The 56,149-nt window shown below is 66.2% G+C and carries 60 protein-coding genes and 1 pseudogene (1 of these 61 cut by a window edge); 32 read left to right on the top strand and 29 right to left on the bottom strand.

Features of this window, described 5'->3' with window-relative positions; genetic code table 11:
* The 5 genes from DEA06_RS14585 to DEA06_RS14565 all read left to right on the top strand — a co-directional run.
* A protein-coding gene (locus DEA06_RS14585; RefSeq protein WP_240606970.1) for a heavy metal translocating P-type ATPase crosses the window boundary here: on the top strand, positions 1-1,153 show its 3' portion. The gene continues 962 nt to the left of window position 1, outside the view; 1,153 of the gene's 2,115 nt are visible here — the last part of the coding sequence; its start codon lies off the left edge, out of view; its stop codon occupies positions 1,151-1,153.
* Positions 1,154-1,200: 47 nt separating this feature from the next.
* Positions 1,201-1,644 (top strand): DUF6153 family protein, encoded by a 444-nt coding sequence (locus tag DEA06_RS14580; RefSeq protein WP_240606975.1) that lies wholly within the window; start codon positions 1,201-1,203, stop codon positions 1,642-1,644.
* 90 nt (positions 1,645-1,734) lie between these two features.
* On the top strand, positions 1,735-2,334 hold the full coding sequence (locus tag DEA06_RS14575; protein WP_116648735.1) for a DUF305 domain-containing protein: 600 nt from the start codon (positions 1,735-1,737) through the stop codon (positions 2,332-2,334).
* 68 nt (positions 2,335-2,402) lie between these two features.
* A complete protein-coding gene (locus DEA06_RS14570) occupies positions 2,403-3,245 on the top strand; it encodes a sialidase family protein (RefSeq protein WP_240606969.1) in 843 nt (280 codons plus the stop codon).
* 26 nt (positions 3,246-3,271) lie between these two features.
* A complete protein-coding gene (locus tag DEA06_RS14565; protein WP_240606968.1) occupies positions 3,272-4,327 on the top strand; it encodes a DMT family transporter in 1,056 nt (351 codons plus the stop codon).
* Here DEA06_RS14565 and chrA read toward each other — a convergent pair.
* The 4 genes from chrA to DEA06_RS14545 all read right to left on the bottom strand — a co-directional run bounded on the left by chrA (position 4,316) and on the right by DEA06_RS14545 (position 7,217).
* Positions 4,316-5,548: a chromate efflux transporter gene (gene chrA, locus DEA06_RS14560; RefSeq protein ID WP_116648733.1), complete on the bottom strand. Its 1,233-nt coding sequence runs from the start codon at positions 5,546-5,548 to the stop codon at positions 4,316-4,318. The genes DEA06_RS14565 and chrA overlap by 12 nt on opposite strands.
* A complete protein-coding gene (locus DEA06_RS14555; RefSeq protein WP_116648777.1) occupies positions 5,545-5,847 on the bottom strand; it encodes a PadR family transcriptional regulator in 303 nt (100 codons plus the stop codon). Before DEA06_RS14555 ends, chrA begins: the two co-directional genes overlap by 4 nt.
* A gap of 278 nt (positions 5,848-6,125) precedes the next feature.
* Complete coding sequence (locus DEA06_RS14550; RefSeq protein WP_116648732.1) at positions 6,126-6,524, bottom strand: low molecular weight phosphatase family protein; 399 nt, start codon at positions 6,522-6,524, stop codon at positions 6,126-6,128.
* 18 nt (positions 6,525-6,542) lie between these two features.
* Entirely contained in the window at positions 6,543-7,217 is a 675-nt protein-coding gene (locus DEA06_RS14545) for a helix-turn-helix domain-containing protein (RefSeq protein WP_116648731.1), read from the bottom strand.
* A gap of 49 nt (positions 7,218-7,266) precedes the next feature.
* Between DEA06_RS14545 and DEA06_RS14540 the strand changes: the two genes are divergently transcribed.
* Together DEA06_RS14540 and DEA06_RS14535 are read left to right on the top strand one after the other, a co-directional pair.
* A complete protein-coding gene (locus DEA06_RS14540; RefSeq protein ID WP_116648730.1) occupies positions 7,267-8,025 on the top strand; it encodes an MIP/aquaporin family protein in 759 nt (252 codons plus the stop codon).
* Between the two features lie 11 nt (positions 8,026-8,036).
* Complete coding sequence (locus DEA06_RS14535; RefSeq protein ID WP_116648729.1) at positions 8,037-9,422, top strand: FAD-dependent oxidoreductase; 1,386 nt, start codon at positions 8,037-8,039, stop codon at positions 9,420-9,422.
* A 68-nt stretch (positions 9,423-9,490) separates the two neighbouring features.
* Here DEA06_RS14535 and DEA06_RS14530 read toward each other — a convergent pair whose 3' ends face one another.
* Both DEA06_RS14530 and DEA06_RS14525 read right to left on the bottom strand, forming a co-directional pair.
* On the bottom strand, positions 9,491-9,697 hold the full coding sequence (locus DEA06_RS14530; protein WP_116648728.1) for an ABC transporter ATP-binding protein: 207 nt from the start codon (positions 9,695-9,697) through the stop codon (positions 9,491-9,493).
* Positions 9,698-10,046: 349 nt separating this feature from the next.
* Positions 10,047-10,856, bottom strand: coding sequence for a sigma-70 family RNA polymerase sigma factor (locus DEA06_RS14525; protein ID WP_116648727.1), 810 nt, complete (start codon positions 10,854-10,856; stop codon positions 10,047-10,049).
* Between the two features lie 152 nt (positions 10,857-11,008).
* Between DEA06_RS14525 and DEA06_RS16635 the strand changes: the two genes are divergently transcribed.
* From DEA06_RS16635 to DEA06_RS14505, 5 genes are all read left to right on the top strand, one after another.
* Positions 11,009-11,182, top strand: a complete 174-nt coding sequence (locus DEA06_RS16635; RefSeq protein WP_165818033.1) for a hypothetical protein — start codon at positions 11,009-11,011, stop codon at positions 11,180-11,182.
* Positions 11,183-11,519: 337 nt separating this feature from the next.
* Positions 11,520-12,686 carry a glutathione-independent formaldehyde dehydrogenase gene (locus DEA06_RS14520; RefSeq protein WP_116648776.1) on the top strand — a complete coding sequence of 389 codons (1,167 nt, stop codon included), beginning with the start codon at positions 11,520-11,522 and terminating at the stop codon, positions 12,684-12,686.
* A 1-nt stretch (position 12,687) separates the two neighbouring features.
* Entirely contained in the window at positions 12,688-13,257 is a 570-nt protein-coding gene (locus DEA06_RS14515) for a type 1 glutamine amidotransferase domain-containing protein (protein WP_116648726.1), read from the top strand.
* Positions 13,254-13,556, top strand: coding sequence for an antibiotic biosynthesis monooxygenase (locus tag DEA06_RS14510; RefSeq protein ID WP_116648725.1), 303 nt, complete (start codon positions 13,254-13,256; stop codon positions 13,554-13,556). The genes DEA06_RS14515 and DEA06_RS14510 overlap by 4 nt, the downstream gene beginning before the upstream one ends.
* A gap of 143 nt (positions 13,557-13,699) precedes the next feature.
* Entirely contained in the window at positions 13,700-14,830 is a 1,131-nt protein-coding gene (locus DEA06_RS14505) for an FAD-dependent oxidoreductase (RefSeq protein WP_205781295.1), read from the top strand.
* 124 nt (positions 14,831-14,954) lie between these two features.
* Here the strand turns inward: DEA06_RS14505 and DEA06_RS14495 are convergent.
* Positions 14,955-15,347, bottom strand: a pseudogene (locus DEA06_RS14495) (excinuclease ABC subunit A); the annotation flags it as partial.
* 482 nt (positions 15,348-15,829) lie between these two features.
* On the opposite strand from DEA06_RS14495, the gene DEA06_RS14485 reads away from it, so the two are divergent.
* The 4 genes from DEA06_RS14485 to DEA06_RS16630 all read left to right on the top strand — a co-directional run bounded on the left by DEA06_RS14485 (position 15,830) and on the right by DEA06_RS16630 (position 19,210).
* Positions 15,830-16,495: a TetR family transcriptional regulator gene (locus DEA06_RS14485; protein WP_116648723.1), complete on the top strand. Its 666-nt coding sequence runs from the start codon at positions 15,830-15,832 to the stop codon at positions 16,493-16,495.
* Between the two features lie 124 nt (positions 16,496-16,619).
* Positions 16,620-17,663, top strand: a complete 1,044-nt coding sequence (locus tag DEA06_RS14480) for an NAD(P)-dependent alcohol dehydrogenase (protein ID WP_116648722.1) — start codon at positions 16,620-16,622, stop codon at positions 17,661-17,663.
* A gap of 775 nt (positions 17,664-18,438) precedes the next feature.
* Complete coding sequence (locus DEA06_RS14475; protein WP_116648721.1) at positions 18,439-18,804, top strand: single-stranded DNA-binding protein; 366 nt, start codon at positions 18,439-18,441, stop codon at positions 18,802-18,804.
* A 244-nt stretch (positions 18,805-19,048) separates the two neighbouring features.
* A complete protein-coding gene (locus DEA06_RS16630; protein ID WP_165818032.1) occupies positions 19,049-19,210 on the top strand; it encodes a hypothetical protein in 162 nt (53 codons plus the stop codon).
* Positions 19,211-19,324: 114 nt separating this feature from the next.
* Here the strand turns inward: DEA06_RS16630 and DEA06_RS14470 are convergent, their stop codons facing one another.
* The gene (locus tag DEA06_RS14470; protein ID WP_116648720.1) at positions 19,325-19,651 is read right to left on the bottom strand and encodes a hypothetical protein; all 327 of its coding nucleotides are present in this window, start codon (positions 19,649-19,651) and stop codon (positions 19,325-19,327) included.
* Between the two features lie 64 nt (positions 19,652-19,715).
* Between DEA06_RS14470 and DEA06_RS14465 the strand changes: the two genes are divergently transcribed.
* On the top strand, positions 19,716-19,976 hold the full coding sequence (locus DEA06_RS14465; RefSeq protein ID WP_116648719.1) for a hypothetical protein: 261 nt from the start codon (positions 19,716-19,718) through the stop codon (positions 19,974-19,976).
* Between the two features lie 180 nt (positions 19,977-20,156).
* Here DEA06_RS14465 and DEA06_RS16740 read toward each other — a convergent pair whose 3' ends face one another.
* The 10 genes from DEA06_RS16740 to DEA06_RS14415 form a co-directional block, all read right to left on the bottom strand.
* The gene (locus DEA06_RS16740; RefSeq protein ID WP_133241794.1) at positions 20,157-20,357 is read right to left on the bottom strand and encodes a hypothetical protein; all 201 of its coding nucleotides are present in this window, start codon (positions 20,355-20,357) and stop codon (positions 20,157-20,159) included.
* Positions 20,358-20,469: 112 nt separating this feature from the next.
* The gene (locus DEA06_RS14455; RefSeq protein WP_165818031.1) at positions 20,470-24,099 is read right to left on the bottom strand and encodes a phosphodiester glycosidase family protein; all 3,630 of its coding nucleotides are present in this window, start codon (positions 24,097-24,099) and stop codon (positions 20,470-20,472) included.
* A 92-nt stretch (positions 24,100-24,191) separates the two neighbouring features.
* The gene (locus DEA06_RS14450; RefSeq protein WP_116648716.1) at positions 24,192-25,721 is read right to left on the bottom strand and encodes a hypothetical protein; all 1,530 of its coding nucleotides are present in this window, start codon (positions 25,719-25,721) and stop codon (positions 24,192-24,194) included.
* 120 nt (positions 25,722-25,841) lie between these two features.
* A complete protein-coding gene (locus DEA06_RS14445) occupies positions 25,842-29,552 on the bottom strand; it encodes a phosphodiester glycosidase family protein (RefSeq protein ID WP_116648715.1) in 3,711 nt (1,236 codons plus the stop codon).
* Between the two features lie 121 nt (positions 29,553-29,673).
* Positions 29,674-30,282, bottom strand: coding sequence for a hypothetical protein (locus tag DEA06_RS14440; protein WP_116648714.1), 609 nt, complete (start codon positions 30,280-30,282; stop codon positions 29,674-29,676).
* Positions 30,283-31,087: 805 nt separating this feature from the next.
* Complete coding sequence (locus tag DEA06_RS14435; RefSeq protein WP_133241793.1) at positions 31,088-31,489, bottom strand: hypothetical protein; 402 nt, start codon at positions 31,487-31,489, stop codon at positions 31,088-31,090.
* 308 nt (positions 31,490-31,797) lie between these two features.
* Entirely contained in the window at positions 31,798-32,601 is an 804-nt protein-coding gene (locus DEA06_RS14430; protein ID WP_116648712.1) for an AAA family ATPase, read from the bottom strand.
* Positions 32,602-32,604: 3 nt separating this feature from the next.
* Positions 32,605-33,987, bottom strand: a complete 1,383-nt coding sequence (locus DEA06_RS14425; RefSeq protein ID WP_116648711.1) for a Mu transposase C-terminal domain-containing protein — start codon at positions 33,985-33,987, stop codon at positions 32,605-32,607.
* A 7-nt stretch (positions 33,988-33,994) separates the two neighbouring features.
* Positions 33,995-34,591, bottom strand: coding sequence for a recombinase family protein (locus DEA06_RS14420; protein ID WP_116648710.1), 597 nt, complete (start codon positions 34,589-34,591; stop codon positions 33,995-33,997).
* A gap of 312 nt (positions 34,592-34,903) precedes the next feature.
* Complete coding sequence (locus DEA06_RS14415) at positions 34,904-35,875, bottom strand: hypothetical protein (protein WP_116648709.1); 972 nt, start codon at positions 35,873-35,875, stop codon at positions 34,904-34,906.
* Positions 35,876-36,830: 955 nt separating this feature from the next.
* Here DEA06_RS14415 and DEA06_RS14405 point away from each other — a divergent pair.
* The gene (locus DEA06_RS14405; protein WP_133241792.1) at positions 36,831-37,577 is read left to right on the top strand and encodes a hypothetical protein; all 747 of its coding nucleotides are present in this window, start codon (positions 36,831-36,833) and stop codon (positions 37,575-37,577) included.
* Positions 37,578-38,002: 425 nt separating this feature from the next.
* On the opposite strand, the gene DEA06_RS14400 is transcribed toward DEA06_RS14405, so the two are convergent.
* Together DEA06_RS14400 and DEA06_RS14395 are read right to left on the bottom strand one after the other, a co-directional pair.
* Positions 38,003-39,037 (bottom strand): CU044_5270 family protein, encoded by a 1,035-nt coding sequence (locus tag DEA06_RS14400; protein ID WP_133241791.1) that lies wholly within the window; start codon positions 39,035-39,037, stop codon positions 38,003-38,005.
* A complete protein-coding gene (locus DEA06_RS14395; protein ID WP_240606967.1) occupies positions 38,955-39,554 on the bottom strand; it encodes a sigma-70 family RNA polymerase sigma factor in 600 nt (199 codons plus the stop codon). The genes DEA06_RS14400 and DEA06_RS14395 overlap by 83 nt, the downstream gene beginning before the upstream one ends.
* Before the next feature lie 338 nt (positions 39,555-39,892).
* Here DEA06_RS14395 and DEA06_RS14390 point away from each other — a divergent pair, with 338 nt between their 5' ends.
* On the top strand, positions 39,893-40,981 hold the full coding sequence (locus DEA06_RS14390; RefSeq protein WP_133241790.1) for a hypothetical protein: 1,089 nt from the start codon (positions 39,893-39,895) through the stop codon (positions 40,979-40,981).
* A 715-nt stretch (positions 40,982-41,696) separates the two neighbouring features.
* Here the strand turns inward: DEA06_RS14390 and DEA06_RS14385 are convergent.
* Positions 41,697-42,728: a matrixin family metalloprotease gene (locus DEA06_RS14385; protein ID WP_205781294.1), complete on the bottom strand. Its 1,032-nt coding sequence runs from the start codon at positions 42,726-42,728 to the stop codon at positions 41,697-41,699.
* A 326-nt stretch (positions 42,729-43,054) separates the two neighbouring features.
* On the opposite strand from DEA06_RS14385, the gene DEA06_RS14380 reads away from it, so the two are divergent.
* From DEA06_RS14380 to DEA06_RS14370, 3 genes are read left to right on the top strand one after another with little or no spacing between them, the layout of a single operon-like run.
* Positions 43,055-43,258 carry an antitoxin VbhA family protein gene (locus DEA06_RS14380; protein ID WP_116648704.1) on the top strand — a complete coding sequence of 68 codons (204 nt, stop codon included), beginning with the start codon at positions 43,055-43,057 and terminating at the stop codon, positions 43,256-43,258.
* The gene (locus tag DEA06_RS14375) at positions 43,251-44,018 is read left to right on the top strand and encodes a Fic family protein (RefSeq protein WP_205781293.1); all 768 of its coding nucleotides are present in this window, start codon (positions 43,251-43,253) and stop codon (positions 44,016-44,018) included. Before DEA06_RS14380 ends, DEA06_RS14375 begins: the two co-directional genes overlap by 8 nt.
* Complete coding sequence (locus DEA06_RS14370) at positions 44,015-44,656, top strand: recombinase family protein (RefSeq protein WP_116648703.1); 642 nt, start codon at positions 44,015-44,017, stop codon at positions 44,654-44,656. The genes DEA06_RS14375 and DEA06_RS14370 overlap by 4 nt, the downstream gene beginning before the upstream one ends.
* On the opposite strand, the gene DEA06_RS14365 is transcribed toward DEA06_RS14370, so the two are convergent.
* A complete protein-coding gene (locus DEA06_RS14365) occupies positions 44,601-44,873 on the bottom strand; it encodes a helix-turn-helix transcriptional regulator (protein WP_116648772.1) in 273 nt (90 codons plus the stop codon). The two genes, DEA06_RS14370 and DEA06_RS14365, sit on opposite strands and share 56 nt — an antisense overlap.
* A 65-nt stretch (positions 44,874-44,938) precedes the next feature.
* Here DEA06_RS14365 and DEA06_RS14360 point away from each other — a divergent pair, with 65 nt between their 5' ends.
* A complete protein-coding gene (locus DEA06_RS14360; protein ID WP_116648702.1) occupies positions 44,939-45,658 on the top strand; it encodes an SOS response-associated peptidase in 720 nt (239 codons plus the stop codon).
* Here DEA06_RS14360 and DEA06_RS14355 read toward each other — a convergent pair.
* The 4 genes from DEA06_RS14355 to DEA06_RS14340 form a co-directional block, all read right to left on the bottom strand.
* Positions 45,639-45,833, bottom strand: coding sequence for a hypothetical protein (locus tag DEA06_RS14355; RefSeq protein WP_116648701.1), 195 nt, complete (start codon positions 45,831-45,833; stop codon positions 45,639-45,641). The genes DEA06_RS14360 and DEA06_RS14355 overlap by 20 nt on opposite strands.
* On the bottom strand, positions 45,833-46,030 hold the full coding sequence (locus DEA06_RS14350) for a hypothetical protein (protein ID WP_133241789.1): 198 nt from the start codon (positions 46,028-46,030) through the stop codon (positions 45,833-45,835). Before DEA06_RS14350 ends, DEA06_RS14355 begins: the two co-directional genes overlap by 1 nt.
* A gap of 8 nt (positions 46,031-46,038) precedes the next feature.
* Entirely contained in the window at positions 46,039-46,281 is a 243-nt protein-coding gene (nrdH, locus tag DEA06_RS14345; protein ID WP_116648699.1) for a glutaredoxin-like protein NrdH, read from the bottom strand.
* 248 nt (positions 46,282-46,529) lie between these two features.
* Positions 46,530-46,850, bottom strand: a complete 321-nt coding sequence (locus DEA06_RS14340; RefSeq protein WP_116648698.1) for a hypothetical protein — start codon at positions 46,848-46,850, stop codon at positions 46,530-46,532.
* Between the two features lie 357 nt (positions 46,851-47,207).
* On the opposite strand from DEA06_RS14340, the gene mobC reads away from it, so the two are divergent.
* From mobC to DEA06_RS14315, 5 genes are all read left to right on the top strand, one after another.
* Positions 47,208-47,471 carry a plasmid mobilization relaxosome protein MobC gene (gene mobC / locus DEA06_RS14335; RefSeq protein WP_165818030.1) on the top strand — a complete coding sequence of 88 codons (264 nt, stop codon included), beginning with the start codon at positions 47,208-47,210 and terminating at the stop codon, positions 47,469-47,471.
* Positions 47,468-49,111: a relaxase/mobilization nuclease domain-containing protein gene (locus tag DEA06_RS14330; RefSeq protein ID WP_116648696.1), complete on the top strand. Its 1,644-nt coding sequence runs from the start codon at positions 47,468-47,470 to the stop codon at positions 49,109-49,111. Before mobC ends, DEA06_RS14330 begins: the two co-directional genes overlap by 4 nt.
* Positions 49,112-49,125: 14 nt before the next feature.
* Positions 49,126-49,971, top strand: a complete 846-nt coding sequence (locus DEA06_RS14325; RefSeq protein WP_116648695.1) for a hypothetical protein — start codon at positions 49,126-49,128, stop codon at positions 49,969-49,971.
* The gene (locus DEA06_RS14320) at positions 49,968-50,495 is read left to right on the top strand and encodes a hypothetical protein (protein ID WP_116648694.1); all 528 of its coding nucleotides are present in this window, start codon (positions 49,968-49,970) and stop codon (positions 50,493-50,495) included. Before DEA06_RS14325 ends, DEA06_RS14320 begins: the two co-directional genes overlap by 4 nt.
* Positions 50,496-50,607: 112 nt before the next feature.
* Positions 50,608-51,084 (top strand): hypothetical protein, encoded by a 477-nt coding sequence (locus tag DEA06_RS14315; RefSeq protein WP_116648693.1) that lies wholly within the window; start codon positions 50,608-50,610, stop codon positions 51,082-51,084.
* Positions 51,085-51,103: 19 nt separating this feature from the next.
* Here the strand turns inward: DEA06_RS14315 and DEA06_RS14310 are convergent, their stop codons facing one another.
* A complete protein-coding gene (locus DEA06_RS14310; RefSeq protein WP_116648692.1) occupies positions 51,104-51,685 on the bottom strand; it encodes a hypothetical protein in 582 nt (193 codons plus the stop codon).
* A gap of 185 nt (positions 51,686-51,870) precedes the next feature.
* Between DEA06_RS14310 and DEA06_RS14305 the strand changes: the two genes are divergently transcribed.
* Together DEA06_RS14305 and DEA06_RS14300 are read left to right on the top strand one after the other, a co-directional pair.
* Complete coding sequence (locus tag DEA06_RS14305; protein ID WP_133241788.1) at positions 51,871-52,479, top strand: RNA polymerase sigma factor; 609 nt, start codon at positions 51,871-51,873, stop codon at positions 52,477-52,479.
* Positions 52,476-52,982, top strand: coding sequence for a hypothetical protein (locus DEA06_RS14300; protein ID WP_116648690.1), 507 nt, complete (start codon positions 52,476-52,478; stop codon positions 52,980-52,982). The genes DEA06_RS14305 and DEA06_RS14300 overlap by 4 nt, the downstream gene beginning before the upstream one ends.
* 3 nt (positions 52,983-52,985) lie before the next feature.
* Here DEA06_RS14300 and DEA06_RS14295 read toward each other — a convergent pair whose 3' ends face one another.
* A complete protein-coding gene (locus DEA06_RS14295) occupies positions 52,986-53,522 on the bottom strand; it encodes a peptidase inhibitor family I36 protein (RefSeq protein WP_116648689.1) in 537 nt (178 codons plus the stop codon).
* Positions 53,523-54,259: 737 nt separating this feature from the next.
* On the opposite strand from DEA06_RS14295, the gene DEA06_RS14290 reads away from it, so the two are divergent.
* The gene (locus tag DEA06_RS14290) at positions 54,260-54,943 is read left to right on the top strand and encodes a hypothetical protein (RefSeq protein ID WP_133241787.1); all 684 of its coding nucleotides are present in this window, start codon (positions 54,260-54,262) and stop codon (positions 54,941-54,943) included.
* On the opposite strand, the gene DEA06_RS14285 is transcribed toward DEA06_RS14290, so the two are convergent.
* Positions 54,940-55,197 (bottom strand): hypothetical protein, encoded by a 258-nt coding sequence (locus tag DEA06_RS14285; protein ID WP_116648687.1) that lies wholly within the window; start codon positions 55,195-55,197, stop codon positions 54,940-54,942. The two genes, DEA06_RS14290 and DEA06_RS14285, sit on opposite strands and share 4 nt — an antisense overlap.
* A gap of 177 nt (positions 55,198-55,374) precedes the next feature.
* Between DEA06_RS14285 and DEA06_RS14280 the strand changes: the two genes are divergently transcribed.
* Complete coding sequence (locus DEA06_RS14280; protein WP_116648686.1) at positions 55,375-56,115, top strand: PDDEXK nuclease domain-containing protein; 741 nt, start codon at positions 55,375-55,377, stop codon at positions 56,113-56,115.
* Positions 56,116-56,149 lie beyond the last annotated feature (34 nt).

Genomic DNA, 56,149 nt, shown 5'->3' with positions numbered 1-56,149 from the left:
GATCGTCTGGACTCTCGTGGGTCTCCCCGATGACGCGGTGATCCGCACCATCACCGTCCTGGTCATCGCCTGCCCCCACGCGCTCGGGCTCGCGATCCCGCTCGTGGTGTCGATCGCCACCGAACGTGCCGCCCGCGGCGGTGTGCTCATCAAGGACCGGCTCGCGCTGGAGAGCATGCGCACCGTCACCACGGTGCTGTTCGACAAGACCGGCACCCTCACCAAGGGCGCCCCCGCCGTCACCGGCATCGAACCCGTCGACGGTGTCGACGCCGACGAGCTCCTCGCCCTGGCTGCCGCGGCAGAGGCCGACTCGGAGCACCCCCTGGCCCGCGCGATCGTGAACGCCGCGAAAGAGAAGAACCTCACCGTTCCCGGCGCCACCGACTTCGAGTCCTCACCCGCTGTCGGGGTGCGCGCCCAGGTCGATGGGCGCACGGTCCGGGTCGGCGGCCCATACATGCTCGAACAAGAGAACGCGACGGAACTGCCTGTCGCCGACCAGTGGCGGCAGGACGGGGCAATCATCCTGCACGTCCTGGTCGACGGGTCAGTGGCCGGTGCGCTGCGGCTCGCGGACGAGATTCGCCCCGAATCCCGGCAAGCGGTCACCGCCCTGCACGAGCGAGACGTGCAGGTGGTGATGATCACCGGTGACGCCGAAGCCGTCGCCGCGGCGGTCGCGGCGGATTTGGGCATCGACCGGTTCTTCGCCGGTGTCCGCCCCGAAGATAAAGCCTCCAAGGTGAAGGAACTGCAATCGGAGGGCCGCATGGTCGCGATGGTCGGCGACGGTGTCAACGATGCTCCCGCCCTCGCTCAGGCCGATGTCGGTATCGCGATCGGTGCGGGCACCGACGTCGCGATCGCGTCCGCCGGGGTGATCCTTGCCAGCGATGATCCCCGCTCGGTGCTGTCAGTGATCGAGCTGTCCCGCGCGAGCTACCGCAAAATGAAGCAGAACCTGTGGTGGGCTGCCGGCTACAACCTCCTCTCCGTCCCTCTCGCCGCCGGCGTCCTCGCCCCAATCGGGTTCGTGCTGCCCATGTCTGTCGGCGCGATCCTGATGTCGCTGTCCACGATCGTCGTCGCCCTGAACGCGCAGCTGCTGCGCCGGCTGAACCTCAGCCCGGGCGCGGTCACCCGCACATAATCCACCCCACGTCGCGGGGCCTACCCTGGAAGGAACGGGAGGTGAGCATGTCGCTGATCGCAGTCGCACACCAGGTGCGGGGCACGCGCACGCTCACCCGCACGCTCCTGCTGCTGATCGCGGTCACCGTCGCCATCATCGTCGGTCTCCTCGCGATGCATTCCCTCAACACCCACACCACCGCGACCGGTCACGCCGACACCGTCGCCACTGCCAGCGACACCTCCGCCGCCATGGATCACGACCAGACCGCCACCACCCCGGAGGCAGCCGAGGCGTGCGCGGACTGCGGCAGCGACGGGCCTGCGATGTCATGGATGGCGTGCGTGCTCGCCCTCCTCGCAACCGCCCTGCTGCTGTTGCGCCCCACCGGCGGATGGCGCATTATCAGCCCCGCGACGGTGCGAGCCGGCCCCACCGCGGCATGGCCAGCCCTGGCGCATACTCTGCCCCCACCGTCGCTGACGGTTCTCTGCATCAGTCGCACGTGATGACGGACGTGCCAGGCCACTCGACGCCCGGCACTCATCCGTTCTGACCGGCCCCAGGCCGGGCTCATCACCGACCCTTGGAGAACCCTTATGAAGATCCGTGCCGCGGCAACCGCCGCGATCACCCTCACCGCACTACTCGCCCTCGCCGGATGCGCCGGCACGACCGGTTCCAGCGGCAGCATGCCCGGAATGGACCACGGCAGCAGCAGTAGCACTGCTGCACCCGCCGCGGACGCGAACGACGCCGACATCATGTTCGCGAGCATGATGATCGAGCACCACACGCAGGCCGTCGACATGTCCGACACCCTGCTCAGCAAAGACACCATCGACGAGCGCGTTACTGCGCTGGCCGAACAGATAAAGGCCGCCCAGCAGCCCGAAATCGACCAGATGGAAGGCTGGCTCGAGGACTGGGGTGCGGACACGTCCGAGATGGGCGGAATGGACCACGGCAGCGGGATGATGTCCGAGGAGGACATGCAAGCCCTCGACGACGCCACCGGTGTCGACGCCGCCCGGTTGTTCCTGGAACAGATGATCGCCCACCACAAGGGCGCCATCGACATGGCGCAGACCGAACTCGAGGACGGTAGCAACCCCGACGCCCTCGCGCTCGCCCAAACGATCATCGACACCCAAACCGCCGAGATCGCCACCATGCAAGACCTCCTCACCCAGCTCTAACGACACCCATGGAGAGGGGCGCCGCGTCAGCGTGCGTGGCGCCCTCTCCCTTCTCACGAAAGGGTGCCATGAGCATTCCCCGCCGCGCGATCACCGGTGTTGTCGCGCTCTCGATCCTGACCCTCACCGCGTGCGCCGCACCCGAGCCGCCGTCCACCGGAACCGACCACGCCACCGCTCCCACCGACCACGTCCACGCCATCGTGACCGACCCGGGCGGTGACGGGTTCCTCATCGGCACCCACCAGGGGATCTACACCGCAACCGGCGACGGCACGCTCGGCAGCCGGGTCGGCGCCGGCTTCGACGCCATGGGGCTCACCGTCGTCGGCACCGAGCTGATCGCCTCCGGGCACCCCGGCCCCAGCACCCCGACAGAGTGGGGGAGCCCGAATCTGGGCATCATCCGCAGCAGCGACAACGCGCAGACCTGGGACCCTGTCGCGTTCACCGGCGAGAAAGACTTCCACGCTCTCACCGCCGCACCGGACGGGTCGATCTACGCTCTGGCGACGGATTCGATCGACCTGCAGCGCAGCGTCGACGGGGGAACCAGTTGGGCTCCCACCGGCGCGTCCCTCATGGCCAGTGCCCTCACGGTCGATGCGACCGGGCGACTGGTCGCCACCACCCCTGACGGCCTCCGCACCAGCACCGATGACGGCGCGACGTTCAGCCCGTGGCCGGATGCTCCGCTGCTCTACGTTCTCGCCGCGTCACCTGATCAGCAGCGTCTCGTCGGCGTGGACACGAAAGAACGCATCTGGGTCACCACCGCCGGCGCCTCCGGGTGGGTCGAGGCCGGCACCGCCCACGGCGCCGCACAAGCCGTCACGATCACCAACAGCGGGAACCTTTTCATCGCTGACGACAGTGGACTCACCTACCTTGAATCCCAGGAGGTCCGGTGATGTTGCGAGCACTACGAAGCATCGGGGTGCAGGCCGCGTTGGTGTCCGCGGTGCTCTTCGGTGCCGGCACACCACTGGCGAAGATCCTGCTTGACGATGACGTGAGCCCGTGGCTCCTTGCCGGGCTGCTGTACTGCGGGTCGGGGATCGGGCTCGGCCTGTACCGGCTGATCCGCCGCGCCCCACGCGTACGCATCGCCCGCAACGAACTGCTGCCCCTCGTGGGGGCAGTGTTCTTCGGCGGGATTGCCGGGCCGGTGCTGCTCATGCTCGGACTGTCGAACATGCCCGCGTCCGGGGCATCGCTGCTGTTGAACGCGGAAGGGGTGTTCACCGCCGCGCTGGCGTGGTTCGTGTTCAAGGAGAACTTCGACCGGCGGATTGCCGTGGGCATGATCGCCATCGTCGCCGGCGCCGTCGTGCTCAGCATCCCCTCCGGTGCCAATTTCGGTAGCCCCTGGCCGTCACTGGCGATCCTCGGCGCATGTCTGAGCTGGGGGCTGGACAACAACCTCACCCGCAAAATCGCTCTCAACGATGCCACCTGGCTCGCCGCGGTCAAGGGCGGGGTGGCCGGCCCGGTGAACCTCCTCCTCGCGTTCGCGCTCGGCGCGCAACTGCCGGGCGCGGTCAACATCGCCGCGGCGATGGTCGTCGGGCTCTTCGCCTACGGCGTCAGCCTCGTGCTGTTCATCATCGCGATGCGACACGTCGGCACCGCCCGGGCCGGCGCGTACTACTCCATCGCCCCGTTCTTCGGCGCCCTGCTCGCAATCGTGCTCGGCGACCCGATCAGCTGGCCCGTCCTTGTCGCCGGAGCCCTCATGGCTGTGGGGGTGTGGCTTCACCTGACCGAGCGGCACGAACACCTACACACGCACGAACCGATCACGCACGAGCACGCGCATATCCACGATGAGCACCATCAGCACACCCACGAGCCCGGGCAGCTGGCCGGCGCTGGCGGACGGCACACCCACGTCCACACACACGAACCGATCACCCACACCCACGAGCACTACCCCGACAGCCACCACCGCCACGTCCACAGGCCGCCCGGAAAGAGCGAGTCAACCGGGTAGGAGAGCAAGAACGATTCCGCCGGCACCGCCGACGATGACCACACCCCACGCGGGTACGCGCCAGGCGACCAGCAGCACGAAGCAGACCAGCGCGAGTCCGAACGATGCCGGCCCTGTGATCGCTGTGGTGAAGACCGGGTCGTAGAGGGCCGCGGCGAGGATGCCGACAACGGCGGCGTTCGCGCCGCGCATGATCGCCTGTGCCCAGGGGCGGGTGCGGAAGGCGTTCCAGAAAGGGAGCACGCCGACGAGAATCAGGAAACCGGGGAGGAAGATACCGGCGAGGGCCACGGCCGCGCCGGCTATGCCACCGGGCCCGGTGGTCGAGAGAGTGCCGAGGTAGGCGGCGAAGGTGAACAGGGGGCCGGGGACGGCTTGGGTGGCGCCGTAGCCGGCGAGGAACTGGTCGGAGGTGACCCAGCCGCTGTCGACGACACCGGCCTGGAGCAGGGGAAGGACCACGTGACCGCCGCCGAAGACGAGGGCGCCGGCCCGGTAGAAGGCGTCGAAGAGCTGCACGGTGCCGTTGTGGGTGGTGCTGGCCAGGATCGGCAGGCCGACGAGCAGCAGCACGAACAGCGTCAGGCAGATCACGCCGGCAATGCGGGTGACCGGGAACCGGATCATGGCACTGGAGGGGTTCGCGGCCGCGCGGCAGAAGATCAGGCCCGCGATCGCGCCGACAACGAGGGCACCGATCTGGCCGACAGACCCGGCGAGCAGGAGCGCGATGACGGCGGCCACCACGGCGATACCGGCGCGCTGCCGGTCGGGGGTGAGGGTCCGGGCCATTCCCCAGACGGCTTGGGCGACGATCGCGACGGCAACGATCTTCAACCCCGTGAGCAGGCCGCCCCCGATCGGGCCGTGGAACAAAGACGCACCGAACGCGAAGGCGACCAGCAGAATCGCGGAGGGCAGGGTGAAAGCCAGGAACGCGGCGATCGCGCCGGCCGGCCCGGCCCGATAGAGGCCGATGCCGAATCCGACCTGGCTTGACGCGGGGCCGGGCAGGAACTGCCCCAGAGCGACAAGGTCGCCGTAGTCGTTGTCATTGAGCCATTTCCTGCGCTGCACCAGCTCGTCGCGGAAGTAGCCGAGGTGGGCGATCGGGCCGCCGAATGAGGCAACTCCGAGCTTCAAGAAGACCCAGAAAACCTCCCAGACGGTGCCCTGTCGCGGCTGGGTCGGGGCTTCGGTCACGGCGGGGGAGTCGGTCATGCGTCGGAGTCCTTCGGTGCGAAGATCCGGACACGTTCTCGCGCTACGGCAAGACCGGCCCGGCCTTTCTCGGTGGCGGTGTAAAGCTTGCGGACGGTGCGGCCGTCGCGTTCGGATCGGACGGTGAGGTACCCGTCTTTGACCATCTTGTGAAGCATCGGGTACAGGGTCCCGGCCGAGAGCCGGTAGCCGTGGTGCGCCAGCTCGTCGATCAACCAGACCCCGTAGACCTCTTCCTGAGAGGCGTGATACAGGATGTGCATCCGAACGAATCCGGAGAGAAGGTCGCGGTACTCCAGCTCGTCGGACGCGATCGAATCGGTCATAACCTCAGTATCAATGTTTCGATATCGAAATACGTTAACGAAAGTCGAACGCTGTGCAAAGCGGCGATGGATTGGTCAGTGGGGGAGTCGGAACGCGCCGCCCTCAATGAGGATGACCAGGCCGATGACGATCAGCACGACCGGAGAAATGATGTGCCGCACCGGCCCTGCAGATCGGGCGTACGTCCGCCTCAGTCTGACCAACGGCAACTCGACGGTGAGGCACGCAGGCCCGCCCTCCCGTTCGACTGTTACCAGGTGAGAAGCGCGGCCTGAATCTTGGTCGACACGGCTTCGCGTAGCGGGCGAACCGCCTCGACATCCCACGACTCCGGGTTAGGGAACGACCACTCCAAGACTTCGCCGCGCGGCGTCGTCGGCAGCGTTAGGCCAGGCTTCATCAGCACCACGACGTCGGCGGCCTCCAAGTCGCTGGGGGTGACTTCCCGCGGCGCGCGATCGGTGATGTCCATGCCCAGCTCCGCGACCGTCGCGGCGACGGCGGGGTTCACCTCCTCGGCGGGCGAGAGGCCGGCAGAATCCGCGGTGAACCGGTCGCCCGCGAGGTGTTCGAGCAGGGCTGCGCCGAGCTGGGAGCGGCCAGCGTTGTGCTGGCAGATGAACAGGACGGTGGGGGCAAGGGTGCTCATGATGGTCTTTCTGTCGCGTCAGTGGGCGGCGAGTCGGGGGGCGAGTTCGGTGATGCGGCGTTCCAGCTCGTCGTAGGCGGCATCGAACGCCTCCTCGGAGCCGACGCGCACCGGGTCGGGGATCGACCAGTGCAGGTTCCCCGTCACCCCGAGTTCCTCGTGGGCGTTATCGCAGACCGTGATGACGAAATCCTCATCGTTGATCACGTCATCCAGCTTCCGCGGCGCATCGGCCGCCAACTTAAGTGCGTGACGTTCGGCGGCGGCGACCGCGCCCGGAGCGACACGCTCGGCGGGGTGAGTGCCGCCCGAAGCTGCCGGGATGCTGCTGCGCGTCGCCCACAGCGCGGCGGCGAGCTGCGACCTGGCCGAATTGGCCGTGCACACGAACACCACCCGGCTTGCCCGCTCTGTTCGCCCCGGCGTAAGTCCTGCAAGCGCCGTCTCTGTGAGGTGCACGTAGCTGCGGCGCTTATCAGCCTCCGACCGCGAGCGAGCAACCATGCCCACTGATTCGAGGACGTTCAGGTGATGCGTCACGAGGTTCGACGGCAACCCCAGCGCCACGTAGATCTCAGACGGGGACAGATCGCCCAGCGTGAGCAGATCGACGATCCGCAGACGTGTCGGGTCACCGAGCGCCGCGTGCCGTGCCGCACGAGCCTCCACCGGTTCTATTCGCTCAACGTTCATTGTTTCAATCTTGACTGAACTACCTACCGCGGGTCAAGATGAAGCCGACATGAAACCTTCCCCCGCCTCCTCACCCCCCGACCGGCCCCACCTTGCACGGCGGGCTGCCGCCGAGTTCGTCGGCACGGGACTCCTCGTCACCGTCGTGGTCGGGTCGGGGATCGCGGCGCAGCGCCTGTCGCCGGGCGACGTCGGGTTGCAGCTTCTCGAGAACAGCTTGACCACCGCGCTTGGCCTGGCCGTGCTGATCCTGATGCTTGGCCCCGTGTCCGGGGCGCACTTCAACCCGGTCGTGTCGATCGCGGATTGGCTGCTCAGCCGTCGCGCCGGTACTGGGCTCCCGTTGCGCGACCTCAGTCCCTACTTGGCCGCGCAAATCCTCGGCGGTATCGCCGGAACGCTCCTGGCCGGCGTCATGTTCGACACTGCGCCCGCGTTCTCCGATAATCAGCGCGCGACCAGCGGGCATCTGGTCGGGGAGGTCGTGGCCACCGCGGGGCTCGTGCTGCTGATCTTCGCGCTCGCGCGCACCGGAAACGGGCGGGTCACCGCGGCCGCGGTCGGCGCGTACATCGGCGCGGCGTACTGGTTCACCAGCTCCACATCGTTCGCCAACCCCGCCGTGACCATCGCCCGCATGTTCACCGACACCTTCGCCGGCATCGCCCCCGCAGCCGTCCTACCGTTCATCCTCGCCCAGCTCGTCGGCGCCACCCTCGGGCTCGCACTGCTGCTGATCTTCTACCCGACCGCCGCCCGCACCGCGGGAGACGTCGTGGTCCCCACGCAACCCGAACACCAGCCCTGAAAGGCAACCCCATGCATCTCGTGGCCATCGGCGGAAGCGACGCCGGAATCTCCACCGCCCTCCGCGCCCGCGAACTCGACCCCACCGTCGACGTCACTGTCGTCGTGGCCGACTCCTATCCGAACTTCTCCATCTGCGGCATCCCGTATTACTTCTCCCGCGACGTGCAGCCTTGGCAATCCCTCGCCCACCGCACGCACGCCGACCTCGAAGCCACCGGCATGAACCTCCGCCTCGACACCCTCGCCACGAGCATCGACGTCGGCGGCCGCCGCCTCACCGTGCGTGACGCGGCCGGCACCGAATCGGAAATCCCGTATGACGCGCTGATGGTCGGCACCGGAGCACCCCCCTCCACCGCCGGCATCACCGGCCTCGATCAACTCGGCCCCGACGACGGAGTGCACCTGCTGCACTCGATGGGCGACACCTTCGCGCTGGAGCGCTACCTCGACGAGCATCAGCCTGAAACCGCGATCATCGTCGGCGCCGGCTACGTCGGCCTCGAAATGGCCGAAGCCCTCACCGTCCGGGGCCTGCACGTCACCCAACTCCAACGCGGCCCCGAAGTGCTCTCCACCCTCGACCCCGAACTCGGCTCCCTCGTCCGCGACGAACTCACCCGCCACGGCGTCGACGTGCTCACCGGAACGCGAATTGAAGCTGTCACCCGCGACGCGGGACGGCTCACCGTGACCGGCATCCGCGACGGTGACGCTTTCTCCCGTAGCGCCGACCTCGTGCTCGTCGTCGTCGGCGTGCGCCCCAACACCAGCCTCCTCACCGCGGCCGGGGCAACCACGGGGGCCGGCGGTGCGGTCGTCGTCGACGAGCACATGCGCACCGGCCTGCCGAACGTCTGGGCGGCAGGCGACGGCGTGGTCACCCACCACCGCCTCCTCGGCGTCACCTATCTGCCCCTCGGCACCACCTCACACAAGCAGGGCCGCGTCGCCGGAGAGAACGCCATCGGCGGCAACGCCCGATTCGCCGGCAGCCTCGGCACCCAGGTCGTCAAGGTCTTCGACGTCGTAGCCGCCCGCACCGGCCTCCGCGATCACGAAGCCGCCGCCGCGGACTACGCCCCGCACAGCTACACCGCCATTGCGGACGACCACAAGCGCTACTACCCCGGAGCCACCCCCATCAGCATCCGCATCACGGGAGACGCCCGCGACGGCCGCCTCCTGGGTGCGCAGCTCGTCGGCACCCGCGGCGCCGAAATCTCCAAGCGCGTCGACACCTACGCCACCGCCCTCCACCACGGGATGACCGTCGCCGGGATGAGCGACCTCGACCTCTCCTACACGCCTCCGCTCGGCTCCCCCTGGGATGCCGTGCAGATGGCTACCCAGGCATGGGAGCGCGACGCGCGCTCGTTGACGGCCGCGATCTAGCCGCTACGACCCTTTCGCCGTACACGACGAGGGCCTGCACGTATGCACGTGCAGGCCCTCCGGTCCGATCAGACGCGCTGGCTGATCGTGCCGCTCGGGTTGCGGTTGGCGGTCGATTCGGTCACGAACCGGCCCGTCGATGCGGAGCGGTGCACGGTCGTCGAGTTGCCCGTGCCGGAGCCGACACGTTCGGTGGTGGTCTTTCCGGGCCAGCGGGCCGCGGCGGCCTTGGAGACGAAACGACCGGTGGATGCGGAGCGACGAACGGTTCCCATGGGAACTCCTTCACTGATTGGTGCCGGGTGCCGTGAGACGGAGCGCCGCTAGTCTGCGGCTGCCAACTCCGGTACAGTCAGTGCTCTGGATGAGGCCTGACTTTCTCAGGGCTTGTGAGCCGTCCCGTTACCGCGGGGCGGCTCTTTTCAGTTGTGATCCCGACATTTCGGTATATGTCCGCCGGTGGTCACTTCCCCTCGCGGCCCCTCAGCTTTTTTGGCTGAGCGTTGCCCGTCATGGATCGTGAGACGAGCGATTGAGCTTTGCTGGCGGGCACGGTTCGGCGTGCTGCCTTCGCGCTCTGGGTGCCGAAGGACGAGCGCTCGATCTTGCCCCGAAATTCACTGCTCATGCGGACTCCCGGTTCTCTCGTACTTGCTGACGTGCTCGCGCGATCGCTGACTCCACCGCTTTCGCGGTCATGCCGAGCTTCTCGCCGATCTCGGCGTGCGTGAACCCGTGCGTCACGCTTAGGTAGAACGCAGAGCGGACACGCTCATCCTTGATACTCCCGAATGCACGACGCAGCTCGTCCTTGATGTGCGCTGCCTCGCTCGCATCAGGAGCCGCCGGCGTCGACGGACTCTCCTCGAAGTCGTCGGCCCAGGCCGCGGCGGGCGGCGGGGCCTGCGGCTCCGCGTAAGAACGCAGCTCTTCTCGACGCCAACGCTTGTAGACGTTGCTGAACTGCAACAGGCACTGGCCCACAAAGAACGTGCGCAAGGACGCCCCCTTGGAGGGATCCCACTTGCCCGGAACGAGCACCTTGTCTCGGAACCCACTGAGTGCCAGGACAACCGTTTCATCCGCCAGGCTCTCGGCGTCTTCGATCATCGACCCGTGGCGAGGCTCCGGCTCCAGCGCGCCGAAACCTTTCCGCTTCACCTCGCCACGGATCTGGCCCTTGTAGATCCACGCGCGGATGACAGCCCACCCGTACTTCGCGATCTCGTTAGCGAACAGCTCGTAGTTGCGGCCACGGTATCCGCTGGCTTGAAGTGCGGCTGCGAGGTCGCGGTCTCCCGCGAGCCGGTCGAATCGTTCCTCAGCGCGATCGCGGTCCGCGTCGGCCAGCCAGGCCTGATCCGTTGCCCACGCGCTGAGAGTAGGAACGCCATCGGAAGACGAATGCTCTTCGGGCTCGTCGTTACCGATCATGGCGTTCCCTCGCGATCCTGGTCAGCTCATAGTCACCACCATCCCTCATATGTCCGACATCGCGGGCTTCCCCTCGCCGCTCTCGAGAAAAGTTGGGAACCCCACGGCCACGGTGCCGTGGCCGAAAACGATCGTCTACGGCGGAGCGCCTCGTGATCGCCGAAAAAGTCGGCGCATCGTTCCGCTACCCACGACGCACTATCCATGGGACGAGCGGCCGTATGAGTACCCCGATCATCGCCATCGTCTGCGCCCTCGGAGTCATTGTTCCACTGGCGCTCGGCTTCCTGCCCAGCCAGCGCAAGCGGCGCGCAACTCGCCGCTGATTCGCACAGCCGCGTTGGTTGGCACAGGGCAGCGCTGACGACCGCGGTCGTGACGCTTACCCCTTTGCGGTACCGGCTCATCATCAGAAGCGCTGTCAACGTCACGATGATAACGAGCACAGAGACGAATGGCGCGACCACCGCAAGCGTGTGCAGAGCGTATGCCCTGGGATCGAGCAGCGGAACCGGGGATTATCCCGGCTCGATCGCTACACATCAACTCAAGGCGAGCCCCTTGTCACGTGGTTCCTGGGGGGGTTTGCTGTCTAGTGATGGGGCAGGCGTCGGAGAGGCCTTGCCAGAAAGACATCGAGCAACACATCGGATCGGAGTGGACATGAAGGCAGTGGTGTATGAGGGGCCCCGTCAGGTCAGCACGAAGGAGGTCCCGGACGCGAAGATCGAGCGCCCCACCGATGTCCTGGTCAGGGTGACGACGACGAACATCTGCGGCTCGGACCTCCATATGTACGAGGGGCGGACTTCCTTCGAAGTAGGCCGGACGTTCGGTCACGAGAACATGGGGGAGGTCATCGAGGTCGGTAGTGGCGTGGAGAAGGTCAGGGTCGGAGACCGGGTTGTGCTCCCGTTCAACATCTCGTGCGGATTCTGTAAGAACTGCGAACGCGGCCTGACCAACTACTGTCTCACCACCCAGCCCGAACCATCATTCGCCGGAGCGGCCTATGGGTTCGCCGACATGGGCCCCTATGGCGGTGGCCAAGCGGAGCTTCTCCGCGTGCCGTTCGGTGACCACAACGCGCTGCGCCTGGGCGAGGATGCGGAGGAGAAGGAGAACGACTACGTCATGCTCTCTGACATCTTCCCCACCGGCTACCACGCCACCGAGATGGCCGGCGTGATCCCCGGCGACAGCGTTGTGATCGCTGGGGCGGGTCCGGTCGGATTGATGGCCGCCCTGTCCGCGATGATCAAGGGCGCAGCAAAGGTGATGGTGGTCGATCGCCACCCTGACCGGCTCGCGCTGGCCGAGCAGATCGGTGCGATTGCCATCGACGACTCCAAGGTCGACCCCGTGCAGGCTGTGCTGGACGAGACGATGGGGCTCGGAGCTGACCGTGGTTGCGAATGCGTGGGCTACCAGGCCCACGATCCGCAGGGCAACGAGGACACCGCCGCCACCTTGAACATGCTCATCAACTCGGTGCGTTTCACCGGAGGAATCGGCACCGTCGGCGTGTTCGTTCCCCAGGACCCGGGGGCCGAGGGCGAATTGGCCAAGCAGGGCAAAGCGGCCATCGACTTCGGAACGCATTGGTTCAAGGGGCAGACCATGGGGAGCGGTCAGGCCCCGGTCAAGCGGTACAACCGCCGGCTGCGAGACTTGATCGCGGCCGGCAAGGCGAACCCTTCCTGGATCGTCTCCCACGAAATCTCGCTGGACCAAGCCGCCGATGCCTACAAGAACTTCGACGCCAGGTCCAAGGGTTGGACCAAGGTCCTCATCAAGCCCGGGATGTCTAGCGAGAAGAAGGCGAACTGATATGGCCGAGACGCTGCAGGGCAAGAGAGTCGCCATCCTCGCCGCCGACGGGGTCGAGCGAGTCGAGCTCGAGAAGCCCCGCGAGGCGCTGGAGCAGGCTGGTGCACAGACCGAGGTTCTGTCGATCCATGACGGTGAGATTCAGGCCCGTGCGAACGATCTGGATGCAGCAGGCACGTTCACCGTCGACGGGTTGGTCGCGGACGCCTCGGTGGGCGACTATGACGCCCTGCTTCTCCCGGGCGGCACGGTGAACCCCGACCAACTCCGGGTTGACCCCGACGCGGTCTCCTTCGTCCGCGAGTTCGTCGAAAGCGGCAAGCCCGTGGCGGCGATCTGTCACGGGCCGTGGACGTTGATCGAGGCAGGTGTGGTCGGAGGTCGCACCTTGACGTCCTTCCCGAGCATCCGCACGGATCTGCGCAACGCCGGTGCGGAGGTCGTTGACCAGGATGTCGTGGTGGACGGGAATCTGATCACCAGCCGCTCGCCCGATGACCTGCCTGCGTTCTGCGATACGGTCGTGGCGAAATTTGCGAGCAGTTCGACCCAGGAAGAGGTGACGTCATGAGCGTGACGAAGGGATTGCTTGTCAGGCTGGAGGCCCTGCCCGGCAAGGAAGACGAGGTCCAGGAATTCCTCGGCATCGGGCGAGGGCTCGTCGAGGAGGAACCGGCCACCGTCGTGTGGTTCGCGATCCGTCTCGGCCCGTCCTCATTCGGGATCTTCGACGTGTTCCCCGATGACGCCGGCCGCGACGCGCACCTGTCCGGCGCGGTTGCGACCGCTCTCGGCGAGCAGACGGGCAAACTGTTCAGCGAGCCGACGATCGAGAAATTGGACGTCCTGGCCTCGAAGCTCCCCGCCTGACACCACAGACCGGGAGTACTGGCCCAGAAAGGAGGGGTCGCTGCGCGCGATGACTTCGGGCTTACACAGCCCGCTGACGTCGTGGCAGCGGCCCCTTCTTTTTTGCGCCCTATCGCTAATCACGACCAGATCGGGGAACCGCGATGACAGGAACTGACGACGGCGTTGCCACGACGCGTGCACCCGAGGTAGCAGTGATCGGGGGCGGGATCGTCGGTCTGTCGACGGCGTACGCGCTGCGGGAGCAGGGCGTGCCGGTGCGCTTATATGAGGCTGGTCTGCCCGGGACGGGTCAGTCCGCAGGCGAGGCGCGGATCTTCCGGCATGCCCACGACGACCCGCGACTCGTCGCTTTCGCGCGCGAAAGCCGCGGCGTATGGGATGAGTGGGCCGAACACTTCGACGTCGAGCTGGTCTCATCAGACGGTGTCCTGGCGATCGGAGACAGCGCCCTGGCGCGGCTGCGGGTGCTCGACCAGGTCGGCGGCGTGGAAGCGCACGAGATCGACGCGGCCGAGGTCGCCCAGCGGATGCCGCTGCTCGCTGGGTACTCGGGGCCAGCGGTGCTCGACGAGTCGGGCGGCGCGATCCGCACCCGAGCCGCGATCACGGCACTCACGGGTGCCCTCGCAGATGCGGTCACCACCGGTGAGGTCATCTCCATCGATCCCCGCGCCGACGGGACGGTCGAGGTGCGCAGCGTCACCGACCGGGCTGTCTACTCCAAGGTGGTCGTGTGCGCCGGCCGCGAAACCGCCCGCCTGGCACGCAGCGTCGGCCTGTCGCTGCCGGTTCGTCTCGCCGCACACGTCAGGCTGACCTTCGACGTGAAAGCCGCCGCCCCGGCACGAGTCGCGTGCCTGCAGGACAGCAGCGGCGTCTTCGGCGAAGTCGGCGTCTACGCGACGCCGCTACCGGGCAACAGCAACTATTCGGTCGGACTCAGCGACACCGTCGGCGTCCGCGACGACGGAACTTTCATCGACCCGGCGGCGATTCGATCGCTGGACGAACGCGCACGCGAATACGTGACACGGGCGCTGCCCGGTCTCCACCCAGAGCCGCGCGACTTCCTTCACTGCTGGGTGACCGACCTCCCGTGGAGTGAGGACGGCGTGGCCGTGTGGGAGGCAGGCTCTATCCTTTTTGTGGCCGGTCACAATTTGTTCAAGCAGGCACCTGCGCTGGGTCGCGCTCTTGCCCGGGCTGCGACCGGCGGCGGTCTCCGCGCCGAGCTCACGCCCGAAGCGCGCCTCGGCGAGGCCCAGAGCTAGGGCGTGTCTCCCAATCGCGGGGGGTGACCCGCGATTCTGGCCGGCAAACTGTTCAGCGAACCTACGATCGAGAAGTTGGACGTCCCGGCCTCTAAGCTCCCCGCCTGAGACTACGACACACTCGTCACGATGGGGTCACGTTGGTGGCTGCGTGCAGTGCGGCGGTGAGGTAGCCCGCGGAAGCACCGACACCATTGTCCGCGACGTGCTCGGGCGTGCCAGCTGCAACCACGGTCCCGCCAGCGTCGCCCGCACCGGGCCCTAGATCGATCACGTGGTCGGCCACTGCGATGACACGCATATCGAGCTCTGCCGCGACGACAGTATTGCCCGCCTCGACGAGCGTCTGCAGATGCGCGACCAGACGATCCGTGTCGGCGCAGTGGAGCCCGGACGTTGGCTCGTCCAATACGTACAGCGTGTCTCCACGCTGCGCACGCTGCAACTCGGCCGCGAGCTTGACGCGCTGCGCCTGTACTCCGGAGAGCTCGGTTGCCGGTTGACCCAACCGGAGGTAATCGGGTCCAACGTGCCGACGGGAGCATAGGGAGCAATGAATAGAGCGCCTTGCTCCGCCGAAGCCTTCTCGTCCCGGCTATGCATGGCGTGACATTCGAAGAACTCGACCAGGTGAGCCCGACGCTTGCCCCTCGTGGAGGGTTCAGCACGGCGGAGGAACCGGTGCGAGACATCGTCGTGAAGATCGCGGAACCTGTAGGGACCGTCGCTGAAGAAGAGGCAGCGAGGTCTTAGCGTGCGCAGCCCGCCCGTGAGTGATCCGCTGACGGACACACGAGCCCGACATTGAGTGAACAAGATCCTTGCTCACCGATGCAGTAAGAGGCTGCGTATAGATCTGCGCCCCACGACACGAAGGCAGCGATGCCGGCGGGAACTGAGGGCCGGATGTGATTGGAGATCTGCTGCAGGGTGGAACCTCCAGCGAGGGAGACTTCGTACCTAAGTAGGCCGTGGCAGTTTCTGCCAGGCAGGTGTAGCATGACCGCCGTGATGGAGCGCGAAATCGAGCCGCGAGAGGGCGCGCGCCTTCGCGCATCGGAAAAATGCTGCGCACTGTTCAGCGCCCGCGGCACCACGGACCTGACGATCACAGAGATCGCGAGCGAGATCGGCATTTCGCAGCGAACGTTTTATCGGTACTTTCCGGTCAAGGCTGAGTCGGTTGGGCCAGTGTTCGACTGGTCCATTCGACGTTTCAACGCGGTGATCTTCGAAACGGATCCAGACGTCGCCTTGACGGAGGTGCTGCGCCTCGCGTTCCGGGCAAGCTTGCTGGGCGAATCGGCCGAGCGCACTTTGCAGCTGTTTCCCCTCGTGTTCCGCAACTCGGAGATGTGGTCGGTGTTCATGAGAAGGGTTCATGACGGTGAGCTGTCGGTCGCGCCCGTGTTGGCGCCCCGGCTCGGGTTGGCGGCGGACTCTGTCGCCGCCCGCGCGGCTGCCGCTGCCGTGGCGAGTTCGATTCGGATCGCCCTCGAGGACATGGTCACAGCGGGCGCTGATCCGGAGATCGCTTACGTGCGGACCCTCGCACAATTCACGTCGGGACCTCTCGTTGCCACCCCGCGCCGTCTCCCCGAGGTGGGCAGCCCGCCTCGCCACGCGAACCTGACGTCGACGGGAGGTGCGAACTCAACGCCCTGATCGAACAACACTGGCGCTTCGACAAGTCGCCTCCTGCGATCGCAGGGCAACCAGGCGACCGCAAACCATCATCCCCAACAAGGCCCGCTAATGGCGTATCTGTGAACAGAAAAGGAAGCACATTATGAAAGCAGCACGACTGAACAAAGTAGGGTCGGATTTCGTCATCGAGGACATCCCGACTCCAGAACCTGGACCTGGGGAGGTCCTGATACGAATCGGTGGATCCGGGGCATGCCACTCCGACCTGCACGTCAAGTCCGGCGAGATTCCGGGTGTCGCTTTCCCCCACACCTTGGGTCATGAGAATGCAGGCTGGATCGAGTCCTTCGGTCCCGGCGCAGAAGGCAACGGGTTCGAGGTCGGCGACGCGGTCGTCGTGTTCGGCGGCTGGGGCTGCGGTCACTGCCGTTTCTGCCTGGGAGGAAAGGAACAGCTCTGCAACACATTCCTGTGGGGCGGCATGGGCCCAGAAGGCGGGTATGCGGAGTACATGGTCGTGCCGTCCGTGCGGCATTTGCTCCCGGCAGACGGACTCGACCCGGTAGAAGCAGCCGCTCTCACCGATGCAGCCCTCACGCCTTACTCGGCGGTCAAGAAGGCACTGCCCCACCTCGTGCCCGGCACTAGCGCGGTCTTGATCGGCGCTGGAGGGCTCGGCCAGTACGGGGTCCAGTTCCTGAAGCTGCTCTCCCCGGCAAAGGTGATTGTCGTCGACACCGACGAGAAGAAGCGTCAGACCGCACGCGAGCTCGGCGCCGACGTCACCGTCGACCCCCGAGATGCTGATGCCGCGGAACAGATTCGCACTGCCGCCGGCCGGGACGGGGTAGCGGCTGTTCTTGACTTTGTCGGAATCGACACGACCATGGCCCTTGGCGCTGGAGCGGTGGACCGACTCGGTATCTTTGTGCTCGTCGGGCTCGCGGGCGGCAGCTTCCCGTTCTCGTTCTTCCGCTTCGCCGCCGAAGCAGCGATGATGACGAGCAACTGGGGTACCCGGAATGAACTCGAGGAGGTACTCGCGCTAGCCCGCTCTGGGCGCCTGGTATCGGCGATTGAACGACACCCACTTTCGGAAATCAACGAAGTGTTCGAACGCCTCGCCACCGGTCAGATCCCCGGACGGGCCGTGCTGGTCCCGGGAGCACCCTCCTCGAAGGGCTGAGCGCCCAACGGCCAGGACGATGCCCCTCCCACGAGAGAACAACAGGTTGGGGCATCGTCCTCGCCACCACGATCGGGAATCGTTGACGCAAGCGGAACTGATCATTCCCGCCGACGGGCACTGTATCGCTCAACTTGTCGAGAAATTGAACCGATTTGCTCCGCTTGCGCGCTCCGAGTCGAGCACGATCCTCAGGATCAGAAGTTGGTCCACATCAACATGAAGCACTTAGACCCGCTCATCTTCGGGGAAGCGCTCGCAACTCTGGATGTCGCGCGGAAGATCCTCGGGAAATCTCCGCTCGACCACACTACGAATTTTGGTCCCGCGCCTCAGGACAGCGTGTCGACGGATTCACAGGTACCCGGCGTGAACGCCAGTCACGAGACCGGAGGGGTCTGTCGGCGGCGCTCGAATTCTGAACGGTTTCGGCGTTTGAATTGTGAATGGTTGTGGGCAGTCTAGTCAGCCGGGTCGGTGATGTCGGTGAGGGAATCATGCCTGGGGAACACCTCAGCCCCGCTTACGCACGACTCCGCCTCTCCGAAAACGGCATCCGAATTCGCCACGCGCGAACCACGCGACTGGACCTACTCGCCGCTCAGCTACCGGCGTCGATAGTCGCGGACACGCTCGGCGTCACCCTCCACACCGCGGAACAACGACGGGGTCGCAGCGGAGGAATCTGGTCGAGTTACCCAGCGCTGCGAGAGTGACGAATACTTCCCCCGTCGATAATTCCGTCCACCGACAAGTAACCGATAAGGAGAAACGCATGTCTGTTCGCACCATCACCGGAAACCTGGCAGCCGACCCCGAGGTCGTGCAGGCCGGAAGCATCCAGATCACCAAGCTCCGCGTCATCGAGAACACGGGGGAGTACCGGCAGGGCAAGTGGCAGGCCCACGAGACTCCAACGACGCACTTCGTCGAGGCCCGGTTCGAGTTCGGCGAGAACGTCGCCGCATCGCTGCGGAAGGGTGACGCCGTGGTGATCACCGGGCGTGAGCACACCTCGAGCTGGGGCGACGAGGGCAACAAGCAGTACGGCCGGATCATCGAGGCCGACACCATCGGCGCCGACCTCGCTCGAGCAACCGTCACCGTCATCCGCAACGCCCGCCCGGACACCAACCAGTAGACCAACCGTGACGAGCCCCCGGCCGACTCTCTCGCGGCCGGGGGCATTCTCTGTACCGTGGGCTGCCGGCGGATAATGAGCGCATGCTGCGGGAACTCGCGCACCGGCGTCGCGACGAGGAGATTGTGAGCCACGTCGAGGTCGACGCCGCCAGCTCGCGACCGGCGTTCGACAACGTGCGCTCAAGATCCTGGCCGACGAGGTCGTCCTCTACGTTCGGCAGCTGGGGTAGAGGGAGGCGCACGTGAGGGTCCTCGAGGCGCTGCGGTTGTGGTGGCATGACGGTGCCGGGGTGCGCGTGCTGCGCTACAGCGGCCGACAGTGGACCGTCTTAGCCCTCGTCAGCTTCGTGTGCACCGCAGCGAGCCTCATCCCGTGGAGAGCATGCTGGGGCGAGGGACGCTGAGCGTCGTGTCGGTCATTGCTGCTGCCAGCGGGTATCGCTGCGACCGGACTCGCGATCGCAGCCGCGGTATACACGCGCCGCTTCCGGCAGTCGCAGCGGTAGCACGCGGTGCGTCTAGGACTGCGTTCGAGGACGCGTTTCTCGTACGGCAGACGCCCACAGTGCTGTCTCGAGCGTCTTTCCGCCAACCTCAAACCGGATCTTCACGGCCTGAGACGTCCACTCGAGCACGACGGCGTCGACGCGCACAGGAGTAGTGCCGAAGCGCACCCACGCCTTCACTGCCCGAGGTTTCGGGTCGCGCGTGACCGGCTCGGTGTCCAACTCGAGCTCCTCCCGAGTGAGCGACTGCAGGGGGCCGTCTTCGCGGGCGATACGTTCGAGGATGCGCTGATCCATGAGCTTGTCGTAGACGTGGGGGTACCGCTTGTTCGTGCCCACGGCAACCTCCTCTCACGATGGTGAGACTAGCCGCATTCGTATCTATGTTCTATTCTCGGATGCCATGAGCGCGACGACGATGGCACCCGAAACCACGCTATGGCTGATCAACGACATCCCCGCGAGGATGGTCTACAACGGCCGTCGCTGGCGCGTCACGGACACCCCCACTCGGCTGCGTGACTCGGTATGGTCGGCGCCGCTCGAAAAGCACCACGGGCTCTACGGCTGGAGGTTCCAGGCCACCGACCCGGGAGGGGAGAGCGCGGTGTTCGACGTTTACCGCACCGAGGACGATTGGCACGTGCACCGCGCCTACGCCTGATCCGGGATGGGGGTCTCGCTGTCGAAGGCGTGCAGTTGAGGCTCCGTCGTGAGCCAGGAATCGTCAAGCGACGGGCGGATCGAAATGACATTGTGGCGCATGAATGGAGGATACGGTCGCGGCTGCGGACTGCATAAAACTTCTCCACAGCGGACTCGATGTCGGCTGCTCCTCGGCGGGCTAGATTCCGATCGCGCCCCCGATCAATGCCCCGTAGATCGCATTCCCGCCGTCCCAGATCGCGAGGACATCCCACGGACGCGCGCCTACGTGCGCGGGCTGGGCCGTGAGGGTCGCGATGGCGAAGCCGAGAAGGCTGATGAGCCCCGGGTCCGCAGCGAACGAGGCGCGTACGACGCGCAATGTACGTGCAGAGGACACGGCGCGACGGTATCGCATGCGGTCATTCCGAGTCGGCAGGGCGTCGATAGGCGCGAACGACGAAGCCGGCCGGCGCCCGCAATATCGCGGGCACCGACCGACTTCGTTCTGGTCAGGGACGGGCTGCGTACGACGCGGTCTGCACCACGGTGCGGCTCTGACCGTCCACGACGCCCGTGAACGTCACGGTCGCCTCGCCTGCGTCGATCGAGCCCGCCCGCGAGTTGATCGATACGCTGGCCGACTTGCCCGGTGCCACGGTCGCGAACGACTTGGACCCGAACGGGGTGGAGATCACGACCTCCATCGGCACGCTGTCGCGGTTCGTCGCGACGACGGTCACGTACTGCTTCCCCGCAAGCGTGCGCGTGGATGCGGTCGCCTCCACCTGCAGCTCGGGCCGGACCTCGATGCTCGCGCTAGCGGTGCGACCGTTGACGGTCACCTCGATCGAGGCGATCCCCCCACGAAGCCCCGTCACGGTACCGGCATCGGGGTCGACGGCGACGACGGCATCGGCGGGGGCATCATCGGCGTCGCCTACGTGCACGCCCGATCCGCCCCAGCGGGACGAAACCGGCCAGGCGACCGGAACCGTGCGCCCGTCATGGCCTGCGTCCTGAATGAACTCGGCCGAGAGCGAGGCCGACTCTCGGGTGCCGAGCGAGGCCGGAGCCGAAATAGTCAGACCGTTCTCGTCGACACGGGGTTTGGTTTCGACCTCGAGCCAGCTCTCGTCGCTCTGCTCCCAGAGCCCTTCCGAAGGATCGATTCCGAGCATCGTCCACCCCGTGAAGCCACCGTCGGACGGTGAAGAGGCCGGGTCTTTGCCGGAGTTGCCGTTCACGACGTAGGGCACGCCTTCGACGCTCGTGGTGTGGAACGCGCCGACATGGCTCGCGATCGACGCGATCGACTTGCCGCTGTCTGCGCGGAATTCCTGCAGCCAGTCATCGAGGAGCTGGGCCTCGTTCCGGTCGGTCAGCTGGCTGCCCTTGGTGGGGAGGGGGTCGTTCGTCGGCATGTGCGAGACGACGAGGACACCGCTGACCGACTCGTCGGCCGCTGCCGCATCGAGTTGCGACCGCAGCATCTGCACCTGAGCGAAGTCGGTCATCAGCTTCCCTGACGAGGAGTCGAGCATGACGATGCGCGTGCCTTCCACGTCGATCGTGCCGTTGGTGCTGCCGAACTCGTCGCGGAAGTTGCTGAGCGGTCCGCCCATGATCTCGTGGTTACCCGGAATGTAGTGCCACGGGAAGTCCACTCCGGCGAGTTCCTCGTCCAGCACCCGTCGGGCGAGGTCGAAGTCCGCGGCCGAGGCCTCGTCGACTAGGTCGCCGTTGATCAGGAGCACGTCCGGTTTCTGACCGACGATCTCGCGCAGCGCTTTGCGAGCTCCTTCGACCTGGAACGCGTTCGGCTCCCGGGCGACGAACTGTGTGTCCGACATCACTGCGACACGCACCTGGTCATCATCGGTCGCGCCGGCGCTCACCACTGTGGGGTCTTCTGCGCGCTCGACGGTGGGCGCCTGCACGCCCTCCGGGGGCAGGTACGCGTAGATCTTCGAGAACTCGAGCGATCCACGGTACTGCTTGGCCGCAACCGTCTCGAGCGCGCGGATTCGCTCGAGCTTGAGTGGGAAGGAGAACGACTCCGGGACGAGGAAGTCCACGCGCTGCCAGCCGGTCCACGTCGCATGGAGCGACTGCGAGCCGCCGGGCCCGTCGATCCAGTTGCGCACACCGTTGGCCTGCATCACCTGCAGACGCAACAGCGAACCGTTGCCGTCGCCCTTTACCCAGACCGAGAGCTTCTGGGGGCGGCCGGGGATGTCGATGCCGCCCGTCGCCCCGTTGCCAGGGGCGCCGGGTGCAACCGCGTACCGGCCGCGGGTTCCGGTGGACTGCGTGAAGTCATAGTTCAATCGGATGCTGGGGCTGCCCTCGTGACCTTCCCCGGGCTCGATCCCTCCGGTGGCTGCGCGGTCGTGCGCCGTGGCCCAGCCGCTGATGTCGCTGAAGTCGTCGATCACTCGCAGTTCGAGAGGAACCGCGACAGCGACCTCGGTGCGCACCTCACCAACCTCGAATGCAAGAGTCGCGCTTCCGACGTCGCCGATCGCCGTGACGGAGAACCGACCGTCGTCCGTCGGCTGCACGGAGAAAACTCCGGGACTCGGGTTGATCACCTTCACGTCGCGCGATTCAACGGGCGCGGTGAAACCGCTCTCATCGTGGCCGGTGAGCGTGATGATTGAACTCGACCCCCTCGTCTCGAGGTTGATCGTGGTCTGGTCGGTCGTGAGGCGGTCCAGGTCACCGATCACCGAGAGGTCGGCGGTGGCGACTGCGCGGTCGCGTGATGCCGAAAGCGACGTGCGTCCCTCCGAGATACCCCGAACCACACCGTGGCCACCCTCGGTGCTCAACGTGGCGATCGATTCGTCGCCCGACGTCCAGGTCTTCACGGCGGCGGAAACTGACGACTTCGTTTCGTCGAACGCAGCGGCCTGTACCGTGCGGCTCAGCCCGGGGAACGCTCGTACCCCGTTGCCGTCGTCGAACAGCGGGTCGAGATCGAATCCGGCCAGAGCGCCGGAGCCGGGACGAGCGAGGACGAGACCCATGCCGTCGCCGTCGCGGCGCTCGTAACCGTCGGAGGGCGAGTTCGCGATCGTTGTAGACGTGGAACCGGCCTCCCGCACGTTCATCTGCGACGAGCCGCCCCCGTCCGCGCTGATCGCGTCGTGGGCGCCGAGCTCGAGCATGAGCTTGCTCATCTGGGTGAACTGCATGCCGGCCGCTGTGGCCTGGCGCCCGTCGACGACGACGAAGTAGGCGGTGCGTTTGTCTTGGCTGAATCCGATCATCGTGCGCGGGTTCAGCGTCGTGGCGTGCTCGTCGGAGCGAGGGATTGCCGCACCGTCGGCGACGAGCCGATGCCAGGCGCCACCCGCTTCGGCCATATCGAGTCCGTTGTCACGGATGCCGTAAGAAATGCCGACCTTATCGCCCGCGCGGAGCGCGAGGAGGCGGTTGGCTTCTGCCGATCCGTCCCGGGCGACGAGAACCTGGACGTCCTCGGGGATGGGTCCTTCACCCACGGTGTCGGAGACCGATCGGACGCCGCCGTCAGCACCGATCCAGACCTCCACTCCGGCGGCAGGGGTAGCGAGCCACCGCGCGGTGCGCGTGTGGGAACCCCACTGCGAGTTGTAGAGAGCGATGCCGTCCACCACGTTCGAGGTGTTGACGGTGGTGAGGCGCGCGGTGGTGGCGTCGTCGAAGGTGACGTTGCCCTCCAGAACGAGGTCGACCAGGGCGCCCAGACCACCGGCGGTCATTCCTACGCTGGCCTCGGCCTCGTTCGGGTTACCCGACTTGATGATCTCGCCGTCGCTGATGCCCCAACCGGCCGCGGCCCAGGAGTTGTTGATGTCGAAGCGGTCGAGGTTGACACCCGCGATCGCCCCGCCTCGTTCCACCAGTTCGGTGACGGTCGCCCCGGTGCCGGAGACGGTCTCGGGGGTGAGGTACTTCATCTTCACCGTGTCGTCGGACAGTTCGGCCTTGAGGACGTCGATCTGCTGCCATCCGGCGGGGTCGAGGCGTTCGTACGACAGGTGGACGAGGCCGGGGGCTACGTCTTCGGTGTGGACGTCGTTGATGACCGCGGTGCCGCCGGCGTCGAGGTTCATTCCCGCGACCGTCACCGGTGCCGCGGCGTTCGCAGGCACGGGAGCGCTCAGTAGGCTCGCAGCAAGTACGAGACCGGTGAGGGTGCTGATCACCAAGCGCGGTCGCGTCGGTGCATCCAATCGATTCATGCTCAACTCTTTCGGGTCATTTCGGGCGATGTTCGGATGTACTCAGAAGCGGGGAAGCCGCGACGTCGCACGTTTCGGGCGCGGACGACTCGGGCAAGAACGAGGGCACCGCCGACGACGAGCGCGCCGCCGGTCAGGAGGAGCGCGGGATCCCCCTCGTAACCGGTGGGGGGCAGCCAAGGCGATCCGGGCGTAACCCCGTCATCGGGTGCAGGTGGAGCCGTTGTCGGCTCCGTCGAGGGGGACGGTGAGCCGGACGGCAGGGGAGTGGTGGATGGCATGGGCGTGATCTCGACCCGCACGTCGACCCCCGACTGATCGCTGCCCGCCGCGTTCGCGTCGGAGGAGCCACCCCAGGCGCCGACGGCGGCCGTGGCCCCGATGGCGAGAATCGCGATGAGCCGCGCCGCCGGACGCGCCGTACGACGCAGGAGCGGTTCGGGAGCAGGTTCGGCGGGCGCGGTGGCGCGATCTTCAGCAGGTGCTGCGGCGCGACCTTCTGCGCGGGCGGCCTCGATGAGCTCCGCGGTCTTTCGCGCATCACGTCGACGCTGCCGGAGATACCAGGAGAGCAGGAGGGCGGCGGCGGCCACGACCGCCAACTGCGACCACGGCGGCGCCGCGACAGAGGCGGCGGCGGTCGCGGTCGATGCCTCGCCTACAGCCACCTCGTCGCTCACGGCGACGGGAGTCGCCTCGACACGGACGTCATACCACAGGAGGGGCCACGCGGGCGTGACCGTGACCGTGCTGGTTCGTGTTTCACCGGGGGCGATGTCGGCGACCTCCTCGCCGGGGCGATCACTCGAGGCGGCGCCGAAAGCGCCCGCGACGAAGATGCGCGGCTCTGCGCGAAGGCGCGAGTTTCCGGTGTTGGTGACGGTGTAAGTGATCTCCAGCGACCCGGCTTCGAAGGGGTTGATCGAACCCGTATACGAGCCAGAGACGGCAGCCGTCGCCTCGGTCCGCAACTCGCCGGTGACCCGTGTCATGACGCGGAACCCGACTCTGGATTCCACACCGACGGTGTCGCTGCCGGCGGTCTGGATGCTGGCGGCCACTCCTGCGGGATGATCGCCCGGAGTCGCATCCTCGGGGACGACGATCTCGAACCGCACGGTTTCCGAGCCCTTCGCAGGCACCGATACGAATTCGGGGAGGGTCACCCAGGTGCCCGCGTCGGTGGAGGCGCGATCAGACGGCAGCATGTTGAAGCGCCCGGTGTCGGTGAAGTATCCATCGGCGGCGGAGAGTCGGAACTCGACGGGCTCGGTGCCGAAGTTATCGACGACGAGGTACTCGGTGCGCCGCTCGCCCGGGTCGCCCTCCCACTCGACCCACGACCGCCCGTCGGGGCCGCTCGCCGTTCCGGGTCTCACCGACCACGTAACCGAGCCGTCGCCGGTGGGTGATGCCGAGGGGACGGGGACCGGTGCTGTCTGGGCGGATGCTGCCGGCGAAAGGGCTACGGGCGAGAGGGAGAGAAGCGCGGCCACGACCGTGGTGGTCGCTTTCGCCAGGAGGGAGTTCATTGGGCAGGACCTCGGCGGCGCACAGCGTGCGCGGGTGGCAGTTCGGGGGCGGGGGCAGAAATGACGAGTGGAAGAGGCTCGGGGGTCCGCGCGGTGACGCGAACCCCCGAGCCTCGTAGGTCAGGACGCCGGGTAGCTGGCAGTCGTGACCGTGGTGACGGATTCGCCGTCGATTACACCGGTAGAGGTGACCGTCGCCTCGCCCGCGGGGAGGGTGGTCAGTCGCGAGTTGATCGAGACGCTCGCCGACTTGCCGGGCTGCACCGCGGTGAACTTCTTCGAGCCGTAGGCGGTGTCGATGGTGATGTCGACGGGAGTGGTTTCGTTGTTCGTCGCGATCACCGAGACGTACTGCTTGCCCGCCAGGGTGCGCGTGGCCACCGAGGCAGTCACGTCCAGCTCGGGAGCCGGGGCTCCCACCGAGAACGAAACCGTCTCCGACACACCGTTGATCGTCAGCGTGGCGTCACCCGATCCGTTGCGCAGTGCCGTGAGGCGGTGCGTGCGGGGATCGAGCGCGGCGATCGCGTCGGCCGGTGCGTCGGCTACTGCACCGATGTGGACGGACGAGGAGCCGGTCCAGGCGTAGCTCATCGGCCACGCGACGGCGACGCGACGAGTGTCGTCCTGCAGCAGCGTCGGGTCGAGGGTGACCTCTTCGCCTGCTTCGAGGAACGACTCCGGGGGGGTCACCGAGATCGACTCCACGCGCGTCTGCACCTCGGCCGCGAACCACGCCGAGTTGTCGTCGGCGAGGGTCTTGCCGTCGTTTCGCCAGTCGCCCGATGCGGGGTCGATGCCCAGCATCGTCCAGCCGGTGAAGGAGCCGAACTCGGACGCCGCCGGGTCCTTTCCGGAGTTGCCGTTGATGACATACGGGATGTTGTCGCTGGTGGCCGAGTGGAAGACGCCGACGTGGCTGTTGACCATCGCGATCGACTTGCCGGACTCGGAACGGAAGTCCTCCATCCAGTCCTGCTCGAGACCTGCGTCCTGTCGGTCGGTCAACTGGCTCGCCTTCGTCACGAGCGGGTCGTCGATCGGCATGTGCTGGAGGACGACGACGCCCGTGAGGGATTCGTCGGATGCTGCTTCCTCGAGCCGGTCGCGCAGGAACGGCAGCTGGGCGTAGTCGCTGCTCAGGTTTCCGTTCGCGGTGTTGAGCGTGATGAAGCGCGTTCCGTCGATGTCGCGCGAGGTGTAAGTGTCGCCGAACGCCGACTCGAAGTTCTCGATCGCCCCACCCATCACCTCGTGGTTGCCGGGCACGTACGTCCACGGGAAGTCGACGTTCGCGAGCTCCTCGTCGAGGATGCGCTTGGCCAGGACGAAGTCCTCGGGCGATGCCTCGTCGACCAGGTCGCCGTTGATGTACAGCACATCGGGCTTTGCCGCGACGACCTCGCGCAGCGCTTCGCGCGCGCCCTGGGCCTGACCGCTTTCGGGGTCGCGTGCGACGAACTGTGCGTCGGACATGACGGCGACGCGCAAGGGATCAGCATCCGTTTGTCCGTCCGCGACGATGGTGTCGTCGGTGACGGACCCGGCGACGGGCAGTTCGACCTCGGGAGCGACCTCGGCCACCGGGTCGTCGAACCACATGTCACCGGCCGGGAGGTTGGCCGCGGATGTCTCGTAGGCGCTGAGCATCTGGAGGCGGATCGGGTAGGCGGTGCCGGCCGGGATCGGGTACGAGATCTGCTGCCATTCGGTGCCCTGCGGTGCCGACGAGTAGACGTACTTGAAAGCGCCGGTGGCGTCGGAGTAAGCGAGGTAGGTCATGGCGTTCGCGCCGGACGTGGTGCTTCCCTTGACCCAGACCTTGAGCATGCCCGGCTGACCGGGGATCTCGTAACCGGGGTGACCGACCGCAGGACGCGTGTTGGCGGTGCGCGTGGCCGTGGACTGCGTGAAGTCGTAGGTGAGGCGCGCGGCGGTTCCACCGTCGCGGCCTTCGCCGGCTGCGACGCTGTACGTGGCACGGGCTCCCGTCACCCGCCACGCGTCGCTGACGACCTCGTCCATGTTGATGATGAGGCGTTCCTCGATTCCGACGGTCACCGCGACCTGGACGGACGCGTCACCGACGGCGAACGTGAGGGTCACACCGCCCGACGCTACGGCCGGGGTGAGGAGGAATCCGCCGTCACCGGCGTCGGTGATGTTGACGACGCCTTCGCGGCTGGCGGTGACGGTGACATCGACCGGCTCCACCGGGGCTTCGAAGCCTTCGACGTCGTGGCCGGTCAGGTGCAGGTTGGCGCTGTCGTCGAGACCGGTCAGAGACAGGACCGAATCGGATGCTGTCAGCCGCTCGAGCTCGTTGAGCACGGTCACCTCGAACTCCGAGGCCACCGCACCCGACGTCGCGGTGACGGTGGCGGGCCCTTCGGCACCACCGAGCACACGCGCGTGGTTGCCGTCGACGGCTTCGACGGCAACGGTCTCCGCGTCGTCGGTCCACGAGAAGGTTCCGCCGTCGACAGTGCTGAGGGTTTCGTCGACGCCGGTCGCCGTCAGCTCGCGGTGAAGGCCGGGGAAGACGCGGTGCGCGTCGTCGCCGGTCGCGTCTGCGTCGACGATGATGTCGTCGAGCTGACCCGAACCCGCCTGGGCGAGAGTGAAGCCCAGACCGTTGGCGTCACGACGCTCGTAGCCGTCGGAGGGGCTGTTCATAATCGACGTCGCGCTATCGCCGGGGAGACGGGCGTTCATCTGGCTCGATCCGCCGCCGTCTGCGCTGATCGCGTCCTCCGCGCCGAGGTCGCGCATAAGGGCGCTCATCTCGGAGAAGACCATGCCGTCGGCGGTGCTGCTGCGTCCGCCTGCCACCACGAAGTACGCGGTGCGGCGGTCGTCGTCGAAGCCGATCATCGTGCGGGGGTTCTCGGTGGTGAAGTGCCCGCCCTGACCGTTGTCGACGACCTCACCGTCGGTCAGGAGGCGATGCCATGCGCCACCGGCTTCTTCGATGTCGAGGGCGTCATCGCGAACCCCGTATGCGATCTCGGCGGAGTCGCCGGCCTGCAGCTGCAGGAGGCGAGCGGCCGCGGCGGTACCGTCGGCCGCGACGAGCACCTGCGTGCCGTCGGCGATGGCCCCGGCGCCCACGGTTTCGGCGACGGCGGTAACGACGCCGTCTGCACCGATCTGCACCTCGACGCCGGCGTCGGGGGTGGCGAGCGCTCGTGCGCGGCTGAACTCTCCCCACTGCGAGTTGTAGAGCGCGACGCCGCTGGTGTCCATGGCGTAGACGTTGATGCCGGTGATCGACACGGTGGTGTCGTCGTCGAAGGTCACGCTTCCTTCGAGTACGAGGTCGACCAGCGCGCCGAGCCCGTCGGAGGTGACTCCCACGCTCGCGGTGGCGTCGGGGTTGCCCGACTTCACGATCTCTCCGTCAGCAATGCCCCAGCCCGCGGCAGCCCAGGAGTTGTTGATGTCGAAGCGGTCGAGGTTGACGCCGGCCACGGCGTTCTCCCGCTCCACCATCTCGGTGACCGTGCCGCCGTTGCCGGCGACGGTCTCGGGGGAGAGGTACTTCATTTTCACGGTCTCTTCCGAGAGCTCGGCCTGCAGCACGTCGATCTGCTGCCATCCGCCCGCGTCGAGACGGTCGTACGAGACGTGGATCAGCCCAGGCGCGATGGCTTCGCGCTCGATGTCGTTGACGACCGCCGTCCCCCCGGAGTCGATGTTCATGCCGTCGATAGTGATTGGCTCGGCGGCGTGAGCGGGTACGGCGGCCAGGCTGACCAGCCCGGCGGTCAGAGCCCACCCTGCAATGCCGCTCATCACCAGCCGTGATCGTTGGGACAGTTGTTTCGTCATGTCGAGCTCTTCTCTTAGTCGTTGTCTCGGGTCGCGGTGTCCGCGGTGGCGCCCGATCGCCGGGGTGCAGAAAGTGCGAGAGCGGTCGGGGGCGGGGGAGACCCGCCCCCGACCGCAGGGGTCACTCGAAGAGCGAGAGCGTTAGGACCGACTTGTAGGAGCCGGGCTCGACGTCGGCGGGGACCTGAAGCTTCAGGTCGGCCGTGGCGCTCCAGGCGCCGCCGGCCGTTGCCTCGGAGTCGCCGAGGTACAGCAGCTCCTGGTCGACGAGACCGGGGCCGCCAGCGGCGGCGGGCTCGACGTCGCCGCCGATCGAGATGGCCGGGTCGCCTTCCGCGTCTCCGAGGGCTGCGGGGGCCCAGCCGAGGTTCTCGGCGTCGATCGTGGTGACCGCCTCGGTGTCGACGAAGTCGCTCGCGCTACCCATGACGTACCAGGCCGCGCCGTCGGCGATTTCGTCGGGGCCGCGGGTGTCGGTGACCGTGACGGTGGGGAGGGTGCCGGTGAACTGACGCACGAGTTCGGTGGAACCGTTCTCGACGAGGTCGGTCGGGCCGGGGCCGACGGTCATGGCGAGCACGCCGGGCTCTTCGATTGCCGTGATCTCGACGTTGACGTCCACGTTCTGGTCGCCGTATTCTGCGGCGGACGCGGCGGCGGTTCCCGCCGAGACGAGCAGGACGGCGCCGAAGGCGATGACGCTGCAGCGCAGGGCGCGTGATGTGTTCATTCTCTTGGTTCTCCTTGGGGGTACTACATGAGGTGCTCGCCGGGCGGCGAGCGGAGGGGGGGCGGGGGTGCGCGCCGGTGACGCGAACCCCCGGACCGTTTGGATCAGGACGCCGCGTGCGCCGCTGTCTTCGTCATGGTCATTGGGGAGCCGTCGACAACACCCGTGACCTTCACGTGGCAACGCCTGCGGGATGGTGGTCAGTAGCGAGTTGATCGAGACGTTTGCCGACTTACCGGGCTGCACCGATGAACCTCTTCGAGCCGTAGGCGGAGAAACCCGCGGCGAGACCGGCGGTCGCGGCGACCGCGACGCAGCGGCGCGCGAAGCGCCGCATCGGGTGGCGAGTGGGGGAATTCAAGGACTCTCCGTGTTCGGATAGGGGAACAGCGTCTGCGCCGAGCTGACCGTGCGTCGACGCTCGTGTCCCGCGTCGAGGTTGTTCGCCGCAGGTAATGGCCAGGTGTCCTGTTGCCCATCGAGACGTGTCTCGCGGGTGCACACTTCTCCGCTGACCGTGGACGGGTGATCCACGTCCCACTCACCCGTCGGCCGCCGGCCGCAGCATCCCGCAACTAGGTGTTGGCACCTGCAAGGTGCCCACCGACATCACCACCGACGTCGTCGCGGGCGCGCTCGCTGGTCGTCGAGTTGCCGCACCCATAAGACGCCCTGGCTCGGCTAGTCGACGAGCAGTCGCGCACGACGATGCGTCAGCGGGCGGTCTCGCTCCGCCTCAAGGTGAGCGCCAAGAAGACGATGATGGCTAGCCCGGCGGGTGTCGACCACATGGCAAAGGCGCTGCTCAGGTGGCGTGCGGGGGGAGCCCCAGTTGCTGGCGGGCGACGCTCTTCACACCCGGGTCGGCATCGCGGGTGAGTACAGTGAGCACCTGCTCAACCGAGACCGAGTTCGAGTTCGAGACCACGCCAAGCCGGACCTCCACATCGACGTCGAAGGCAAGGGCGCGCAGCAAAGACGGCCCAGCCGCGGGGTTTCGGGTGACCTGACGTCGCACCGATATGTTCTTGCTACGGCCAAGGATCTTCAACGTCATCGGTGACGTCTCCGACCGGGCGAGCTCGAGCTCGGCGGCCACTTGATCACCGGCCGACCACGGCCCGGTATCAGGCTCCGAATATGCCCGCGGCGCGACGCCGCCAATCATGGCGCCCCGAAGGATGCGCTTTATGCCTGGTGCCGTCACTCGCCGATAGTAGCTTCGGACTCGGCCGGGCCTGGCCTCGGCGAGCAGCCCCAGCGTCCGCTCAAGCATCGGCTTACGGGCATCAAGCTCACCGGCCGATCGCTACAAATTTCGTTGTCGCCCGTAACTCGCGCCCGAAAACATTTGGCCCGAAAGCACCTTTCGAACCGGCCCACGTTTGCGGACCGGTCTAAATGGACAGCGTCGTACTCAGGCCAAAAACGATCGTTTGCGGGCACCCCCCGACAAATGGTTAGACGTGTGACTCGCAACGCTGCGTGGCGTATTTCTTGTATCGCTGTTTGGCGTTAGGTGCCGATGACCAGGATGCTTGCGGCTGCCTCGACGACGTCGTCGGTGATTGCGTCGAGTTGGTTGATTTTGAGGACGCGGGCGATTTGCGGGAAGAGTCGTTCGAGGAGGCGGAAGTTGCCGCGGGTGATGCGTTCGATTGCGGCGATGGCCTGTGCGTCGGTGAAGTCGTCGGGGTCGAGGGTGCGCCCGAGGCGCTTCCAGTGACGGTCGAGGACGAAGAGGAGCTCGTCTCGTCCGAGGGCGCGGTAGAGGTGGGAGAAACCGAGTCGGCTGTAGAGCTGCGGGTAGTGGCGGAACCTCTGGTCGATGCCGGGCATGCCGATGAGGATGATCGCGAGGTGGGTGCGGTCGTGCGAGTCGCGGAGGAGTTCGAGGGCAGTTGGGGTGAGCCGTTCGGCTTCATCGATGATGAGCAGTTCGACGAGGTCGGCCATGGCGTCCGGTGCGCGCTCGGGATTGACTTCGAGTAGGTGTTCTCGGGCGCAGATGCTGATCCTCGTTTTCCAGCGCTCGATCTCCTGCATGACGTCTTTGGGTCGGCTGATCACTTCGGGTGTGTAGAACACGGTGCGGGAGCGGTGCGCCATCGCATAGTGTCTGGCGTCCTCATCGCCGCGTCGCCCCCAGGTGGTGATGTAGGGCTCGAGGTCATCCCAGTTGGAGTATCGGCGGGCCGAGTTCGTCTTACCCACCCCGGCGTCGCCATGGCAAATCCCGATGGTGTTCTCTTTCCGCACGGCGTTTGCGAACTCGGCGAACCGCCGGTGTTCTTTCGTGACGATGAAGGGGTGGTTCATCTCTTAGTCCTCTTCGTAGGTGCGAAGACGGTGCCGACGCGGCTTGGCATTGGTGACCCGGGGTTCTTCGCGCGTGGTTGCGGTGGGGATGCGGTCGTTGATGGTGCGGCGTAGCTCCCGTCGTCGAGCGCGGCGCGCGGTTTCGATGTCTCGGAGGCTGAGGCGAAGGTTGGGGTGGTGTTCGTCGATGGCGACGCAGACGAACACGTCGCGGTCGTAGACGCGGATCTCGGAGATGTCGCGGGGGTCGTACCGGATGGTGACGGTGTGTCCGACGAAAGGCGCGAGCGTGGGCGCGAGGTACCGCTGGCCCTGAAAGTGGATGCCGTCGCGTTGCACCACGCGGTGTTTCGGCACAGTAAGGAGGAGTCCGTCGAGCTCTTCCAGGCTTTCCGGTATCCGCGGGAGCCACCCGTCGCCGACCCAAGCGTCTCGGGGCGAGATGCCGAGCTCGTTGTGGGTTCGCTCGTTGTAGGTGGCTATGAACGCACCGATGGCACGGTCAAGCTCGGGGAGATCGAGCACTGGGTTTGGCGTACGCGCGCCGCGGCCGATGTGACCGGGGAGTTCGGCGAGCAGCTCGGTGTTGATGGTGCCGAAGAACCGCTCGATCTTGCCCCGCCCTTGAGGACGCGCGATGGTCGAGTGAATGATGCGAATGTGCAGCGCAACGGCGGTGCGCTCAAGGTGGTGGCTGGTGAAGTCGGAGCCGTGGTCAACGTGAAGGATGTCCGGGATGCCGCACATCACCCACGACGGGTCCGTCTTCCGCCAGATGGCTTGGCGGAGGGCGAGAGCGGTATTCAACGCGGAGGGGGCTCCCGAGAAGACCATGTACCCGCAGATCGCACGGGAGTAATCATCGAGGACAGTCGTCAACCAGGGGCGGTCGGGTTTGCCGTCGGCGCCGACGATGAGCATGTCGAGCTGGGTGTGGTCGGCTTGCCAGGTCTGGTTCGGTCTGTCGGCCCGGCGCCGGAGAACGAGTTCGTGGCGGTCCCGGTACGCGGTCGGCCCCTCCAGCGCGAGAGTCACCAGGGCAGGGTCCAGCGCGGACACGATCGCGCAAACGGTCGAGTAGCTCGGCGCCGGCAGCTGCACTCGACGGGCTTCAGCCACGGTCAAACGATGCAGCGTGGCCAAAGTCGGGCGCGGCTTGGTCAGCGCCAGCCGTTCCACGAACGCGACCATCTCCGCTGGTGTTCGGCGTCGGCCAGCATCGGCACGGGTATGCGAGTCGAGGGCTGACAGGCCATCGCGCAGGTAGAGCTGCTTCCAGCGCTGCAGCGTGCGCGCACTGATGCCCGACGTTCGGGCTAGGGCCGCGAGAGGGACCAGATCCTCGACATGAAGCCGAAGGACTCGCCACTTCTCGAGGCCGTCCATCACGTAGCTACATCGCCGCGGCCTCGCGCGCCGCGTGGGCTTGCTGGTGGCGGTAAAGCGTCGCACGGCTCCACCCGACAAGCCGTGCCGCTTCCACAGCGGTTCTTCCCTTAGCCCGAGCATCGGTGGCGATCACGAGCTTGTCGGCGATGACCGTCGGGTTGGAGACGGGCCGGCCGAAGCGGGTACCGTTCTGCCGCGCGGCCGTGATCCCCGCATTGACACGCTCGACGATGAGCTCCCTCTCGTACTCGGCGAGAGTAGCGAGCATGTTCAGCATCAACCGCCCGGTCGAGGTCGCGGGGTCGATGCCGTCCGAAATGGAACGGACCCCGATGCCGCGCTCGCGCAGCAGATTCACCGTGTTCAGTACATCGATAAGGGAACGCCCCAGACGGTCCACCCGCCACACCACGACGGTGTCACCCGACTCGGCATAGTCGAGCAGTTTCCTCATCCCCGGCCGGTCAACCGCGGCCTTACTCCCAGAGGTGACGTCTGCGAACACGTCGCGCCTCTGCACGCCCGCGGCGACGAGCGCATCGAGCTGCAGCTGCGCATCCTGACTCGACGTGCTGACACGGGTGTAACCAAGTTCCCTCACCCATCCAGTGTGACTCACAAACCCCGCACGCACACTCCCATGAGACGAAACACGGTGAGACTACTTGTTGAGACAGGATCAGTCTCGAAAACCCCGACCGCCGAGCGTCACGCGGAACCCGACGTCCTGCGTCTCAGAAAGCTGTTGTTTATCAAGACGCGAAAATACCAAGGGTCGGCGATCCGTCCCCGCAGTCCGAGATAGCTTCCCGACGTCCTTGACTCGCTGTGGATGGGGACGGCGGGTTATCAGGTACGTTTCGCGAGGACGGTACCGGCTGCGACACGTGTCGCGACCGCTGGAATGCCTCGATCAGAGCCCCGGAGTTTCAATCTCGGGAGTGTTTACGGAGTCGTAGACCGGGAGTACCCACCGCTCGATCTCCGCGTCGGTCATCGGGCGGAGCGAGGCAGCGACGGCTGCGATCTCCTGCGCGTTGGCCGGTCGCTGGCTATCCTCGAGGAAGACCGCCTCGTACTCCTCGGGTGTGTCGATGACGACGAGCCGGCTGTCCTCGATGTAGGCGAGCGCTAGGCCGTCGCTGCGTTCCCAGCCTGTCTCTGTTTTGACGCACCACTCCGGCAGCGCACCCTCCGTCGCGGGGCCGGCGTCGCCGCCGCGGGACATCATTGTGCAAGGAAACGTTGCGTCCATGCCTGTCTCCTCGAACAGCCGGTTTGCTATCACTTTCGCCGCAGCTCCGTCGTCACTCAGCAGCCATGTGGCGGCCTCTGACCCGGTCGGCCGAACCCGAGTGTTCTGCCACCCTTCAAGCTCTGTAATGAACGGGTACGCACCACTTGTGAGGTAGTAGTCCAGCTGCTCCGAGGCCATCTGCTCGGATGTCTCAGCCGCCTGCAGCGCGCTCTCCTCGGCGGCAGTGGGGATGGCGGAGACGAGAATGACGAGCCCGACGCCCGCAGCACCACCGAGAATTCGCAACGGCCAGAGGCCAAGGAATAACCCGTAAGTCAGAGCACACAACGCGCACACCGCGAGATGAAGTGGAAGGTCTTCCTGGAGGACAAGAGGGCGGAGGATGCCGACCAGAAACCCATAGATGACCACGGTTCCTAGCAGCACCGTGACGGCGATGGCGCCGACCACGTGCCACCGCCCGGTCGCTGCCTTCGACACCCACGCGACGACCGCGGCGAGCACCGCGGCGACGATAGGTAGGGCGATGAGGGCAAACGGTAAACCAAACAATGCCATTACGCCCGCGTAAGACATCGCGTAGTCAGCGGCGAGCATCGCCGCCGCAGCCGCGGTGATGCTCAGCAACCCACGGCCGCTCGTTCGCATAAGCCCAGCCGGGCGGGTGTCAAGCTCACGACGCACCGTAGATGTCACTGACATCCCCCATCTGTCGCTCACATCATGCCAGCTGAGTCGATCCGGGCCGCTCGACTCATTACGGATCCACTTCGGGGCGACCGTTGAGGAACCCGCTATCCGGTCTCGCTGCCCTCGGTTACGTTGGGGATATGCGGTCCCGTTCAGCCCTGATGCTCGGTGCATTGTTGCTCGCGGTCTCATTGACCGCGTGCGCCTCGAATGCAGGTGGTGACGGAGCTCCCGCGGCGAGCCAGGCAAGCGAGCCCACTGACCCAAGTGCCTCCTCCAGCCCTGTGGAGAATGCAGATGCCGGGGCTCTCAAGCAGGCGCGAGCGTGGCTCGACGCAGTCGCCCTTCCGCCCGGAGCGGTCCGCTCCGAGGAAAGCGGCGGCTTTGGGTCCTACACGGGTTGGCCATGTGGGCCGGTCGAGGAGCTCGAGGCGTTCTGGACCATTCCGGGCGCAACGGTGCCCGATACGGCGAATTGGCTCATTCGGAACCCGCCCGCGAACCTTGTCACGACGGCGTTTGGGCCCGTGCCAGACGACAGCACTTCGGCGATGGTTGGCTACATCCCTGAGCCGGGCTCCCAGGAGGGAATGGTCTACACGGTGGTGAAAATAGCTGATGGTGTCGCCGTGAGAGCCGAGATCGCGGCTCTCACCGAGTCCGCCATGTGTCCGCCCCTCCCCGACGGCGGGATGTACGGAGCGCCGGGGCAGGGCTGAGCAGCCGCGTCAACGCGCTGGTGCCCGCGCCCGCAGCCAAGCCCGGCGATGCCGCCTTCCCATGACGTTCGACGCTTGGACCGCGAGACCTCGCAACGAGGTACATACTCGAAATCGCATAACGCGCCTCTTATGATCTGGCCATGTTGACCCAGCGGTCAGGACGCCTCCTAGTGACGCTCACGGTGGTTTCTCTTTCGTTTGTGATGTCCGGTTGCACACCGACCCCTGGCGAGTTTCCCCCATCAGGTTCTCAAGACCCACCTGTCATTGCCGCCCGGGAAAGGGCCGCTGCTGAACAGGACAAGCTTCTCGCCGCGGCGGCCATGGGCGAGGCCCTATCGATGGGCGTCCGCGACGGCTGCGAGAGCGGCACCAACAGCGAGCCTTGGGGACCGCGCGACTACTTCTACTGGAGATGCAACCGCACCACTTCATGGGTCGTTCGGAGCGACCTCGGGGACCCGGGAGAGATCATTGCGGCCTACCGCGCGCATCTCGCTGCCATCGGGTGTGAACCCGATCCGGCGTCGTTCGACATGGCCGCGCAGTACTGGGCCTTGTACGGCCCCACTCGTCAGAACGCGAACGGCGAGCCTTACACCGTCGACGATCTGCCGGGCGCGGGAGCGAACTGCACGGAGGACATGCAGATCGGCATCGGCTTCCGCTCCTCCGTCGGGTTCGACGTCGCGCAATACGAGCATTCCTACACCAGCGACGGAGAGGAAATCGAAGCCAGGAACCTCGACCAGACCGTCATTCGTTCTAGCGGAACCGAGTACATTGTCACGCTGAGTGCAAGCACCAGCTACCACCAGGTACTCCGCAGCGACCCGCAACCATCGGATGAATCCACACCCGAGCCGCTCCCCTGTGCGTGCTACAGCGGCAGTAGCTGCGATTGCCCCGGCGGATGACGACGTTTCGTCTCGTCCGTGGGGTGACGTACAGATGCTCATGAGCGGCGCGCTGACGCGCCGGCGGTCGAACGCTCAACTCAACGCGTCCTCCTGGCGCCCCCGGGCCGAAGAAGACGTCCGGAGACCATCCGCCTGAGAGCCCGCCAATCGGAACGATCGCATTTCAGGTCGCCTCCACGGTGAGCCTTTTCAGTCAGGCCAGCCTGAAGTAGAACGCATGTAGCAACTGCATCCCCGGGCACGGGGACCGGGGATTCAGTTGGCGAGCCGGCGTCAGATTCTGGGCACCGCTTGGTGGGCGAGAAGGACCGTGACGGGGACTGTAGGCGGGAGGGTGAGCGCACCGGTCGTCACTATGACGGTGACAGCCGCCGGGGGCTTCCGCGTCGGAGATTCACCGGGCCCCTGAAGTTTGGCGCGACTCACGGTGCCTCCGTCGTGACAGTCGTCTCGATCGCGGTTTGGGTGATGACCTCGTTGCTGCCCAATCCGAACACGGCCTGTGTCGCGACGGTGCGCTCACCGATCACCATCCCGGTGGCGGGATCGATGATGATCTCTTTTCTTTCGCCGAAGCGCAGCGGCTCGGTTCGCCCGATCGCGACTCCGGCAACACCGTCGAGATTGGCGACGTTCTCGGTGGCTGTCACCCCGGGGATGCGTGAGAGCGCGTCGAGCAGGGCGGCGCGGGTGTTGGCGGGAACGAGGCCGCTCCGCAACATGTCGGTGATGCGCACGAAGTTGTTCTCGTCGCGTGAGGCCGAGCCACCGTTGTACATCGAGTCGATGTAGGTGTAGGCCTCCGCGCCGTCGAGCGGCACGGCTTCAAGATCGAACGGTACCCAGGAAGGATCGCCCTGGTAGAACACTCCGTCCTCACCACGCTCGACTTGGATCTTCTCGCCCGTCTCAGAGGGAACGAGGTTCACGGTCTGCGGTACAGGGCTGTCACCCCAGTCGCGGTACAGAACCCACTCGGCATCCGGGTCTGCGGGCTTGTACACGTCGATGACCTGATACTTGGGGTAAAACTCCAATTCGCCGTCGGCGTTGCGGTCGTAGTACCCCCACTGCGCGTGGGTGTGCGACTTTAGGTAATGCCCGGAGCCCGGCACTGGGTCGGTGAACTCGATAGCCTGCGCCGCCGCATCCCGCAGCAGTTCAGCGGCGTGAGCACTAGCGGTACTGATGGACACGTTGCCCGCGACGAGGGTGCCAACGACGACCGCTGCAGCGCCGCCGAGGGCCCATCTCGTGCGGCGGAGGCGGGGCTTGCGGCGAGCCGGCACTGTCGCGGTCGGTGCGCCACCATCCGCGCGTTCGAGCAACGCGGCGCGGCCGGCGTTCAGCGCTTCCACGCTCGGGGGCGCGACTTCACGCCTGTTGCGCAGCAGAGTCAGTTCGTCCATGATCAATCTCCCTATCGGTGGATGCGGATGCAACAGCGGCGGCGTCACGCATGAGTCGCCGCGCGCGGTTCAGCCGAGAACGGACGGTGCCGACCGGCACCTCAAGCGCCGCCGCAATCGCCGCATAGTCAAGATCGGCCCACGCGTAGAGCAGCAACGTGTCGCGATCAACGGCTGAGAGGGAACGAAAAGCAGACGCGAGCCGCTTAGTGAGGCGGGCCGCATCCAGCCTTGACCCGGCCCGCTCAATGACGTCGGGCGCAACCTGCGCCGCGAGCCCCGCGACCATCCCCTTCCAAGCCCGCGCCTCAAGGCGCACGTGCTTTCGCATGAGGCGCGTGGCAATTCCGAGAAGCCACGGGCGCGCGTCCACAATCGACGCGTCGTAGGACTCACGCTTCTCGAAGGCCACGAGAAACGTCTCCGACATGATGTCGTCCGCCGAATGCTCACCCAGCCGCTGCGCCGCATACCGGTGCACCGCGGTCGCGTGCCGGTCATACAACTCCGCAAACGAAGCTGGGTGCCGGTGCGACCGCTCGATCAGTTCGTTATCAGCGCTCACATCTGTATTGCCCGTATCCAGGAAAAAGGTTCACGGGCTCAGCCTCGCAGCTCCCGCCCCGACTGCATTCGCCGCTCTTTCCGTCAAAATGCCCCTTCGCCAGTTAACGATCCGTGTGGAAAACCGACCCTGCCGCGGAGAAAACGAGGGTCGCGCGAGCTTGTCGTGGCGCGAACCCGCCTCGCCCATCACTTGACTCCTCTTGATCGGGACAACGCTGGGGAGGCCCTGGACGGGGCTGAGCGGCACGCGGCTCATTCCGGGTGCGCTTTGAATTCGCAGTCTTCTCGGATGGTGGGTGCAGCGGAGCCGCCTTCCTGTTCTCGTAGGCTTGCGCGGTGTCGATTTCGCCGGTGCTGATGCAGCGTGACGGAGGATCTTCGCCATCCCCGTCCAAGTTGCGACGGCGGGTCATTGTGGTGGCCGGCGCGACGCTCGCAGCCGCGATCGTTGTTCTCGCGGCGTTGTTGGGGATCTCCATTGCCTCTGACGGCGAGGTGTCGGTCCTCATCTGGACGCTCGGGTCGGACAGGCTCGCGGGGCTTGCTGTCATCGCCGCTTTCGCGTCTCTTGCATTGGGGCTTTGCCTCACGCCGGTGTCCCGATCCTTGCTCCTTCTGCTACTGCCGGCGCGGCTCGTCGCGGTTACTGCCACTTGTATCGCTGGTTCCGCGTGGTTCCTGACCTCGGGGGCGACGGTCGTGCAGCTTGTCAGCGCCGGGTGCGAGACCGGGTACGTGGTTGAAGAAGAGGCCTTCTTGCTGGCCGGCTGGGGCACTGTGTATAGAACGGACGGCGTACTCGTCACTGCCGTTGAGCGAACCGGCGGCGACGACGGTTACCGCCCGTTCGAAGACGGCGCCTACGCCGTGGTGGACGACGGCGATTCGCTTCGCGTTTGGTATACCTTCAACTTCGACTACTCGGCGGCGCCGGTGGCCACCGACCGCGACCCCGACTTCACGCTTCCGAAGCTGACCGATCGGAGCGTTTCCTGTGGTGTCACTACTGGTACGCGAACACCACTTCTCATACGCTCGACCGCGTCTCCTTTCGCCATCGACGAAGCTCGCGCGGGCCTCGAGGAGATGGTGGTCGCGTCGCTCGCCGCCGCGGTGGGCCCAGTCCACACCGCAACAGGAGACCCCATCGACCCGAACGAGCTCGCAGCGGTCCAGTCCGCGTGCGGCGAGAACGACGCTCGCCTAGGGATTGCAATCGAATTCACCACGGCGGATAACGCCGCCTCGCTTGCACAGATCCTCCAGACCTGGGACACCGCCGGCTACTCTTCCGACCGAGCGATACAGGAAGATATTCGGTACAGCGACATCCTTCCCATCGAGAGAATGAGCATTCGAGACTCCACGACAATCGATGGGCTCATCCATATGCAGATCACGACCCAGTGCAGCGAGCCTCGATAAGGCGCGCGAGGCGAGCCGGCAAAGGCACAGGTTCCGTCGCGTACAAGCTGCGGGAGTCGAGGGCGACGGGTAGCGCTGCGAGAAGTCAGCCAAAGAGTGCTAACAGTCACAGGTTAGACGAACGGGATTTTCCGCAGAATCAGCCATGCTCGAAACCCTTGCCGAAACGGGCAATCGCCGAAACCCTGCTGTGGGGTTTTTGATCGCGCCTAATGAGAGGTAGGCGATGGGCGGCCGCGAGAGTCGGCGCTGCCGGACTAAACGAACATGCTCGCGCGGTGCGTCGAGCTGGGTGGCTCAGCCGCCGGTCGGGTCGGTCTCGATCGAGACTGAAAGCTCGAGCGTGAATTCTGGGGCGATGACTCGAATTACCGTGCGGCCCAGGAGAGCGTCATCCGGAACGGTGATCTCTTTCCGGAACGCTCCGTCGCTTGGGGTTACCTTCCCCAAGTCGGCGGTCGCACCGGACTGCACCCATTCGAGCGAAAGGTCGCCCCAGGAGTCGGGCGTGCGGTCATTCGGCGTGTCGTTGCACGCCTCCCAGTCAACACCTTCGACTGTGATTGTGTCTCCGCGCTCCGCGGTTGGGGGCGATGCCGTGGCGCGAGGTTCGGCACAGGCTTGGCCGGGCGTCCCCGGCGCCGGTGGAGTGGGCGCCGGGGACGAACAACCGACAATGACAAGGGCAATGAAGGCGAGCGCGCCCGCCCCCCGTTTACCCCCCGTGCTTGACATAGATCCCCGTGAGATCGCCTGCCCCCAGAGTCCGGCCTGAAGCGTTGCAGTTCGTGATCGACGGGCTCATCGTCAAGTCGCTCCCGCCGTTCTCTGTCGCGTGACCGAGGCCAAGAACATGACCCAACTCGTGTGTCACAACAGATCGTAGGTCATAGCTCGCACCGGAGCAGCCGGTGGTCGAGGTCACCCAGCTCCGGTCCGACGTGTCGAAGCGGACGTCTGCTTGAACGGGAATTCCGGACGCGGTGTACCAGGTGCATGCGAGTCCGAGGGTGTTACCGGTTAGTGGTCCGAAGTCAATGACATTGAGGCCGTCCGCCGTCTCGCACGTGTTGGTTGTCGAGATGTTGGCATCGTAAGTCCAGGTGCCGGAGCTGATGCTTCCCGGTACGTTCAGAGCGCGGGACAACCCACACGAGTTGGTGCCGTTCTTCCAAACGTTGAGGGATGCCACCATGATCGACTCGAACGTTGACTTCGCGATGCCGGCCGGGAGTCTCTCATTGCTGTTCAGGTACAGGGTGCTTGGCCGCCAGTTTCCCGCCGACAGATTGTACGAGTAGTCATCGCATCGGGAGTACGCGAGCCGGGCTGACGTCGCTTCCCCCTCTGTGAGTTCAAGGACTTCCCCGTCCGGCAGAATCTTCCCGTACTTCATGGGTGAAGGGGTCGTCGATACATGCACTTGCCCCGCCTCACTGACCGACACCTCGAGGTACGGTGCTTCTCCCTCGCTGACCAGGCCTTGAGCAGTGACGGAGTGCCCTCGCTCGGGAACGACAACCCCTACGCCGTCGACCGCGACAATTTTGCCAGCGAGTCCGCACGCGTCGATGCTCACGCCCTCAACGTCCTCGGGCTCGACTGTTGCAGAACTGCGTGCAGACGGTGGGCACGCCTGGCCGCTGGTCTCCGGTTCTGCGACGACAGCGTGGGCGGAGGTGATCCCCATCCCCACAACGAGGACGGCCAAACAGAGTGTTGCGGCGGATCTCAACTTGTAGTTCATGGACTCAATTCCTTTCCGACGAGGGCGAGCGGGCACGCTATCCCAAGGAAGCTGCGCGGCGTGAGGCCATTGAACCAATGGGCGCAACCGGCCGACAGTCCGTATGGAGAACCGTCACCTGCTGTTCAGGTTTGTTGCACCTTTGCGCCATCTCAATGTTGCAACGCGTTCGTCAGGACCATCGCGCGGGCGCCCGAGCTATGCCGATGGGATTGCAACGGGCATATCTGGCAAGGCGGAGCCCTGCCAGAACCCGAAACCGCCGAAACTCGCGTAGAGGTTTTTGAGCAGATCGGGTAGACTGGACGAAGTCAAAGGAGGAACCGATGAGCATTGCGACTACTCCCACCATCTCCGCCGCTGAGCGCGAGCTGCGTGAGCGTGTCGTGGCCGACGCCGCTCACAGCTCCGCGATGGAAGGTCTCGACGCCGGCCCCGAGTACCGCGCAGACGCCGCCGCGTACGCGTCGGGGGAGTTCGACGCCGACGAGCTGGTGCGCCGCACGCGGGCTCGCTGGGGCCTTGCCTGAGTTCGTCGACCCGTATCTCGATCCGGCGTCAGGGGTTCTGCGCAACCGACTCGGTCTGACCGATTCCGCAATGCTCGATCGCGCGGAGGCGCAGCTGGTCGAAGCTCGACGCGCGCAGATGGTCACCCGCCCTATCGGCATCGCCGGAGATCTCCGACAGCTGCAGGCGATCCACGGCCAGCTGTTCCAGGACGTCTACGAGTGGGCCGGGCAGCTGCGCACCGTGGACATGCGTAAGGGCTCCGATCCGGCTGCAGAGTTCTTCATGCCAGTGTCGCGGCTGGAGACCGGGGCGGGCTTCGCGTTCGCTGAGCTGCGCGAGGACAAGATGCTGCGCGGGATGGATCGCGACCGGTTCGTGGAGCGCCTGGCGCACCACTATGACCAGGTCAATTACCTGCATCCATTTCGCGAGGGCAACGGGCGTACGCAACGCATCTTCTGGACGCAGATCTCCGCGGCCGCCGGCTACGACCTCGACTGGAGCAAGGTCACCGGCGCCGAGAACGATCGCGCGTCGCGTGCCGCGATGGAAACCCAAGACCTCAGCGGCCTCCGCAAGATCTTCGACCGCAGCGTCGAACCGACCACGCCCGGCAGCCGGCTCACCCCTGAACGGATGGAGCAGCTGCGCGCGTTCGCGACTCTCGGCCAGGCGTCGCCCCAGAGCCGCTCCATCGCTTCACCATCGACCGAACGCACGAGCGGCCACCGCCGACGCACCGAGGGCCGTCAGCACGGCACAGGGAGGGATCTATGACCGTCGTCGGCTACGCCCGCGTCTCCAAGCGCGACCAGAACCCGCAGGCACAGGAGGCCGAGCTCCGTGCGGCCGGCGCCGTGCGTGTCTTCGTCGACCACGGCGACTCGAGCCGCGTCAAAGATCGCCCGCAGTGGGTCGCGTGCTTGGACTACCTCAACCCGGGCGACGTGCTCCTGGTGCGCCGCCTCGACAGGCTCGGCGGTACTGAGCGCATCCTGATCGAGACGCTGCATGAGCTGGAGGACAAGGGCGTCGATATCAAGAGCCTCACCGAACCGGTGATCGACACCACGAGCCCGATGGGCCGCGCCCTGTTCGGGATCGTTGCCGTCTTCGCGCAGCTGCGCGTCGACACCATTAGAGAGAACACCCGTCTGGGCCTCGAGTACGCGCGCGCCCAGGGCCGCGTCGGCGGCCGGCCCACCGTGATGACTCCGGAACGCATCGAGGCCGCACGCCGGATGCGGGAACAGAGCCCGCCGGCGACGTGGGAGGCGATCGCCAAAACGCTCAACGTCGGTTCCGCGACCGTGCGTCGCGCCCTCGCCTCGGCCGATGACCAGGCCGCCGGGGACGTCCCTACCCTTGTGCGCGGGACTCCGCAGCCAGCAAGAGCGACGTCACCGGCACGTTGAGCACCCGCGCCACCGACCGCAGGGTGCGGAGGCGGGGGTTCGCCGGCCGACCGGGATTCGATTCCCCGCGCTCGAGCTTCGTGTAGGTGAACGTGGCGATGCCCGCGGCCTCCGCTGCCTCCGCTGCCGAGAGGCCGATCGACTCACGTGCCGCCGTCACCGCCTCGCCCAACGCGATCGCGAACGTCCACCACTCTTCGTCAGACTCGTCGTTCACCACCCCCCTCACGATGCCACCCAGACACCAGACGCGGGAGCCCCCTTGGAGCTACGCTCGGGGCCATGTGCGGGCGGTTCGCGATGAACAAGGAGACGAACGAGCTCATTGAGCAGTTCGTGGCTGAGGGTGGCCGACCTGACGAGTGGGCACCGTCGTACTCGGTCGCGCCGACGTCGGCTGCGCCGATCGTGCGGGAGTGGGCGGGCGAGGACGGTGTCGTGAACCGCGAGGTGACGGTCGCCCGCTGGGATTGGCCGAAGCCCGCGAACCGGCCGAGCGGGGCGCCGATCATCAACGCTCGGATGGAGAAGCTGCCGACCGGTTTCTGGGTGGGCCCGTTCTCTCAGTCTCGGTGCATCGTGCCGATGCTCGGCTACTACGAGTGGACTGGGGCCAAGGGCGACAAGCAGCCGCATTTCATCCATAGCGACGAGCTCCTCGCTGCCGCCGGCCTGACGTGGACGATGGAGATTGCGGGGGAGCGGCGCCGGGTCTTCGTCGTCGTCACGCGCGAGGCGCGCGATGCCTCCGGCGAGGTTCACGACCGGATGCCGGCGTTTCTCACCCGCGATCTCTGGGACGAGTGGCTGAGCCCCGTCCCGCTCACCGTCGACGGCGACACCGCTGCGTCGAAAGCCAACCGCGCCGAGCTCCTCGGGGGCCTCGAGCACGCATCGTCCGTGATCGCGTCGACGATGCGCACGTACGAGGTCGACCGGCGAGTGAACAACTCCCGCACGGTCGACCCTCGCGACGCCTCGCTTATCGAGCCGCTGTCGTAGCCACCTCGAGCACGGACGCTCGCGCGTACCGGATCAGTCCTCGCCCCAGGTCGAGGAACGTCGGGCCGCTGTTGCTCGCCCGCCACTCGCGCAGCTCGTCGAGGTCACGGCGAAGGATCGCCGACGTCTCTTCGGGGGTGAGCAGGATCGGTGTGGGGGAGGGTGTGGTGACCATCAGTTGTCCTCTCGGGTGAGTGTGTCGATGACGGTCACGTACTCCGTGCCGGGCACGGTGACCGTGCTCGCGAGACGGAAGCCGTGGTTGCCGTAGTCCTGCAGCTGCTCGTCGCGTCGGCCGACCTTCCGTGTCAACACCGGGTGGTCGTCGTCCGCACACGGGAGGGTGGTCTGGATCGTTGCGAAGGTCGCCATGGCCGTGCTCACGCCGCCCGCGACTTCACAAGCTGGTCGATCCGATCGGGCCGAAACCCCGACCACGGATCGCCCGCGCCCTCGACAACCGGGGCCTGCTGAAACCCGGCCTCCTTGACGTGCTCGAGCGCGACCGGATCGCCCTCCAGGTCGACGACGCGATAAGCGATTCCTGCTGCATCGAGCGCGCGTAGCGTCGCGACGCACTGCACGCATCCGTGCTTCGAGTAGATGGTCAGTGGTTCATTCATGGTGTGCGGTCCTCTCTCAACCTCATTGCCTTTCGGCGAGATCCGAAACACAGCGTTGGGGTCGCGGAGGCAAGGGACCGTGGAATACCGGACTGAGCGCAGCGAGGGAGGATATGCCGCGAAAGCCCTTGCCGGAGCGAACACGGCGCAGATCATCCACAGGCCGAAAGGCAACGAACGTTGCCACGCAAAAGCCCCCGTCAGCGCGTAGCGTGACGGGGGCTTTTGAGAGGGAAATGAGCCGAAGGCTACTCCTCAGTCGAAGCGGTAGATGCGTCGGCAGAGGAACGAGCGGGAGTGGTCCTCACGCGCGGCCGGCGTGTCTTCTGACCCGGCCCTCGCGCACCGGTGGCCCGGAGATCTTTCTCGCTCCATCCGGCCGAGAGGGCGGCCTGCCAGGCACGCTCGTGCGCGGCGTTCGCGTCGTTCCAGCGACGCTCCGCCTCGTCGGCATCGTTGGTCGCGGTTACGAGGTCGCGCACCGCGTCGACCTTCGCGTTGAGTTCGGCTTCGATCAATTGGCGCGCGCGCTGCGCGGCCTCATCGGGGTTCACAGTGACGTCGCTCATGTGACCCAGAATAAGCGCCGTCTCCGCGGCTGGCTAGAGAGAGAATGCACCCTAGCGGGGATGCTTCGACGTCACTATCGCTCTGCCTCAGGCGGAGCTTGGAGCAGAGCAAGCTATAGGTTTAGGTGCCCTAAACCCTGGACGCGGCGCTGATGCCGCTGCATACTGGTCGCATGGTCCCCGCCAGGAGGCGGGTTCGCTGCGCTGGGCCGAGGGAGTGATGGCATGCCGGAGGAGAACGAGCGACGCTTGTTCGGCCGTCGTCGGCGTGCGAACTCCGACTCTCCGCGAGACGTCGGGCGACACGTGGTTCGCACGAATGCCGAGGAGGAGGCGCAGCTGCAAGCTCGCGCACTGGTGGCACAGGTCACCGTGCCCCGGTTTCTCGTCGAGGCAGGTCTGGACGTGCATGTCGAGACGAACACCGAGCGTAAGCAGGCGATCGCCGAATTGTTCTCTGTGTCACGCACGCTCGCGAACATGGCGAACAACGTGAACCAGCTCGCACGTTTCGCGAACACTGAGGGTCAGTTCCCCGCTGAGGCTGAGGGCCTGGTGGGGGAGTGCCGCGAGCTTGTCGGCCGCATCGATGAGACGATCCGACAGTTGGCCGGCTCATGATCCCCAACATCACGCGCGGGTCGCGTATCAGCGGACTCATGACCTACCTGGCAGGGGAGGGGCGCTTCAACGAGCACGAGGAGCAGCATTTGGTCGCGGGCGATGCCGCGATCATGGCCATGCACGGCGACGCCGTACTCGACAGGGCAACCGCGCTGGAGATCGCGCGCAGTATCGACACTCCGCGCGTCGCATACGGCGTCGAGGTCACCCGAAATGCGCGGGTGACCGACCCGGAGAGCGGCGACGTGCGCACGGAGCGGGTGGCGGCGGACGTGTGGCATTGCTCGCTGTCACTGCACGCCGATGAGGGTCAGTTGAGCGACGAGAAGTGGGGCGCGATCGCGCAACAGTTCGTCGATGAGATGGGCTTCACCGAGGCGTCCGGGAAAGCGGCCTGCCGGTGGGTCGCCGTACGCCACGGCGTCTCCACCAACGGCAACGATCACATTCACTTGGCGGTGTCGCTCGTGCGTGAGGACGGCACGAAAGCGACGACGCACAACGACTTCCGCCGTGCCCAGGAAGTCTGCCGACACCTGGAGCGCGAACACGGTCTGACGACATTGGAGTCACGAGAGCGCGGCATGGGCGAGCGCGGCGTGAAGCCCGCCGAACGCGAGCGGGCAGACCGCGAAGGCAAGGTCGAGATCGACGCTCACCGTCTCGAGCGGACGGTACGCGGTGCAGCTACGGCATCTCTTGACGAGGGCGAGTTCGTACGCCGAATGCGTCGCGCGGGCGTTCTCATCCGGCCTCGGTACGCTGCCGGTCGCGACGACGTCGTGGCGGGTTACTCGGTCGCCGTGCGCCCTGTCGGTAACGAGCGCCCGGTTTGGTACGGCGGGGGCCGGCTGGCTCGCGACCTCACCCTCCCGCGGCTGCGCGAGGGGTGGCCGGACAGCCCTCAGAGCGCGCAGGGCGCGGTCGACGAGTGGCGTGCCGCGAGCAAGAACCCGTGGCAGTACCGGCCGATTGCACCCGGCCGCGAAGAGACCACGCCCGACCCTGAGTTGTGGGACAAGTACAGTCGCGAGCTCGGCGAGCTGCGCAAGCAGTTGCGCGATGTTCCGGTGACTGATCGTGCGACGTGGGCACACGTTGCACGGGAAACCTCAGGAGCGTTCGCGGCATGGTCGCAGCGTGTCGAGGCGACGCCGGGACCGCTCGCCGCGACCTCACGCGAGCTCGCCCGGAGTGCTCACATTCGCGCCCATGAGTCGAAGCCGAAGCCCGTTCAGATGGGGTCGGCGGCAGGAGTGGCGATGGTCCTGATGCAGGCCGCGGTGAGTGGGCAGGGGAGTGCCGGTCAGGCGATCATGCTGCGACAGCTCGGGCGGCTGTCGGTGGCCCTGATGGACGCGCATGCCGCCGCCGGCGATGCCCGTCGCGCGGAGCAGCTCGCACAGATGATGCGAGAGAAGTTCGCGGCGGTCGAGCGGCAGTTGCCCGCCGTTCAGACGCCGGCCGAGAAGGCGGCCACGCCGCGCACGTTGACGCCCGAAGAAGAGAAGGTGCGCCTGGCCACGGAAGGCCTCGCTGCACCCGGCACCGGCTCACCGGTCCCGAACACGATCACCCCGCGCAAGCGGTCCACAGCTGACACGTCGCGAGACCGCGACGGCCACGGTAGGGAATAGAGGAAGGACAGATCATGGTCGATGAGACTGACGGAGTAGGCGAGACGTTCGATGACTCGATGCGCGTCGCACTGACGGTCGCCTCCCAGTTCGGAGAGCGCATCAGTCGACTCCGCGAGCAGCTGACACGCCAGCGCGAAGCCGACGCCCGCCAGGAAACCCGCGAGCTGGAGTCGCGATTCGAGAGCGAGCGGGGCGCTATGCGCGCCTCATTGGAGCCCGTCAAGCACGCCGAATGGTGGGACCGTGCGAACGTCGAAAGCATCGCCGAGGTGCACCAGACGGCGACCGCCTGGCGCGATCACGACGACGTCGCGCGCGACGCACACGAGACGATCCGCCGCGAAGTCAGGGAGCGTTACGGCATCGACGTCGACCGCCCCGGCGCCGACCCGGTGGCAGTGGCCGCCGCGCTCCGCGACGCCGAAGAAGATCGCGCCCGAGCCGCCGAGGAACGCCGACGTTCGGGGGAGGAGCTCGCCGCGAGTGACGTCCTCCTCGCCAGCGCCGAGGCACGAGACAGAGACGCCGACACGGCGGCTCAGCGGGCATGGGAGACAGACAACGTCGAGGAGCGCGAGCCGCTCGAGCGTGAGGCGGCCCTCGTCGCTGACGATGCCGGCGCCGACCGCTCGGACAGCGAACTCGCCTACGACAGCTCAGAGCGCCGACGCGCGTTCGCGAGCGACCTCGAGGGGAAGGCCGACGCCAAGACCGTCGACGCGCGGGTCCTCGCCGATGGGGAGAACGCCAAGCACCCACGAGAGGCCGTCATGACAGCACCGGGCAAGGCGGCGAAGCCGAAGAGCCGTGCACGCGGCACGGCCCAGGAGCGCACGCGGGGTGGCCTCGCACGATGACTCCCGCGCGGCCGCCGGCGCTTGACGAGCTGCCCACCGCGCGCCCAGTGCGAGACGGTGTCCGGTTCGCCGGATGGATGGTGCGCGGTCTCTGGCACGGCGCCTGGCGCCGTAAGAGCTCGCCCGCAGCGCGCGCCCTCTCGGGCGTCATCCTGGTCGGTGCGTGCGCGCTGATCGTGCCGTTGGGCGTCGCGATGCCTGTGCTCGTTGCGCGCCCGCGGGCGAGGTACTACATGTCGCCCGAGCGCGACGCAGTGCTGGCGATCCTCGCCACCCGCACAGGATGGTCCGTAGGTGACCACGCGACCGCCGAGCCCGGAACGGGCCGCGGCGAGGCCCTCCGCGCGCAGCTGATCCCCGCGCTGCTTCCGTTCGTCGACGCCGCGGGAATCGCGGTGGAGGCCACGGCCGCCACGGAGGATCTGGCCAAACGGTACGCGCGCGAGATACCCGGCCTGCTCGACACCGGCAAGAAGGACTGGCCGCGCGGGCACAAGATGCGCCGAGAACCCCTAAATGTGTAGCGCACCAATCGTTGGAACATCTGGCTGCCGTCCGTACGACCGTCAGAGAGAAGCGGATGGTTGTGGGTCTCTTCGCAAAATGTGAGGCTGAAAGGAACGGATAGGGAGATTCATGGATGAAGCGTCGCCGTTCTTCGGCCCCGGCAGTCCGGCGTCAAAGGTCCCTGTGGTCGCCCGGGGGGAAGCGATCTACACAGCGGTTCCTGAGACTCCCGCAGCCCCCGTCCGACACCTCTTGGGCTACGAACCGTTCACGAGCTTGTGTGTCGCCCTGGGCGTAGAACCGCGGCAGCTCGCCACCATCACAACCTTCGGTGATTTCGTTCGAAGCCACCGAGACGCGGTTCTCGATGGCGGTCTCAACGATGCTGCAGCCGTATTCCTCGGCAATGTTCTCGTCAGCTATCGCTTCGATGCGCACTGGGTCAGATACGGCGACCACTTCCCTAGCGCCGGAACCGACGAACAGGCCTACGAGGTCCTGCATCTACTCGCCCTGCTGATGGACTCAGACGATTCGACCTACCGAACCTGTCTCGAAATGATCGAAGGGTGGGCTCAGCCGCAACCGGCCGAGCCCACCCTCTAACGGCTACCCGCGACGCCGCTTAGGTGCCGCAGTAGTCGTCCTGCACCTCGTCGTACGCGGCGGCCGTGTACGTCGTGCCGCCTCTGACCAGGGTGCCGTTGGTGATGGTACGGAACCAGGTGGTGTTGGATGTGTTGGCGCAGTTGTATGCGTACTCGAGCGCGAGGCTCGAGCCGCCCGTCCGCTGGGCCGATCTACTCGCCACAATGTTGTTGTAGTGGCCCCACGCGAGGAAACCGATGGTCGAGGACATGGCCGCACTCACGAACGGAGCGAGGCAGCTGGTGAGGTTGTCGGACACGATCTGGGTCGTCTGCTTGTAGACGAGAACGGTCAGCCCGCAACCTGAGGGGAACGCCCGCTGCGCGGCGCCATCCTCGCCAGAGCCCTCCTCGACGTACTGCACGGATGAGCCGCCGAGGATCTCGCCCCCGTTCGCTTCGATCTCCGCGATTCGTTCAGCGACGCCTGGAAGCGACGTGTCGATGGGAGGGGAGTCGGTGGTGGTCTCGCCAGCTGGGGGAGAGGGGGCGACCTCCGCGGCGTTTGCGGGGCCGCCGACGGTGAAGCCAATCACCACCACGAAGGCGGCGACAGCCACCCCGATCGATCTGGTGGATCTGCGAAGTGTGGACATCTGATACTCCCTTGTCGTTGATCACGCACGTATCGAACTCCCACACGGAGCCCTACAAGGTGATGTCCCGAGGCCCAAAAGGTTCACGATGCGAGTCGGGCCACTCCTCAACGGGTTCGTAAGCTAGTGCGGGGGGCGGGGGTGTCGACGTGAGAGAGAACGAATCCGACGCAGCCCTCTGGCTCGAAGCCATGTCCGGGACTGAGTGGGCATTCGTGACGATCTTTGATCGGTATCGCGTCCGGGTCTTCCGCGCTGCATACCGCCGAACGGCGGATGTCAGCCAATCCGAAGAGGCCGTGGCGATCGTGTTCCTCGAGGTCTGGCGATTGCGAAAACGGGTGCGCATCGTGGACGGCTCCCTCTTGCCGTGGCTGATCGCGGTGACCACGCGCGTGACCTCAAATCTCTCTCGTTCTCAGCGTCGATACGCTCGAATGATCGCCCAGCTGCCGCCGGCACTAGATCAAGAAGATCCATCTGATGATGTCGGTGAGCGGCTTGATGGCCAAAAGCGCAGCCGGGCTCTCGCAGATGCGATTGCGTCGCTCGCTCCCGGGGATCGCCTCGTGGTGGAGTTGTGCCTGATGGAAGAGCTTTCGATGGCTGATGCGGCCGCGGCGCTCGATCTACCGCTGGGCACGGTGAAGTCTCGACTGCACCGTGCCCGACGGCAGCTGCGAACCAAACTCGAGGGTTCGGACATATCCATACAGTCGCTCGCCCCGAATAACCCGGAGGAGGGGAGCACAGGATGACACCCGACGAGCCCGAGATGTCTGTTGCTCGCACCGCCGCGATGCGCAAAATCCTCGCCGATCGCGTCCGCGATGAACCTGTCTTCCGTCGCCGTCGCGTTCGGCACCGGATCATCGCGTGGGGGAGTGTCGGTGTGATCACGATCGGAGCGCTCACGACCGGCGCAGCAATTCTGCTCGGCTCTGCGCCTGTAACGGACAAGACCATCGTCCACTGCCTGAGCTCCACCACCGCCAACCCGGACGGCACCTACCCTGGATCGTCGGCCACGATTGCAGACGGCGACGGACCCGGCCGCGTTGACGACGCGCGGAACCTCTGCATTCAAATGTGGGAGCAGGGCGTGCTCAGCCCGAGCGTCGATCCCACCGCGCCAACACAGAGCCCGGGGACTGCACCCCCACTGCAGGTGTGCGTCATGCGCGATGGGACCGCAGCTGTCGTCCCGAGCGAGAACGAATCTGTGTGTCAGTCGCTCAGAATGGCCTCGCTCGAGGGGTAGGCCTCACCCGAAGGTTCCCTGCGGGCGGAAGACGAGCGACTTCACGTTGTCGTTCCACGATCCGATCGACGCGCAGTAGGGGGTGCAATTCAGGCGACTCCCGCCGTAGCTAGTGGCCGTGTACAGCGTGACCCAGCACCCATTCGTGGCACGAACGGAACTTATGCTGTTGTCCCAGCCCGAGGCAAGTGACGGGAACCCGAACGTCACACCCGAACACCCGCTCGACCCCCAGAACGTCAGGCTCGCACCAGATCCGTTGTGGTCTTTGTAGACCGTGCCGACGACCGTGCTCGCTGCGATTCCTCTCGTGTTCTCGCCGCCCACGCCGCCGCCCGCAAGATAGTCGGCAACTTCATCCTCGGTGCCGAAGCACACCGGATCGTCAGCGATATCCGATGACCCAATTGGGAGTACCTGGACCGCGCAATGCGATTCGCTGTCCTCCGGAACGGCGGCGTTTGCTGTTGGGAGCGGCCCAACCGTCATCGCAGCAATTACAGCTAACGCAGCGATCGCCGCTCGCAGATTCTTTCCCATGGTGTCTCCCGTCTCTCGACGAGAGCAGGAGCGCCCCCGTCAGAAAGGGCATGTCCGATGCGAACGCATCGGTTCACGGAGGGTGGGCCGAGGGGCCGACAACTAAGACATGTGTGGTCCGCGAAAGGGAAGCACGGTGGCCTACATGAGTACCTGATCCCTCGACAGAGCCCGAGCACATGACACCTGCCCCACCCACTCCCTCCCAGATCGTCGCCGCCCGACTCGCACCTTTGGCCGCGGCCGCGCCCCGGGGTACGTGAGCCGGCCGCGGCTCTCCCGCAAAGCTTCCGCGCAGCTGCAGGAGCTCGGCGTCGGCGTAGCGGCCGTCGACCAGGCGATCGACGCGCCCCACTCGATCGAACAGACCCACCAGGGCCACGGCACGCTGTGCGTGCGCGGAGATCTCGGTGTCATCGTCCCGGACGACAATCCTTCGCTCGTGGTCACGCTGTGCGGATCGACCCAGATGCTGCCCCGGCGTGACCATCACGATCGCGCACATCCCGAGCGACCGCCGGAGCTACCCGAACCTGATCGCGGAGATTCGGCGACGTACGGGCGTCGACGTCCTACCAGCCCGGTAACGTCCGCCAACACCTTCGGCTGCCACCGTGAACCTTTCCGACGGATGCGGACATGACAGTGGTGAGCCGCCTCTAGCCCGATGCGGAAGAGCATCCGGGCGGTCTCACCACAACCAGTGAACGCAAGAGAGAGCAGTCGGAGGAGATCAAATGACCAGCAGATTCGCGCGTCGAGCCCTCACCAGCACGGGCACGACGGCACCGCACCAGACACGATCAGCAAAAGGCTTGAAGCCCCGAGGACTGACGATCTTCGCAGCCGTAGCGGCGCTCACATTGGCCGTTGGCGCACCAGCGTCGGCCGCCACCGGGGATGAAGCACCGTCGCCCGAGGAAATCCACTCACAGACGGTCGGTAGTACTCTCACCGACGATGTCGAGCCCATAGTGCTCACGGCCGAGGTTCCTGCCGAACCGGGCGCCGGGGCTCGAGGTCCGGTTGTTTCCGGAACGGTCACCTGCGTCGTGGACGCTCAGAATCCACACATCTCGACCGGAGCCGGCTACGTGATCTACAAGACACGGATCAACTGCACCGGCACCGGCACCTACCCTCCTACGGTCAACGTTCTGGTTAGGGGCGCTCTGATGTGGGACAGCGCCCAGTACGCTGGGGACACGTCGAACGGCATCGTCTGGAGCACCCTGCGCAGCAGCAGCGAATCTCGTTCCGTCGCGGTGAACGGCTCCAACAACACCTTCTACACTCCGCAACTCGGAACGTCGGGGGCCTACTTCAAGGGCCACTACCAGGGCTCGTCGACCGCGCAGATCACGTCTTTGCCAAGCAACGTCGGTAGCGACATCTCTAACGTTCAGTTCCTCGCGCCCTAGTTCGCTGTGTCGGATGACGGGGGAAGCCACACAAGGATGAGCCCGTCATCCGACATCACGCGGAGTGCAACCCGGATCTGGCCATCAGGATTCTTAGCCTTCGCCCAACTCTCAACTTCCGCAGGAGTGCCACCCTCGGCATCGAAGGTCTCACGCCGCCCACCGTCCTGGAACAGGACTACGCGATAGCCGACCGCGTCCCACTCGACACGGCCATCCCGCTCGTCAACGGGAACGATCACCATCTCAGCCATACCCCAATTCTCCCCCGGTCGCGGCCGAGGATCTACCGGTGCTCATCCCCCGAGCGATCATCGGACCTACCCAAACCTGCTCGCGGAGATCCGCTGGCGCTCAGGCATCGACGTGCGAAGCGACGCCCGACCGGCTAGGTAACCGCGGCTTAGTCCGCGCAGCCCTACGGTGGAGACGTGACGATCGACCTGGTGCCCGACGACTACGCGGCCACGCTCGAGGATCTCAAACAGCGAGTCCACGCTGCGCGGCTCCGCGTGCAGCGGAAGGCCAACAACGAACTGCTGCAGTTGTGGTGGCAGATCGGTCAGGCGATCCGCGCTCGGCGCTCTCAGGAGGCGTGGGGCACCAACGTTCTCGCGAGGCTCGCGAAGGATCTCCGCGAGGAGTTCCCAACGATGAAGGGCTTCTCACCCGCAAATCTGCGATACATGCGGCGCTTCGCGGAGGCGTGGCCAGAGCTCGATTCAATTCGCCAACGACCCGTTGGCGAATTGCCCTGGGGGCACGTCATCGAGCTCCTCGACAAGTTGGACGACCAGCAGCTGCGCGACTGGTACGCCGCGAAAGATTCACACCACGGGTGGAGTCGGCCGGTGCTTGCGCACCAGATCACAACCCGGCTGCACGAGCGAGAAGCGGCCGCGCCGAGCAATTTCGCCGGCGCCCTCGAGCAACTCGACTCCGACCAGGCCCAGGAGCTCACCAAGGATCCTTACGCGCTCGAGTTCCTCGCCATCGACGGCGACGCCTCCGAACGCGAGCTTGAGCAGCGCATGGTCGACCGGATCCTCGACACGATGCGGGAGCTCGGACCCGGATTCGCGTTCGTCGGTCGCCAAGTGCACTTCGACATCGGCGGCGACGACTTCTTCGTCGATTGTTCCGACTCTCGGATTATTCCGATCGCAGCGTAAGCGGCCCTCTGTGGCGTGGGGAGTCACATGACGG

This window comes from Microbacterium sp. Gd 4-13 (assembly GCF_003095395.1).
Taxonomy (GTDB): Bacteria; Actinomycetota; Actinomycetes; order Actinomycetales; family Microbacteriaceae; genus Microbacterium.
The sequence above is the reverse complement of the archived record's forward strand: the minus strand, read 5'-3'. Positions and strand labels throughout refer to the sequence as shown.

Coding starts and splice junctions, on each gene's coding strand:
- DEA06_RS14505 (WP_205781295.1), top strand. CDS start 13,700: ATGACAGGAACTGACGACGGCGTTGCCACGACGCGTGCACCCGAGGTA.
- DEA06_RS14445 (WP_116648715.1), bottom strand. CDS start 29,552: ATGACGAAACAACTGTCCCAACGATCACGGCTGGTGATGAGCGGCATT.
- DEA06_RS14475 (WP_116648721.1), top strand. CDS start 18,439: ATGTCTGTTCGCACCATCACCGGAAACCTGGCAGCCGACCCCGAGGTC.
- DEA06_RS14360 (WP_116648702.1), top strand. CDS start 44,939: ATGTGCGGGCGGTTCGCGATGAACAAGGAGACGAACGAGCTCATTGAG.
- DEA06_RS14325 (WP_116648695.1), top strand. CDS start 49,126: ATGGTCGATGAGACTGACGGAGTAGGCGAGACGTTCGATGACTCGATG.
- DEA06_RS14385 (WP_205781294.1), bottom strand. CDS start 42,728: ATGAACTACAAGTTGAGATCCGCCGCAACACTCTGTTTGGCCGTCCTC.
- DEA06_RS14355 (WP_116648701.1), bottom strand. CDS start 45,833: ATGGTCACCACACCCTCCCCCACACCGATCCTGCTCACCCCCGAAGAG.
- DEA06_RS14520 (WP_116648776.1), top strand. CDS start 11,520: ATGAAGGCAGTGGTGTATGAGGGGCCCCGTCAGGTCAGCACGAAGGAG.
- DEA06_RS14320 (WP_116648694.1), top strand. CDS start 49,968: ATGACTCCCGCGCGGCCGCCGGCGCTTGACGAGCTGCCCACCGCGCGC.
- DEA06_RS14525 (WP_116648727.1), bottom strand. CDS start 10,856: ATGATCGGTAACGACGAGCCCGAAGAGCATTCGTCTTCCGATGGCGTT.
- DEA06_RS14440 (WP_116648714.1), bottom strand. CDS start 30,282: ATGAACACATCACGCGCCCTGCGCTGCAGCGTCATCGCCTTCGGCGCC.
- DEA06_RS14430 (WP_116648712.1), bottom strand. CDS start 32,601: ATGAACCACCCCTTCATCGTCACGAAAGAACACCGGCGGTTCGCCGAG.
- DEA06_RS14570 (WP_240606969.1), top strand. CDS start 2,403: ATGAGCATTCCCCGCCGCGCGATCACCGGTGTTGTCGCGCTCTCGATC.
- DEA06_RS14290 (WP_133241787.1), top strand. CDS start 54,260: ATGACCAGCAGATTCGCGCGTCGAGCCCTCACCAGCACGGGCACGACG.
- DEA06_RS14340 (WP_116648698.1), bottom strand. CDS start 46,850: ATGAGCGACGTCACTGTGAACCCCGATGAGGCCGCGCAGCGCGCGCGC.
- DEA06_RS14510 (WP_116648725.1), top strand. CDS start 13,254: ATGAGCGTGACGAAGGGATTGCTTGTCAGGCTGGAGGCCCTGCCCGGC.
- DEA06_RS14580 (WP_240606975.1), top strand. CDS start 1,201: ATGTCGCTGATCGCAGTCGCACACCAGGTGCGGGGCACGCGCACGCTC.
- DEA06_RS14530 (WP_116648728.1), bottom strand. CDS start 9,697: ATGGGAACCGTTCGTCGCTCCGCATCCACCGGTCGTTTCGTCTCCAAG.
- DEA06_RS14465 (WP_116648719.1), top strand. CDS start 19,716: ATGAGCGCGACGACGATGGCACCCGAAACCACGCTATGGCTGATCAAC.
- nrdH (WP_116648699.1), bottom strand. CDS start 46,281: ATGAATGAACCACTGACCATCTACTCGAAGCACGGATGCGTGCAGTGC.
- DEA06_RS14550 (WP_116648732.1), bottom strand. CDS start 6,524: ATGAGCACCCTTGCCCCCACCGTCCTGTTCATCTGCCAGCACAACGCT.
- DEA06_RS14535 (WP_116648729.1), top strand. CDS start 8,037: ATGCATCTCGTGGCCATCGGCGGAAGCGACGCCGGAATCTCCACCGCC.
- DEA06_RS14370 (WP_116648703.1), top strand. CDS start 44,015: ATGACCGTCGTCGGCTACGCCCGCGTCTCCAAGCGCGACCAGAACCCG.
- DEA06_RS14295 (WP_116648689.1), bottom strand. CDS start 53,522: ATGGGAAAGAATCTGCGAGCGGCGATCGCTGCGTTAGCTGTAATTGCT.
- DEA06_RS14380 (WP_116648704.1), top strand. CDS start 43,055: ATGAGCATTGCGACTACTCCCACCATCTCCGCCGCTGAGCGCGAGCTG.
- DEA06_RS14540 (WP_116648730.1), top strand. CDS start 7,267: ATGAAACCTTCCCCCGCCTCCTCACCCCCCGACCGGCCCCACCTTGCA.
- DEA06_RS14330 (WP_116648696.1), top strand. CDS start 47,468: ATGATCCCCAACATCACGCGCGGGTCGCGTATCAGCGGACTCATGACC.
- DEA06_RS14450 (WP_116648716.1), bottom strand. CDS start 25,721: ATGAACTCCCTCCTGGCGAAAGCGACCACCACGGTCGTGGCCGCGCTT.
- DEA06_RS14485 (WP_116648723.1), top strand. CDS start 15,830: ATGACCGCCGTGATGGAGCGCGAAATCGAGCCGCGAGAGGGCGCGCGC.
- DEA06_RS14315 (WP_116648693.1), top strand. CDS start 50,608: ATGGATGAAGCGTCGCCGTTCTTCGGCCCCGGCAGTCCGGCGTCAAAG.
- DEA06_RS14480 (WP_116648722.1), top strand. CDS start 16,620: ATGAAAGCAGCACGACTGAACAAAGTAGGGTCGGATTTCGTCATCGAG.
- DEA06_RS14425 (WP_116648711.1), bottom strand. CDS start 33,987: ATGGACGGCCTCGAGAAGTGGCGAGTCCTTCGGCTTCATGTCGAGGAT.
- DEA06_RS14300 (WP_116648690.1), top strand. CDS start 52,476: ATGACACCCGACGAGCCCGAGATGTCTGTTGCTCGCACCGCCGCGATG.
- DEA06_RS14285 (WP_116648687.1), bottom strand. CDS start 55,197: ATGGCTGAGATGGTGATCGTTCCCGTTGACGAGCGGGATGGCCGTGTC.
- DEA06_RS14350 (WP_133241789.1), bottom strand. CDS start 46,030: ATGGCGACCTTCGCAACGATCCAGACCACCCTCCCGTGTGCGGACGAC.
- DEA06_RS14515 (WP_116648726.1), top strand. CDS start 12,688: ATGGCCGAGACGCTGCAGGGCAAGAGAGTCGCCATCCTCGCCGCCGAC.
- chrA (WP_116648733.1), bottom strand. CDS start 5,548: ATGACCGACTCCCCCGCCGTGACCGAAGCCCCGACCCAGCCGCGACAG.
- DEA06_RS14545 (WP_116648731.1), bottom strand. CDS start 7,217: ATGAACGTTGAGCGAATAGAACCGGTGGAGGCTCGTGCGGCACGGCAC.
- DEA06_RS14575 (WP_116648735.1), top strand. CDS start 1,735: ATGAAGATCCGTGCCGCGGCAACCGCCGCGATCACCCTCACCGCACTA.